Genomic DNA, 56,606 nt, shown 5'->3' with positions numbered 1-56,606 from the left:
CGACCTTGTCGAGGACGCAGCCGGCGTGGGTGCACTGGGCGCTGAAGGCCTTGTACCGGCCCTTGGCCGGGCAGCTCACGACGAGCCGCTGCTCGCGGTAGAGCCTGGAACCGCCGACCGGCACCTCGTCCGGGGCGCCGAGCGGGACCGGCGCGGTCGGGGTCGGGACCTGGGCGTGGCCGAGCTTGGACTCGGTGGAGCAGGCGGCGACTCCCAGCCCGGCGGCTCCGGCGAGTGCCGCGCCTTTCAGTACGGTGCGGCGGCTGGACTGGCCGGACATGAGCGCTCCACGGTGAGATCGGGGACAAAGACACCCCAGGGGTGACCGAACCGACGATACCGGCGGCCTTCCGGAGCCCGACGCGGGGGCCCGACGCCGGGGCCTGGCACCCGGGCCGACGTGAGAGGCGGGGCCCCGGGCCGGGGTCCCGCCTCCTGTCACGTCCGGTCGGCCGTCACGCCTTGCGGGTGCGGGCCGTCGTCTTCTTGGCGGCCGCCTTCTTCGCGGGGGCCTTCTTCGCCGCCGTCTTCTTCGCCCCGCGGGCCGCGGGGATCTTCCCGCCGGCGTCGCTGATCCGGTCGGCGCCGAGGATCTCGCGGAGGAACTTGCCGGTGTGGCTCTCGGGGACCGAGGCGACCTCCTCCGGCGTGCCCTCGGCGACCACCAGACCGCCGCCGCTGCCGCCTTCGGGGCCCATGTCGACGACCCAGTCGGCGGTCTTGATGACATCGAGGTTGTGCTCGATGACGATCACCGAGTTGCCCTTGTCGACCAGGTTGGACAGGACCTTGATCAGCTTCGAGATGTCCTCGAAGTGGAGACCGGTGGTGGGCTCGTCGAGCACGTACACCGTGCGGCCCGTCGAGCGCTTCTGGAGCTCGGAGGCGAGCTTGACGCGCTGCGCCTCGCCGCCGGAGAGCGTCGGCGCGGACTGGCCGAGGCGGACGTACCCGAGGCCGACCTCGTTGAGCGTGCGCAGGTGGCGCGCGATGGTCGGGACGGCCTCGAAGAAGTCCAGGGCCTCCTCGATCGGCATGTTCAGGACCTCGGCGATGGACTTGCCCTTGTAGTGGACCTCCAGCGTCTCCCGGTTGTACCGGTCGCCGTGGCAGACCTCGCACGGGACGTAGACGTCCGGGAGGAAGTTCATCTCGATCTTGATCGTGCCGTCGCCGGAGCAGTTCTCGCAGCGGCCGCCCTTGACGTTGAAGGAGAAGCGGCCGGGCAGGTAGCCCCGGACCTTGGCCTCCATCGTCTCGGCGAAGAGCTTGCGGACGTGGTCGAAGACGCCGGTGTACGTCGCCGGGTTCGACCGGGGGGTGCGGCCGATCGGGGACTGGTCGACGTGCACGACCTTGTCGACGAGGTCGTCGCCGTCCACGCGCGTGTGCCGTCCGGGCACCGACTTGGCGCCGTTCAGCTCGCGCGCCAGGTGGGTGTAGAGGATGTCGTTGACCAGGGTCGACTTGCCGGAGCCGGAGACGCCGGTGACGGCGGTGAGGACGCCCAGCGGGAAGGAGACGTCGATGTCCCGCAGGTTGTTCTCCTTCGCCCCGTGCACGGTGAGGCTGCGCGCGGGGTCCACCGGCCTGCGGACGTCCGGGGTGGCGATCGCCCGGCGGCCGGACAGGTACTGCCCGGTCATCGACTCCTCGTTGGCGAGGAGCTCCTTCAGGGAGCCGGAGTGGACGACCTTGCCGCCGTGCTCGCCGGCGCCGGGGCCGATGTCGACGACCCAGTCGGCGACCTTGATGGTGTCCTCGTCGTGCTCGACGACGATGAGCGTGTTGCCCATGTCCCGGAGCCGGACCAGGGTCTCGATGAGCCGGTGGTTGTCGCGCTGGTGGAGGCCGATGGACGGCTCGTCGAGCACGTACAGCACGCCGACCAGGCCGGAGCCGATCTGGGTGGCGAGCCGGATGCGCTGGGCCTCTCCGCCGGAGAGCGTGCCCGCCGCCCGGTTGAGCGAGAGGTAGTCGAGGCCGACGTCGACGAGGAAGCGCAGCCGCTCGTTGACCTCCTTGAGGACCCGCTCGGCGATCTTCTTGTCGCGGGCGTTGAGCGTGAGCCGGGAGAGGAACTCGGCGCAGTCGCTGATGGACATCGCGGAGACCTCGGCGATGGACTTCTCCATGACCGTGACCGCGAGGACGATCGGCTTGAGGCGGGTGCCCTCACAGGTGGGGCAGGGCACCTCGCGCATGTAGCCCTCGAAGCGCTCGCGGCTGGAGTCGCTCTCGGCCTCGCCGTGGCGCCGCTTCACGAAGGAGACGGCGCCTTCGAAGGCGGGGGTGGTCCAGGCGCGCTCGCGCCCGTACCGGTTGCGGTAGCGGACCTCGATCTGGGTCTTGTGGCCGTACATGAGGGCCTTCTTGGCCCTCTGCGGGAGGCCCGCGTAGGGGATGTCGGTGCGGAAGCCGAGGGCCTGCGAGAGCCCGTCGATCATCCGGCCGAAGTACTCCTTGGTGTGGCCGTGCGACCAGGGGTGGATGGCGCCCTCGTCGAGGGACTTCTCCTCGTCGGGGACGACCAGCTCGGGGTCGACCTCCATGCGGGTGCCGATGCCGGTGCAGTCGGGGCAGGCGCCGAAGGGCGAGTTGAAGGAGAAGGAGCGCGGCTCCAGTTCCTCGAAGGAGAGGTCGTCGTACGGGCAGTAGAGGTGCTCCGAGTACATCTTCTCGCGCTCGGGGTCGTCCTCGGGGAGGTCGACGAAGTCGAGCACGACCATGCCGCCGGAGAGTCCGAGGGCGGTCTCGACGGAGTCGGTGAGCCGGCGCTTGGCGCTGTCCTTCACGGTGAGGCGGTCGACGACCACCTCGATCGTGTGCTTCTCCTGCTTCTTCAGCGTCGGCGGCTCGGTGAGCTGCACGGTCACGCCGTCGACGCGGGCGCGGCTGTAGCCCTTGGTCTGGAGGTCGGCGAAGAGGTCGACGAACTCGCCCTTGCGCTCGCGCACGAGCGGGGACAGCACCTGGAAGCGGCTGCCCTCGGGGAGCTCCAGGACCCTGTCGACGATGGCCTGCGGCGACTGGCGGGAGATGGGCCGGCGGCACTCGGGACAGTGGGGCTTGCCGATGCGCGCGAAGAGCAGGCGGAGGTAGTCGTAGACCTCCGTGATGGTGCCGACCGTCGAGCGCGGGTTGCGCGAGGTCGACTTCTGGTCGATGGAGACGGCGGGCGAGAGACCTTCGATGAAGTCGACGTCCGGCTTGTCCATCTGGCCGAGGAACTGCCGGGCGTACGAGGAGAGCGACTCGACGTACCGGCGCTGCCCCTCGGCGAAGATCGTGTCGAACGCGAGGGAGGACTTGCCCGACCCCGAGAGCCCGGTGAAGACGATGAGGGAGTCACGCGGGAGGTCGAGCGAGACGTTCTTGAGGTTGTGCTCGCGAGCGCCACGGACGATGAGACGGTCGGCCACGCCGGTCCGCACCTTTCTTGAGAGAGCGGATGTGCCTGACACACCCAACAACCAAGGATGCCGGATGCTTCCATCGAGCCTATAGCACGCACATTCGATTTCCGGTCGCGTGGAGACCGCTTCACCCGAACGAGTGGCGGCGCCGGGGTGCCGGGCGCTCGCCGATCTGGCCGGACCGGTACGGCACCCCCTAAGGTCGGCGCCATGATCGACCACGAACTCGACCTTGCCTCCGTACGTGACGCGACCGACCGGCTGATCGCCGACGTCGCCTCATGGGACAACGCCGCGACGGCCGAGCCGTCACGGCTTCCCGGCTGGACCCGCGGCCACGTGCTCGCCCACGTCGCCCGTAACGCCGACGCTCTGGTCAACGTCCTCCAGGGCCGACCCATGTACGCGGACGCCGCGACCCGCGACGCCGACATCGAGCGCGACTCCGCCCGCCCGCTCGACGTCCACCTCGCCGACCTGCTCGCGACCGGCGAGCGCTTCCAGGAGGTCGGCGCCGAGCCCGCCGACTGGAGCCGCACGGTCGAGCTCCGCAACGGCGTCACCGACAGCGCCTCCCGGATCCCCTTCCGCCGCTGGGTGGAGGTGGCCCTGCACCACGTCGACCTGGGCGTCGGCTACGAGCTGGAGGACCTGCCGGAGGAGTTCGTCCTGCGGGAGATCGACTTCCTGGCGGAGCGGTTCACGGGCAACGCCTCCGTCCCGCCGACCCGGGTCCTGGCCACGGACGGCACGGGCGCGTGGACCACCGGTTCCGCGGAGGGCACCGAGGTGACCGTGAGCGGCCCCTCCCCCGAGCTCCTCGGCTGGCTCGCCGGCCGCCGCGACGGCTCCGCCCTGAAGACCGAGGGCGGCCCCCTGCCGGAGCTTCCCCCGCTGTAGCCGCCGTTGTCGGTCGCCGGAGCTAGTCTGAGGCCATGACGTACAGCGGAGTGGTGAAGGTCGGCGGCGCGGCGGACGTGCACGAGCTGACGGACCTGATGATCTCGAAGGTCGCGGTCGGCCCGATGGACAACAACGCGTATCTGCTGCGCTGCCGGGCGACCGGCGAGCAGCTGCTGATCGACGCGGCCAACGAGCCCTCGACGCTGCTCACGCTGATCGGTGACGACGGCATCTCCGCCGTCGTCACCACCCACCGGCACGGCGACCACTGGCAGGCCCTGGAAGAGGTCGTCGCCGCGACCGGCGCCCGGACCTACGCGGGCGCGTACGACGCGGAGGGCATCCCGGTCGGGACCGACGAGCTGGTGGAGGACGGCGACACGATCCGGGTGGGCAGGGTCGAGCTGACCGCGCGCCGCCTGGTCGGGCACACCCCGGGGTCGATCGCCCTGATCTACGACGATCCGCACGGCCACCCCCACGTCTTCACCGGCGACTGCCTCTTCCCGGGCGGCGTGGGCAACACCTGGAAGGACCCGGAGGCCTTCGCGAGCCTGATCCACGACGTGGAGACCAAGCTCTTCGCGGTCCTGCCCGACGAGTCCTGGGTCTACCCCGGCCACGGCCGGGACACCACGCTCGGTGACGAGCGCCCGCACCTCCCGGAGTGGCGCGAGCGCGGCTGGTGACGCCGGGCGCGCGGCCCCCGAGCTGCGCACCTCCGTACGCCCCCGTAACCCGGGCGGCGGCGGGGTAGTTGGCGCGACATGCGCCAAAGTCACCCTCCGTCGCCGCCCCGGCCGCCCTCGATGGGCCGGCTCGCCGCCGCCTCGCTCGTCGGCACCGCCATCGAGTTCTTCGACTTCTTCGTCTACGGGACCGCCGCCGCCCTCGTCCTGGGGCCGCTCTTCTTCCCCACCTTCTCGCCCCTGGCGGGGACCCTGGCCGCCTTCGGCACCTTCGCCGCCGGTTTCCTCGCCCGCCCCCTCGGCTCGGTGCTCTTCGGGCACGTCGGCGACCGGTACGGTCGGCGGCCGGTCCTCTTCGTCTCACTGCTCCTGACGGGCTGCGCCACGGTCGCGGTCGGCTGCGTCCCCACGTACGCGACGCTCGGCATCGCCGCCCCGGCACTGCTGCTCACCCTCCGCTTCCTGCAGGGTCTCGGCCTGGGCGGCGAGTGGGGCGGGGCGGTCCTGCTCACCGCCGAGCACGCCCCCGAGCACCGGCGCGCGCTGTGGTCGAGCTTCCCGCAGGTCGGACCGGCGATCGGCTTCCTCCTGGCGAACGGGGTGATGCTGGCGCTCACCGCCGGGCTGAGCGACGCGGAGTTCCGCGCCTGGGGCTGGCGGGTGCCGTTCTGGGCGGCGGGGCTGCTCGCGGCCGGCGGCCTGCTGCTGCGCTCCTCGCTCGCGGAGACCCCGCAGTTCGAGGAGCTGTCCGCGTCCGGGCGGCGCGCGGGCGCCCCGCTGACGGAGGTCGTCCGCGACCACTGGCGGCTCGTGCTGCTGACGGCCGGGGCGCTCGCGGTCGGGTACGCCGTCTTCTACACGGTCTCCACCTGGGCGCTGGCCTACGGCACCGAGCGGCTCGGGGTGAGCAGCACGGTGATGCTGGGCTGTGTCATGGCGGCGGTGGCGGTCATGGGCGCGGTCACCCCGTTCGTGGCCCTGCTCGGCGACCGCTGGGGCCGCCGGCCGCTCTGCCTGGCGGGGTGTGCGGCCTCGGCGCTCTGGATGTTCCCGATGGTGGCGCTGCTGCACACGGCGCGGCCGCTGCTGATGTTCCTCGGGTTCCTGGGCTCGCTGCTGGCCTTCATCACCATGTTCGCGGTGATCGCCGCGTACCTCCCGGAGCTGTACGAGCCCCGCGTGCGCTGCACCGGCGCGGCCGTCGGGTACAACCTGGCGGGGGTCCTGGGCGGGGCGCTGACGCCCGTCGTCGCCACCACCCTCTCCGACGGCGGCTCCGGCCCGCCCTGGGGCGTCGCGGCGTACCTGACGCTGGTCGCACTCCTGAGCCTCGGCTGCTTCGCCCTCCTCCCGGAGACCCTCCCGGGCCGTGCCGGTCGTCCGGCGCCCGAGCCCGCAGCGGTCTGATCCGTCCGGGCGGTACGAGACGGCGACGGCCGACCGGGGTGGTCCCGGTCGGCCGTCGATGTGTGCGGGAGGGGCGTCAGGCCTCGACGCTGTCCTTCGGGGTGTCCTCGGCGTCGGCCGGAGCCTCGGCCTCGGCACGCCGGGCCTGCTTCTTCGAGGCGATCAGGCTGGTGATGGTGGTGACGACCAGGACACCGCCGATGACCGCGAGCGAGAACGGGATGGAGATCTCGGGGACGTGCACCCCGGACTCGTGCAGGGCGTGCAGCACGAGCTTGACTCCGATGAACCCGAGGATCACCGACAGGCCGTAGCTCAGGTGAACCAGCTTCTTGAGCAGGCCGCCGATGAGGAAGTACAGCTGCCGCAGACCCATGAGGGCGAAGGCGTTGGCCGTGAAGACGATGTACGGGTCCTGGGTCAGGCCGAAGATCGCCGGGATGGAGTCGAGGGCGAAGAGGATGTCGGTGGTGCCGATGGCGAGCATGACGACCATCAGCGGCGTCAGCACCCGCTTGCCGTTGTTGCGGATGAAGAGCTTGGTGCCGTGGTAGCGGTCGGCGACGCCGAACTTCTTCTCGACGGTCTTGAGGAGGCGGTTCTCCTCCCAGTCCTCCTCGTCCTCGTCGGAGCGCGCCTCCTGGATGAGCTTCCAGGCCGTGTAGATCAGGAACGCGCCGAAGATGTAGAAGACCCAGGAGAAGCTCGCGATGATCGCGGCGCCGGCGGCGATGAAGATCGCGCGGAGCACCAGGGCGATCAGCACGCCCACGAGCAGCACCCGCTGCTGGAGGTGCGAGGGGACCGAGAACTTCGCCATGATCAGCACGAAGACGAAGAGGTTGTCGACGCTGAGCGACTTCTCGGTGATGTAGCCCGCGAAGAACTCGCCGGACGCCTGGCTGTTGCCGAAGAGCAGCAGGCCGAGCCCGAAGAGCGCGGCGAGCACGATCCAGACGACGGTCCAGATTCCGGCTTCCTTGACCGAGACGTCATGGGGCTTGCGCCCGATGACGAAGTCGGCACCGATCAGGGCGACCAGACCGAGAATGGTCAGCACCCACAGGGTCATTGAAACGTCCACTGCGCCTCCGGCGTCGTACGGCTACTGATCAGCGTCGTCGCTGCCGGAGGTCTCTTCCACCCGGCGGCGGACAGCCGCCGGGCCGACGCCCCGGGACCGGATCGATGCCGATCCGTCCGTATTGACGGGTACGCCGCGCAATGGGGAGTACTCCCCTCCGCACCAAGAAGACTACCCGAAAGACCAAGAGAAGGTAAAGGGCAGGGTAAAGGACCATCAAAAGCCCAGGTCAGATCTGCTTTCCATGGCGAGAGGCCGCCACCTGCCCGAGGACCTGACGGAGGATCCCACTGCCCGGAGGAAGGAGCGGCGGCTCGTACGACCAGGCGTGACCGACCCACGGATCGGCCAGGTGGTCGTCGGGCACGGGGGTGAGGCGCAGCAGCGAGCGCCACAGCGGGTCGAGCAGCGGCCCGTACGCGGCCGCGTCCTCCCGGGCCGCGACCATCAGCAGATGGACGCCGACCGAGGGGCCCTCGTCCGCGAGGTACCGCAGCCGCGTGACCGCCCGGTCGTCGAAGCCGTGCGGGAAGTCGTGCACGACCAGCAGCTGTCGGGCCGTGTCCAGGCCGGGCGGCAGCGCGTCGGCCGCCCCGCCCCGCAGCGCCATCTGAAGCAGGTCGACCCGCTCCGTGAGCTGCTCCAGGACCGCCGAGACACCGGCCGCTCCCCGGGCCGGCGGGGCGGCCGCCCCCGTCTCCACGAGGGGCGCGAGGGCCGCGGCGCCCGCGCCCGCCGGGTCGATCAGATGGACGGTGAAGCCGCCGGCCGGGTACGCCGCGAGGAGCCGCGCCGCGTGCGCCACCGCGCAGTCCAGGGCGAGCCGCCGCAGCTCGACCTCGTCGAGGAACCCGGCCGCCTCGGAGTGGCCCCGGCCGGAGTCCACCCACAGACCGCGCTCCAGCGGCAGCCGGACGAGCATGGGGATCCGCAGATCGGTGCGCTCGGGGAGGTGGAGGTCGCCGAGGCGGACGGCCATCGGCTCCTCGGCCGGGACGCGGTAGGCGTGCCAGACGGGGTTGTCCCAGCGGGCGTAGGCGGCGGGCAGCGCCGGCTCGACGACCTCGGACTCGGCGGCGAGCTGGGCGAGGTCCCGGTCCAGGACCTCCCGGGCGCGCTCCACGAGCTCGTCGCGCCGGGCGCGGGCGGCGGCCCGCGCGGCGTCGTTCGCGCCGCCGGCCCGGGCGCGGTAGTCGGTGAGCGCCTCGTCGAGCTCCCGGTCGAGCCGGGACTCCGCGAAGTCGCAGGCGCTGCGGTAGGCGGCGGCGGTACGGGCCAGGTCCTCGAACATGCCCCACACCTGGTTGTAGAGCCGCTCGTCCATGGACCAGCCCGTGGCGTCCCCGGCGACCGGCACGGGCGGGGCCTGCCGGGGCTCGGAGGCGGGGGCGGGCTCGGCGGCGGGGGCCGTCCGGCGCCGTGGGTGGGAGTAGTCGATGGGCCCGCCGATGCCCGTGACCGGGGTCGGTGCCGGGTCCGGGACGGCCGCCGGGGTCGCCGGTGCCGGGTCCGGGGCGGTGGGCGGCGCCGTGTGGCGTACGTGCTCCGGCTCGGGGACGCGCGCCGAAGCGGCGGGCGACGGCTCGGCGGGCAAGGCGGCGGACGCGGGCTCGGCCGGCACGGAGGCGGTCGGCGCGGAGGTGGCCGGCGCGGGCTCGGCCGGCACGGAGGTGGTCGGCGCTGAGGTGGGGGCCGGGGGCGCCGTCGCCAGGATCGTGGCGGCGAGGTCCGCGGGGCGCTCCAGGCCCTGGTCGGCGAGCAGGGCGGCGAGCCCGCCCGCGTACCCCTGGCCCATGGCGCGGACCTTCCAGGCGCCCTGGCGGCGGTACAGCTCCAGGGCGACGACGGCGGACTCCGTGTCGAGGCCGGTGATGGTGTAGCTGGCGATCTCGGTGCCCTCGGGGCCGGTGACGGCGACGAACGGAGCTGCGAGGGCTCCGAAGCGGACGGCTCCGCCGGTCAGCGCGAGGAGGACCGAGACGCGGTGGACGGCGCCGGGGACGGCGTCCAGATCGACGGCGAGGCGATGGTCGGCGGCGGCCCCCGCGGGCACGTCGACACCGGGCAGGGAGGGCGCGCCGGGGTGGGCGATCCACTCCGCGCCCGCGACCCGGCCCTGCTCGTCGCCGAGCGCGGCTGCGGCGAGGACGGGATGACCGGCCGACACCCGGATCTCCAGTCGGGTCTCGGGCAGGGGGTGGTTCTGCCCCCGGACCAGCTCGGCCGTCATCGTCTCTGTCCCCTCGGTGTTTCCAGGTGCGGATCGTGCGGATCATGCGGACAGCTCCCGGCGGCCTCGCGCCTCCGGGAGCTGTGGGTGTGCCCTGCCGGGCCCGTCTACAGGTGCGGCAGGATCGCGGGCATCAGGTCCTGGAAGGTGCGCCCGTTGGCCGGGTTGCCCAGGGCCGTCATCTGCCAGCCGGAGCCGACCCGGTGCACCTTCGCCATGATCTGCGCGGTGTAGTTGCCGCCACCGTCGAGGGTGTAGCGCGCGAGCTCCTGCCCGTTCGTCTCGTCGACGATCCGGCAGAAGGCGTTCTGCACCTCCTGGAACGTCTGGCCGGTGAAGGAGTTCACCGTGAAGACGATCTGGTCGATGTGGACCGGCACCCGCTCCAGGTCCACGAGGATCGCCTCGTCGTCGCCGCCCTGGCCCGCGCCGCCGACGAGGTTGTCGCCGGTGTGCTTGACCGAGCCGTCGTCGCTGACCAGGTGGCGGAAGAAGACCACGTCCACCGGCTGCTTCTCGGCGAAGAGGACGGCCGAGGCGTCCAGGTCGATCTCCCGGGTGCGCGAGCCGAAGAGGCCGCGGCGCGGCGCGGCCTGCCAGCCGAGCCCCATCCGCACCTGGGTGAGGCTGCCCCCGCCCCTCTTCTCCAGGCTGATGGCCTGACCCTTGGTCATGTTGACCGACACGCGTTTGCCCCTCTCGTTAGCGTTCCCCGCGCCCGCTGTTTGGTGCGTGCGGTTGTCGAGCACCCTACGCAGCGGCACCGACACCGCGGAGGGGTGGTCCGGTTTTGTGTCGGTCTTGCAACACACCGGACCGCCCGTCCGCCCTCGCCGGTCAGGCGAGTCCCGCCTCCTTCATCTGGCGCAACTCCTTCTTCAGCTCCCCCACTTCGTCGCGGAGCCGGGCCGCCACCTCGAACTGCAGCTCGGCCGCCGCGGCGCGCATGCGGTCGGTCATCTCCTCGATGAGCGCGGCCAGTTCGGTGGCGGGCCGGTCTCCGAGCTCGACGGTGGAGCCGGCCTTGCCGCCCTTGCCCTTGGCCTTGCCCGTGGGGCCGTGCGCGGCGAGCGAGGGCACGGGGGCCTTCGCACCCTTGCCCTCCTTCGCCTGCCGGTAGCCGGTGCCGAGCAGTTCCTCGGTGTCGATCTCCTCGCGCGCGATGGTCGCGACGATGTCGTTGATCTTCTTGCGGAGCGGCTGCGGGTCGATGCCGCGCTCCGTGTTGTACGCGATCTGCTTCTCGCGGCGCCGGTTGGTCTCGTCGATGGCCTGCTCCATCGCCGGGGTGATCCGGTCCGCGTACATGTGGACCTGGCCCGACACGTTCCGTGCGGCGCGGCCGATCGTCTGGATGAGGGAGGTCCCGGAGCGCAGGAAGCCCTGCTTGTCGGCGTCGAGGATGGCGACCAGGGACACCTCGGGCAGGTCGAGGCCCTCCCGGAGGAGGTTGATGCCGACGAGGACGTCGTACTCGCCGGCGCGCAGCTCGCGCAGCAGCTCGATGCGGCGCAGGGTGTCGACGTCGCTGTGCAGGTAGCGCACCTGGATGCCGAGCTCCAGGAAGTAGTCGGTGAGGTCCTCGGCCATCTTCTTGGTGAGGGTGGTGACGAGGACCCGCTCGTCGCGCTCGGCGCGCAGCCGGATCTCGTGGACCAGGTCGTCGATCTGGCCCTCGGTGGGCTTGACGACGACCTCGGGGTCGACGAGTCCGGTGGGGCGGATGATCTGCTCGACGAAGCCGTCGCCGCGCGAGAGCTCGTAGGTGCCGGGGGTCGCGGAGAGGTAGACGGTCTGGCCGATCCGCTCCTGGAACTCCTCCCACTTCAGCGGGCGGTTGTCGAGGGCGGAGGGGAGCCGGAAGCCGTGGTCGACCAGGGTCCGCTTGCGGGAGGCGTCGCCCTCGTACATGGCGCCGATCTGGGGCACGGTGACGTGCGACTCGTCGATGACGAGGAGGAAGTCCTCGGGGAAGTAGTCGAGGAGGGTGTTGGGCGCGGAGCCGGGCTCGCGGCCGTCGAAGTGCATCGAGTAGTTCTCGATGCCGGAGCAGGAGCCGATCTGCCGCATCATCTCGATGTCGTACGTGGTGCGCATCCGCAGGCGCTGGGACTCCAGGTGCTTGCCCTGCTTGTCCAGCTCGGCGAGGCGGCCCTCCAGCTCGCGCTCGATGTCGTTGATCGCCCGCTCCATGCGCTCGGGCCCGGCGACGTAGTGGCTGGCGGGGAAGACGTACAGCTCGCGGTCCTCGCTGATGACCTCGCCGGTGAGCGGGTGAAGGGTGGAGAGGGCCTCGATCTCGTCGCCGAACATCTCGATGCGGACGGCGAGCTCCTCGTACACCGGGAAGATCTCGATGGTGTCGCCGCGCACCCGGAAGGTGCCGCGGGTGAACGCCAGGTCGTTCCGGGTGTACTGGATGTCGACGAAGCGGCGCAGCAGCTGGTCGCGGTCGATCTCCTCGCCGACCTTGAGCGGGACCATCCGGTCCACGTACTCCTGGGGCGTGCCGAGGCCGTAGATGCAGGAGACGGAGGCGACCACGACGACGTCCCGGCGGGTGAGCAGGGAGTTCGTCGCGGAGTGGCGCAGCCGCTCCACCTCCTCGTTGATCGAGGAGTCCTTCTCGATGTAGGTGTCCGACTGCGGGACGTACGCCTCGGGCTGGTAGTAGTCGTAGTACGAGACGAAGTACTCGACGGCGTTGTTCGGCAGGAGCTCGCGGAACTCGTTCGCCAGCTGGGCGGCCAGCGTCTTGTTCGGCGCCATCACCAGGGTGGGGCGCTGGAGCTTCTCGATCATCCAGGCGGTGGTCGCCGACTTGCCGGTGCCGGTGGCGCCGAGGAGCACGACGTCCTTCTCGCCCGCGCGGATGCGCCGCTCGAGGTCGGCGATGGCGGTCGGCTGGTCGCCGCTGGGCTGGTACTCACTGACGACCTCGAAGGGCGCCACCGAACGTTCGATCTTGGAAACGGGCCGCATGCAACCACCGTACGACCCGGCACTGACAGTCGGGCGGTGATCGGCTCACCGCCCGGGTGCCGGGCGTCCCGTCACCAGTCCTGGGAGCGGTGTCCGCCGCGCGGGACGGCCCTGCGCGCGGCCCGCCCGGCGGCCCGTCCGGCGGGGCGGCCGACAGGGCGGGCGTTCCAGTTGGCGGGCTCGCCGTAGTAGGACGGGACGTGGCGCGGCGCGGGCACGCCGGGGCGGTGCGGGGTCCGGGCGGCGGGCCGCTGCCAGTCCGGGTCGCCCATCACGAGCAGCGGGTCGAACATGACGACGACGGCGGCCAGGATCAGGAAGACCGCCGGGCCGATCAGCATGGGCAGGAGGAGCGAGGTGGCGGGGTCGCCGGCTCCGGTGGGGGCCCCGGTGCCGTGCAGGTGGACGCTGACGGCGGCCATGGCGGTGTAGTGCATACCACTCACGGCGACGCCCATCACCAGGCTCGCTCCGAGACTGGCCAGAAATCCATGCACGGAGACTGCCGCCCAGAGGGCCGCGGTGGCGGCCACGACGGCGATGACCACGGAGAGGGCGACGGTGAGCGTGTCGTACTCGATCCGGCCCTGGAAGCGCATACCGGCCATGCCGAGGTAGTGCATGGTGGCGACGCCGAGGCCGGTGATGGTGCCGCCGGTGACCAGGGTGAGGGCGGTCGCCCCGCGGTAGCCGACGATGAAGATGCCGATGCCGACCATGAGGACGGCGACGCCCAGGCTGGCGAAGGTGATGGGGCGGTCGTAGTCGATGGGTGCCTGCGCGACGGAGAAGCCCATCATGGCGATGAAGTGCATCGTCCAGATGCCGGTGCCGATCGAGGTGGCGCCGAGGGCGAGCCAGCCCGCTTTGAAGGTGTCGTGGTGCCGGAGCGATCTGGTGGTGCACCTCAGGCCGAGGGCGCCGCCGAGGCAGGCCATGAGAAAGGCGGCCACCGGCGTGACGAGCCCGTAGCTGAATCCGTCGACCGTGCCCTGCATGAGCGTGTGCCCTCCACCCCTGGTGCAACGTCGTCCGAAAACAGTCGGTACCGCTGGGTAGTACTACCGGGGCGAGATTATGGCGCGCCGGGGGCCCGGCGACCATGTGACCGGGGAATTTCCATTCGCGAGACCGGAGCGAGACCGGGCCGTGATCTCGGTGACGGCTCCGGACCGGGTTGTCCGCGACCGTTCCGGACCGGCTTGTCCGTGACGGGCCGGGGCCGCGGTGCCGGTGACGGTTCCGGACCGCGTCCTCGTCGCCGGTGACGGTTCCGGGGCCCGCTGTCGGTGGCGGGTCGTACCGTGGGCGGCATGGACATCGACACGGGGGCGGCAGCGGGGCCGGGCGGCGGGGAGCGGGCCGTCACGGTGGAGTGGACGGTCGTGGAGAGCGCCATCGGGCCGCTCTTCCTCGCCGCGACCGGGCGGGGGCTCGTGCGGGTCGAGTTCCACGCCGACGCGGCGCGGCGGGAGCGGACGCTCGACCGGCTGGCGGGGCAGCTCGGCGCGGAGCCGGTGGAGTGCGCCTCGGGACGGCTGGCGGAGGCGATACGCCGGCTCGACCGGTACTTCGCGGGCGAGCCGGACCGCCTCGACCTGCCGCTGGACTGGAGCCTGACGACCGGCTTCAACCGGCAGGTGCTGCGCGAGCTGGCGACGGGCGTTCCGTACGGCACGGTCGTCGGGTACGGGGAGCTGGCGAGACGCGTGGGGCAGCCGGGCGCGGCGCAGGCGGTCGGGGCGGCGATGGGCGCCAATCCGCTGCCGGTCGTGGTGCCCTGTCACCGGGTGGTGGAGAGCGACGGCGGTCTCGGCGGCTTCGGCGGCGGTCTGGAGACGAAGCGGCAGCTGCTGGCCCTGGAGGGGGTGCTGCCGGCGCCGCTCTTCTGAGCACGGGCGGTCTTGGCGGGAGGGAGAAGGGGGCGTTCCCATCAGGTGGGACGGCTGGCACACTCACGTAAGTGACCCACACCCCCAGTGCCCCTGACGCTGCCGTGCCCGACGAGATATCCGCCCCCGTCGCCCCCGTCATCCCCGCCGAGCTGCCCGCGCTCCGCCGGCGCGTTCAGGCCACGCTGATCGCCACCCAGATCCTGGGAGGCCTCGGCATCGCCATCGGCTTCGCCCTCGCCGCCGTCCTGGCGAGGGACGTCAGCGGCACCGAGGCGCTGTCCGGTCTCGCGTCGACGGCGTCGGTGGCCGGCTCGGCTCTGGTCGCCATGCCGCTGGCCACGCTGATGGCCTCGCGGGGGCGCCGGACGGGACTCGTCCTCGCGTACCTGCTGGCGGCGCTCGGCGCCGGCGTGGTGGTGCTCGGGGCGGTCCTCGGGAACTTCCCCCTGCTGCTCGTCGGTCTCGTCGGCTTCGGCGCCGGGTCCTCGGCGAACCTGGCGGCCCGCTTCGCCGCCGCCGACCTCGCCGAGCCGGACCGCAGGGCCCGGGCCATCTCCACGGTGGTGTGGGCGACCACGATCGGCGCGGTGCTCGGCCCGAACGTCGCCGCGCCCGCCGGGAAGAGCGTCGCGGGCCTGGGCGTCCCGGCCGCCGCCGGCCCGTTCGTCTGGGCCGCCGGCGTCTTCGTGCTCGCGGCGGCCGTGGTGGCCGTGCTGCTGCGACCGGACCCGCTGCTCACCGCCCGCGCGCTGTCGGCCGCCGGGCCGGGCGAGGCGGAGGAGGGCCGCTCCCTGCGGGCCGGGATGGACGCGGTACGCAAGTCACCGCGGGCCCGGATCGCCCTCGTCACCATCGCCGGCTCGCACACCGCCATGGTGTCGATCATGTCGATGACCCCGGTGGCGCTCACCCATCACGGCGCGGACATCCAGCTGATCGGGCTCGTGATCAGCGGGCACATCACCGGGATGTACGCCTTCTCGCCGCTGATGGGCTGGCTGTCCGACCGCCTCGGCCGGCTCTCGGTGATCGGGCTCGCGGTCGGTCTCATCGGTACGGCGGCGCTCGTCGCGGGCACGGCGGGGCCGTCGCACGGCCGGACCGCGCTGGGCCTCTTCGTCCTGGGCCTGGGCTGGTCGGCGGGGCTGGTGTCCGGCTCGGCGCTGCTCACCGACTCGGTGCCGCAGGCCGCGCGGGCCGCCGTCCAGGGACTCTCCGACTTCGTGATGAACACCGCCGCCGGGGTCGGCGGCCTCGCGGCGGGCCTGATCGTCTCGCAGGCGGGCTACGGGCCGCTGAACGCGATCGCCGCCTGCCTGCTGCTGCCGATGGCGGCGCTCGCGCTGCGGGGCGCCCTGCGGAAGGTCTGACCGGACCGCTCCGGTCTCAGCGCGGCACCGCCGGGGACGAGGCCCCGGCGGCCAGTCGCCGCGGGGCGCCCGTGCCGTCGGCGGGCACCGACCAGACCGCTCCCCCGTATCCGTACGCGAGGGTCCTCGGGTCCGTCCACAGCGCCTGGTCGTCGATGCCGCGCCGCTCGGCGACGGGGTGCTCGCGTCCGGTGCGCAGGTCGTACACGTACAGCCGCCATGGCTCGCGCGGGCCGTCGGAGACCCGCTTCTTGAAGGCGATCCGGGTCCCGTCCGGGGAGAGCGAGGGGCATTCGACGTTCTCCCGCAGGGTCCGGGCGGACCAGTTCCGCATGTCGCCCTCGACGAGGTGGGTGCGGCCGCCCGTCGAGACGGTGGCGTAGAAGCGGTTGTCGTCGGCGGCGAAGGTGACGCCCCAGTAGTTGACGTCGGGGGCGTGGTGGCGGCGGCCTTCGAGGATGAGCGGGATCTGCTCGATGTTCTTCACCAGGTAGCCGGTGCGCAGGTCGAGGATCGAGGTGCGGGTGGAGAAGGCCGAGCGCGCGTACGAGTCGCCGGTGGCGAACATCGTCCAGGACAGCATGCGTCCCGAGGCGGAGACCCTCGCCCGGCTGGGGATGCCGGGCAGGGCGATGCGGCGGGTCTCGCGGAGCCGGCCGTCGAGCACGAGGACGTACGAGCGGGCCGGTACGCCCGGCCGCCGCTGGAGGCAGAGGGCGGTGGAACCGGCCGCGTGGAAGCGGTCGCAGGAGGGTCCGCCCGCCACCCGGCCGCCGGGCGCGGCCGGGTCCACGCGCGCGACGCGCCCGCTCGCGGTGTCCCGGAGGTAGAGCGCACCGGTGCCGCCGTCGAGGGTGAAGCCGGCTTCGGCGGTCCCGGTGGCGGCGGCCCGCCCGGAGGCGGCACGGAGGGTGTAGGCGGTGGCTCCGCCGCCGAGCAGCAGGAGGGCGAGGACGAGGATTCCCACACGCGCGCGCGTGGAGGCGGGGACGTTCATGTCGTGCTCCCTTCAGGGGCGTTCACGTCGTGCTCCCCTCGGGGCGGCCGTGCCGTGCTCCCTCCGCGGGTCGGCCCGGGCGGCAGCAGACGGGCGGCGCAGCCCAGGGCGGCCGCGAGGGCCAGGGAGGCCGCCACGAGGGCCGTCTCCGGTCCGCTCGCCGTCCAGACGGCACCGAAGGCGACGGCGGCGCCCAGCCGGGCGAGCGCCTGCGCGGTCTGGACGACCGCGAGGCCGCCGGCCTGCCGCCCCTCGGTGAGGAACGGTCCGGTGAGGGCCATCAGGACGCCGTCGGTGGCGGCGTAGAAGACCCCGAGCAGGGCGAGGACGCCCACGAGGGCCGCCGCGCCGGGCACGGGGGCGAGGAGCAGTCCGTAGGCGAGGAGCAGGGCCCCGTGTCCGTACAGGAGGGGCCGTCGGCGTCCGAGGCGGTCGGCGAGGCGGCCCGCCGGGACGGCGAGCAGCAGATAGACGGCGGCCGCGCCGAGCGGCAGGAACGGGAACCAGGCGGCGTCGAGGTCGAGGCGCCGCTGGAGCAGCAGGTAGAGGAAGGAGTCGCCGACGGTGGCGGCGCCGAGGAGGGCGGCGCAGAGCACGATCCGGCGGTACGCGGGTGAGCGCGGGGCCGCGAGGAGCCCGCCACGCGCGCGTGGCGCCGCCGGGGCCTTCGGCCGCGTGTCCCGGTCGTCCCGCGGCCGGGCGGGGTCGCACGGCCGGCCGGGGTCCTGCTGTCGGCCGGGGCCCCGCGGCCGTCCCGGGACGAAGAGCAGCCAGACCAGCACGCCGAGCGCGCCGACGCAGAAGCTGACGGCGAAGACCGTCTCGTACGTCTCGGCGGTCGCCCACAGCAGGGCGAAGGCGGCGAGGGGTCCGAGGAGGGCGCCGGTGGTGTCCATGGCCCGGTGGGCGCCGAAGGCTCGGCCGAGGTCCTCGGGCGGGCTGTGCAGGGTGATGAGCGCGTCGCGGGGCGCGGTGCGGACGCCCTTGCCGAGCCGGTCGGCGGCGAGGGCCCCGGCGATCCAGCCGGTCGCCCCGCCGGCGAGGAGGAGGCCGAGCCGGGAGCAGGCGGAGAGGGCGTAGCCGAGTCCGGCGACCTGTTTGTGGCGGCCGCCGCGGTCGGCGCCGGCGCCGCCGAGGAGCCGTACGAGCGCGGTGGCGCCGGTGGTGAGGCCGTCCAGGAGGCCGAACTGGAGCGGGGAGAGGCCGAGTCCGAGGACCAGGTAGAGCGGCAGGACGGCGGTCACCATCTCCGAGGAGACGTCGGTGACGAGGCTGACCGTGCCGAGGACGAGGACGGTGCCGGGGACGCGCCGCCGAGCCCCGGTGGGGCGGGGCGGCGCGTCGCGGCGACCGGTGGTCGCGAGGTACATCAGTGGCAGGTGTAGGTCGGGCCGGAGTCCTTGACCTGGTCGTCGGTGCCGACGTACTGCCAGGTGTAGGTGGTGTCGGTGAGGTCCAGCTTCAGGACGCCGTACGTTCCGCTGATCCGCTTCTGGCTGTTCGGCTGGACCGTCTCGATGTCGTAGGGCTCGGCGCCGCCCATGCCGCCGACGATCTCGACGATGCCGTCGGCGGTGGCGCGTCCGCTCGGGTCCTGCGGGGCGAAGCGCTCGTAGTGGTGGTCGTGTCCGTTGAGGACGAGGTCCGCCTTGGCGCCGTAGAGGATCTGCCAGACGGGCTTGGAGACGGGGTCGTTGCCGTGGCCGCCGGAGGAGTACAGCGGGTGGTGGAAGTAGGCGGCTATGCAGCCCTTGGTGTTCCGCGCGAGGTCGTCCTTGAGCCACTGGATCTGCGCGGCGTCGTCGAAGGTGTTGGAGTCGAGGGCGACGAAGTGCCAGTTGCCCTGGTCGTAGCTGTAGTACGGCTTGCCCTGGGGGTAGGCGATCGCGCCGAAGTACGACTTGTAGCCGGAGAACGCGCCGGCCGGGTCGTAGGACTCGTGGTTGCCGGGCACGGGCCGGGTCTGCGCCTTGAAGGCGCCCCAGGACTTGTCGTAGTAGTTGCGGAAGTCCGAGAGACGGGCGTCGTCGTACTGGTTGTCACCCATCGTCAGGTAGAAGGACGGCGCGATCCGCTGGGCCAGCGCGGCGGTCTTCGGGTGGGCGCAGGAACTGCTGGAGGCGGTGCACTGGGCGGCGATGTCGCCGGCCGCGACGACGGTGAAGGAGCCGGTGGGCGGGGGCGTGGTGGGGGTGGTGCCGTAGACCTCCACCGTGTAGAGCGAGTAGCCGTACGAGGTGCCGCGCGCGGTCCCGTAGACGCGCAGGTAGCGGCCGGTGCCGGTGAGCCCGGTCCAGTCGTCCGTGCCGCCGTTGCCCGCGGTCTCGGTGGCGAGGCGGGTCCAGGTGGTGCCGTCGGCGGAGATCTCGACGCGGTAGGCCTTGGCGTAGGCGACCTCCCAGACGAGCTTGACGCGGGAGACGGTGGCCGAGGGGCCGAGGTCGACCTTGATCCATTGCGGGTCGACGCCCTCGGTGCTGGCCCAGCGGGTGGTGGAGATGCCGTCGAAGGCCTTCTCCGGGCCGAAGGTGGAGTCCTCGACGGAGGAGGACGTGGCCGGCCTGCCCTGGGAGATCAGGGTGTCGGCAGCGGCTCCGGCCCGGTCCGGGAGGGCGAGCAGGAGTCCGCCGACGAGCAGCAGCACGGCGGCGAGGACGAGGGGCAGTCGGTCGGTGGTGCGGCGGGGTGGGGCGGAGGCGAACGGGCGCATACCTGGGCTCCCTGGCCTGGGGGTCGGCGAGAGCTGGACACCGGTGCGGGGCACCACGGACCGGCCGCGGGGTGCGGGCCGGGGCGCCCGTGCCGCGGGGGACGGACACGGGCGACCGACCGGGTGGCGATTCGGGCGCCACACGGCGGGGTGGTGCTCGGCGGCCGGGTCAGAGCTCTCGCTGAGCGCGTCACGCCCCTCGGAGGGGGCGCCGCGCCGAGCCGCTGCCCGGGAGGATAGCGGACAGGAAGGTTTCCTACCAGACTCCCGACTTCCCCTCTCCCGCCCGGAGTTCAGGGGCTCGCCCCGGGGGTTCGGAGGGTCCTCAGAGGCTGATGTGGTACGCCTTGCGCAGGGTCTCGTGCACGGTCCAGGTCGTCCGGTCGCCCTCCCGCAGCACGCACGCGTCACCGGGGCCGATCTCCAGCGTGTCGCCGCCCTCGACGGCGACGGTCGCCCGTCCGGAGACCACCACGAAGAGCTCGTTGGCCTCGGTGTCGGTGACGACGCCCGGCGTGATCTGCCAGATGCCGCGCAGCTGCTTGCCGTCGGCCGACTCCCACAGCACCTTGCCCGTCACCTCGGGCGTGCCGGAGACGATCTGGCCGGGGTCGAGGGGCTCGGCCTCCAGCTCCGCGTCGGGGATGTGCACGGCGAAGGAAGGCAGGTCATGAGTCGTCATGGGCGGTGACTGTAGCCGGGCTCCGAGGGCCCTCCGAGGCCGGGATCGGATGGAAGAACAGCCTCCGTTTCGGCTCCGACCAGGGGTGACGCCGAGGGGCGAGGGTGGCGACGAAATCCGCACCGGCCCTCCGTCGCAGCGCCCCAGGGGTGTCGCGGCCGTCGTCGCCGTTTTCGTCCGGCGCCCCGTCGCGGATTCCGCAGGGGCCCTGGGTGTGGCAGGAGGTCGCCAACGAGGTTTGCGGGGCCGGTGATCGCGCCAAGGAACCACACATGTCCACACAGGTGTCCGAAGAGGTACGGGAAGCGCTCCACGAGGGCCGGCCCGTCGTCGCGCTGGAATCGACGCTCATCGCCCACGGCCTGCCGCGCCCGCGCAACCTCGCCGTGGCGGCGGAGCTGGAGGAGTCCGTACGGGCCGGGGGCGCCGTCCCCGCCACGATCGCGGTGATCGACGGCACAGCCAGGATCGGCCTCGACGGGGCGGCCCTGACCCGCATCGCCGAGGACCCGTCGGTGCGGAAGCTGGGCCACCGCGACCTGGCCCCCGCACTGGCGACCGGGGCCACGGGGGCGACGACGGTCTCGGCGACGGCCTGGCTGGCGGACGCGGCCGGCATACGGGTGTTCGCGACGGGCGGGCTCGGCGGCGTGCACCGCGAGTGGAGCGAGACGCAGGACGAGTCCGCCGACCTGCGGCTGCTCGCCCGGGTCGGGATCACCGTGGTGTGCGCCGGGGTCAAGTCGATCCTCGACGTGCCCGCGACGCTCCAGCGCCTGGAGACGCTGGGGGTGACGGTCGTCGGCTACGGCACGGACCGCTTCCCCGGCTTCTACCTCTCCTCCTCGGGCGAGCCCGTCGACTGGACCCTGCGCACCCCGGAGGAGGTGGCGGGGGTGATACGGGCGCAGGACGGGCTCGGCGGCCCGCGGGCCGCGCTCGTGGTGGCCAACCCGGTGCCGCCGGGCGAGCAGTTGGATCCCGCGCTGCACGACCGGGTGCTCGCGCGGGGCTTGGCGGCGGCGAAGGAGAAGGGGATCACCGGGCAGGCGGTGACGCCGTTCCTCCTCGAATACCTGATGGTGCACACGGAAGGAGCGTCTCTGGAGGCCAACCTCGCGGCGGTACGCGGCAATGTGCGGCTCGCCGCGAGCATCGCGGGGGCGTACGCGGCGGGGGCGGGGCCGGGCCGTGCCACGGGTACGGGGACGGGTGCGGGTTCCGGCGGTGCGGCGGCTCCCGGCCCGGGCGCCCGTGACACCGGGACGCACCACCCGTCGGCGGCCGGCGCAGACGGCCGGTGACCCGGGCCGGAGGCGCGCTGCTGGTCGTCGGGGACGTGGTCACGGACGTCGTCGCGCGGCACCGGACCCCGCTCGCTCCCGCCACGGACACGGCGGCGGAGATCCGAACCCTGCCGGGCGGCGCCGGGGCCAACGCCGCCTGCTGGGCGGTGCGTTCGGGGTGGGACGAGGTGCGGCTGCTCGGCCGGGTGGGGACGGACGCGGCCGACTGGCACGAGCGGGCGCTGCGCCGGGCGGGCGTGCGTCCCCTGCTCGTCCCCGACGCGGACGCGGCGACGGCCACCGTGATCGCGCTGGTGGACGGCTCGTCGGAGCGCACCTTCCTGACGGACAGCGGTGCCGCGCTGCGCCTCTCCTCCGCCGACTGGTCCGCGAGGCTGCTCGACGGCGTGGCCCGGCTGCACCTCTCGGGGTACCTGTTCTTCGCCGCGCCGAGCCGCGAGACGGCCCGCCGGGCGCTGCGGGACGCCCGGGAGGCGGGGGTCCCGGTGAGCGTGGACCCGGCCTCGGCGGGGTTCCTGGCGGAGCTGGGGGCGGACCGGTTCCTCACGGCGGCGGAGGGCGCCGGGACACTGCTGCCCAACGCGGACGAGGCCCGGTCGCTCACCGGGTGCGGCGAACCGGAGGCGGCGGCAGCGGAGTTGAGCCGGCGTTTCCCGCTGGTCGTGGTCACCCTCGGGGCGGCGGGCGCGCTGGTCGCCGAGGGCGGCACGGTCATCGCGCGGGTGACGGCGCCGCCGGTGCGGCCGGTGGACTCGACGGGCGCGGGCGACGCGTTCACCGGGGCGTTCCTGGCCGCGCGGCTCATGGGTGCGGATCCGGTGCGGGCGGCTGAGGCGGGCTGCCGCGCGGGCGCGGAGGCGGTCACCACGATCGGCGGCAGACCGCCGGAGGGCCCGGGCTTTCGGTGACGCCGGGACGTCGCCGAGGGCCCGAGCGGACGGCCCGGAAGCCGGACGGAGCCCTGGAGCCGGACGGCCGGGCGACCGAGGCCCGGACTTGGGCCTGGAGCCGGACGGCCGGGAGGTCAGGCGGTCTGAAGGTCGGGCGGCCGGGACCGGACTCGGCCCTGGAGCCGGGCGCTACGGCCGCAGCCCCGTCCAGGCCGGGTGGCGCGGGTCGTCGGCCCGTACGACGGCGTCCGCCGCCTCGGCGGGGCCGACCTCCGTCTCGTACCGGGCGAAGGCGGGCAGGGTCCAGGACTCCTCCGTGCGCCGGGCGAGGGCGGCGGGCGAGAGGCGCAGGTGCACGGTGAGGTCGAAGGGGAACCAGTGGCCGAGCAGGAAGGGTCCGTGCAGCACGAGCACCCCGCGCGGGGGCAGCGTGACGTACGGGCTGCGGGTCGCGCGGTCCGTGGCCGGGTCCCACAGGTCCGGCAGCACGCGCCCGCTGCCGCCGGGCTCCAGCGGGCCGAAGACCTCCCGCCACAGGGCCCCGGTGTCGGTCCACCCGCTGTAGTACGCGTCGGGGTCCTGCTTGCCGTACTCGTACCGCAGGGACGCGGGCCGCAGGAAGCCGCCGGTCCCCACGACGTGGACCGCCCGCCCGCGCGTGCGCAGCGCCTCGGCGAGGAGCTCGGCGAGCTCGCCCCCGGGCGCGGCGGGCGGCCCGTCGACGCCCACCTTGAGCCAGGCGTCGCCCGCCGCGGCGGCGGACGTGTCGAGGTGGCCGGCGAGTGCCTCCGCCAGCCGGTCCCAGGTGATCGCCTCGTATCGCATCCCGCTCATCCTGCCCGTCGCTCCCCCCTGACGCGTAACGGCCGACACCCCCGGCATTACGGTGGCCTGGCCGCGTGACCGCACGGCACCCACGGAGGAGAGGACTCGTTTTCCCATGAGCCTGCGTCAGGAAGCACTGCCCTACGAGACCACGGAGACGACGACGCCCTTCGGCCTCGGGCTGCACCATGTGCAGCTCTCCCTGCCGCCGGGCGAGGAGGAGGTGTGCCGCCGATTCTACGTGGACGTGCTGGGCATGACCGAGATCCGGAAGCCGCCGGTCCTCGCGGCGCGCGGCGGCCTGTGGGTGCGTTCGGACGCGCTGGAGATCCATCTGGGCGTCGAGGAGGACTTCCGGCCGGCCCGCAAGGGGCATCCTGGCATCCTGGTCGCCGACCTCGACGGGCTGGCCGAGCGGCTGACCGGCCTGGGTGTCGAGGTGACGTGGGACGACAACTTCCCGGGCCACCGCCGCTTCTACGTCGCCGACTGCCACGAGAACCGGCTGGAGTTCCTCTGCCCCGAGCGCTGATCCGGGCTTGACCCTGCCACTGGCGGCAGGGTCCGACCATCGGGTCCATGGACACCACCACACCCACCAGGGTCGTCGTCGTCACCGGCGCGGGCACCGGCATCGGCCGGGCCACCGCGCGCTCGTTCGCCGCGCAGGGGGCGACGGTCGTCGCCGTCGGCCGCCGGGAGGAGCCGCTGCGGGAGACCGCCGAGGGTCACCCGGGCATCCTCCCGTTCGCCGCCGACGTCACGGCGAAGGGCGCGGCCGAGGAGATCGTCCGCGCCGCGCTGACGGACCACGGCCGGCTCGACGTCCTCGTCAACAACGCCGGGATCTCCGCCGGCGGCCCGCTCGGGACCCTCGACCGCTCCGTGATCGCCCCGCTCCTGGAGACGAACCTCGTCGCGCCGGTCCTGCTCACCCAGGCGGCCGTCCCCGCGCTCCGGGAGTCCCGGGGCGTCGTGGTGAACGTGACGACGACGATCGGCCAGCGCGGTTGGCCCGGCAACTCCGTCTATCCGGCGACCAAGAGCGCCCTGGAGACCCTGACCCGCTGTTGGGCGGTGGAGCTCGCGCCGGCCGGCGTGCGGGTCGTGGCGGTCGCGCCCGGTGCGATCGAGACCCCGATCGCGGACCACATGGGCCTCACTCCCGAGCGGCGGGAGGCGGTGCGGGCCTGGCAGCTGGCGCACACCCCGCTGGGGCGGGTCGGGCGGCCGGAGGAGGTCGCCTGGGCGATCACGGCGCTCGCCGCCCCGGACGCCGCCTTCCTGACCGGCACCGTGCTGCCCGTCGACGGGGGCGCGCTGGTCTCGTGATACGACTGCGCGAGGAGGTGACGTCCTTGCGCATCGGTGAACTGGCCCGGCGGACCGGGGTGTCGGCCCGTGCGCTGCGGCACTACGAGCAGGCGGGGCTGATCGCGTCGGTCCGCGCGGCCAACGGGTACCGGGTGTACGAGGAGACCGCCGTCACGCGGGTGTCGAACATCCGGTACCTGCTGGACGCGGGGTTCACGCTGGACGACGTCTCCGCCTTCCGCACCTGTCTGGACGGGGACGTCTCCGCGGTTCCGCCGTCCGCCCGCGCCCTGGAGATCGCCCGCGAGCGCCTCGCCGTGATCGACGCGCGCATCGCGGCACAGACCGCGGCCCGCGACCGCCTGGCGAAGGCGCTGGCCGCGCAGTCGTGAACCGCCCCTTCGCCGCGCGGGCCTGACCTCAGACCTGCGCGGCCACCGGCGCCGACCGTTCGAGCACCGCGCGGCCCGACTCCACCGCCTCGCCGAGCGTCAGCTCCCCCGCGGCGAGGGCCCTGCAGGTCGTCGTGTCGGTCCGCAGCCGGGCGTCGGGGGCGTCCACCCGTCCGTCCCCGTAGGCCGCGCTCCCGTCGGCCCCGATGCGTACGTGGAACTCTCCTTCGTCGAGGGCCACTTGGACGACCCCCGCGCCGAGTTCCGCCAGCGTGCCGAGGAGCGGGATGGCGTACCAGTGGGCGCGGACGGCGTCGGTGGGGCGCGGCTCGCCGAGTTCGGGCGCGCCCCAGGCGGCGAGGGCGCGCAGGACGGGCAGCAGGTCACGTCCGCGCGGGGTGAGTTCGTACACGTATGCCGAGGCGGGCGGGGGCAGTCGGCGCCGGGTGACGAGTTCGGCGCCCTCCATGTCCTTGAGGCGGCCGGCGAGCATGTCGGTGCTGACGCCGGGCAGGTCGGCGTGGAGGTCGGTGTAGCGGCGCGGCCCGGCGAGGAGTTCGCGGACGACGAGCAGGGTCCAGCGGTCGCCGACGAGGTCGAGGGCGCGCGCGGCGGCGCAGTGCTGGTCGTAGCTGCGGCGGCGTGGCTGACGTGGCATGCGACGCAGTCTAGACATGTTGTTGGACTTTCCAAGCTCGAACTTGGTAAAACCAAGCAACAACACTTCTGGGGAGGTCGGCGCATGGAGTTCCGGCAGTCGAGCAAGCTGAGCGAGGTCTGCTACGAGATCCGCGGCCCGGTCATCGAGCAGGCCAACGCCCTGGAGGAGGCAGGCCACAGCGTCCTGCGCCTCAACACCGGAAACCCCGCGCTCTTCGGCTTCGAGGCGCCCGAGGAGATCGTCCAGGACATGATCCGGATGCTCCCCAAGGCCCATGGCTACACCGACTCCCGCGGCATCCTGTCCGCCCGCCGCGCCGTCGCCCAGCGCTGTCAGTCGATGGGCCTGACCGAGGTCGACGTCGACGACGTCTACCTCGGCAACGGCGTCTCCGAACTCATCTCGATGGCCACCCAGGCCCTCCTGGAGGACGGCGACGAGGTCCTGATCCCGGCCCCCGACTACCCCCTGTGGACGGCCGTCACGACCCTCGCGGGCGGCAAGCCCGTGCACTACCTCTGCGACGAGTCGGCCGACTGGTACCCGGACCTCGACGACATGGCGTCGAAGATCACCGACCGGACCCGGGCCGTCGTCGTCATCAACCCCAACAACCCCACCGGCGCGGTCTATCCGAAGGAGGTCCTCGACGGCATCCTCGACCTCGCCCGCCGCCACAACCTCATGGTCCTCGCCGACGAGATCTACGACCAGATCGTCTACGACGAGGCCGTCCACCACCCGATCGCCTCCCTCGCCCCCGACCTGGTCGTCCTCACCTTCGGCGGCCTCTCCAAGACCTACCGGGTCGCGGGCTTCCGCTCCGGCTGGCTGGTCGTCACCGGTCCGAAGCAGCACGCCAGGAACTACCTGGAGGGCCTCACGATGCTGGCCTCCATGCGACTCTGCCCCAACGCCCCCGCCCAGTACGCCATCCAGGCCGCGCTCGGCGGCCGGCAGTCGATCCACGAGCTGTGCGCCCCGGGCGGCCGACTGCGCGAACAGCGCGACCGGGCCTGGGAGAAGCTCAACGAGATCCCTGGCGTCTCCTGCGTGAAGCCGAAGGGCGCGCTGTACGCCTTCCCCCGCCTCGACCCCGCCGTGCACAAGATCCACGACGACGAGAGGTTCGTCCTCGACCTGCTGCTGCGGGAGAAGATCCAGGTCGTGCAGGGCACCGGCTTCAACTGGCCGCGTCCGGACCACTTCCGCATCCTGACCCTGCCGTACGTCGACGACCTCGACGCCGCCGTCAGCCGCATCGGCCGATTCCTGAGCGGCTACCGGCAGTGACGTCGGACCCCTTGTGCTGTCATGATCTACGGGTCTGAAGGCCGAGGAGTACGGGGAGGGCGGCCGGTCATGGATGCGGCGCTGATAGCCGTGGCGGGAACCCTGCTGGGCGTGGTCTTCACGCACTGGTTCCAGGCGCGGGCCACCGAGCGCACGGCCGCGCTCGCCCGCACCGAGCAGCTCCGGCAGGAGCGGATCGAGACCTACAGCGCCTTCGCGGGCGCGGTCGTCGACTACCGGCACAGCCAGAACGACCGCTGGTTCCGGGCCCTCGCGCATCCCGGCTCGGAGGAGGCGGAGGAGTCCCGTCACGCCTCCTACCGGCAGCGCACCGCTGCCCGACAGGCCCTCTTCCGTGTCCAGTTGGTCTGCGACGACCCGGAGACCCGGCGACTCGCCGAGGCGGCCTTCGTGGAGTCCCACTGCATGCACGAGGCGGTCGACGAGGCGGACCGCGCCCGCCGCTCCGAGCAGGCCAAGGAGGCGCTCGCCCTGTTCGTCGCCGCCGCCGCGCCCGGCGTCCGCTGAGCGGGACCGGCCGTGGACCTCGTCGCGCCCGTCGTCGTCGAGCCGCTCCGGCGCCGGCGCTGCTCGGAATGCCACCGGGGGCCGCTGGACCGGATGATCGTCGAGTACAACGCGCCGGTCTGTCTGGACTGCGCCGACCTCGGCCATCTGGTCTTCCTGCGCCGGGGCGACACGGCGCTCACGCGCCGCGCCCGGGAGGCCAGCACGCTCTGGGCCGTGGTCGTACGGCACAACCGGCGCCGTACGCGGTACGAGCGTCAGGGCCTGCTCGTCGAGGAGGCCGCGCTCGCGGAGGCGGAACGGGCCTGCCTGGTGGACGCCGAGGCGCGGGCCGCGCGGCGGGCCCGGGACGCGGTGCGGCGCGCGGCCGCCGACGCCGAGATCACCACGGCGCTCCTGGCCGAGATCCTGCGGCTCTTCCCGTCCTGCCCGGCGGACCGGGCCACGGAGATCGCCGTCCACGCCTCGGCGAAGGGCAGCGGACGGGTGGGGCGCACGGCCGCGGGCCGCTCGCTCGACCGCGGCGCGGTCACCGCCGCGGTACGAGCCTCCGTACGGCATGTCGATACGCCGTACGACTCCCTGCTGATGCAGGGGGTTCCCCGGCACCAGGCCCGGACGAGGGTCGCGCCCGCCATCGAGGCGGTGCTCCGGACCTGGCGCCAGGGCGGCGGCACCACGAGCGGCCGGGAACGCGGCTGACGGCTCGGGCGTCAGCCCGCGTCGGCCGGGCCGCGGGGAACCGATCCTCAGGCCTGGTCGCCGACGTGGCGTCCACGGCGGTACAGCAGGGCGCCGCCGAGGAGCAGCGCGGCGCTCACGGAACCGGCGTAGCCCATGGCGTCCGAACCCGTGGCGGCCAGCGAGGCCGTGCTCGTCTCGCCCTGCGGCACGGGGGCCGGGGCGGGGGGCACGGTCTCGGCCCGCGGCCCCGGCACGTTCCGCACGGGGGTCTGCGGGCGCGGCGTCGGCGTCTCGATCGGCTGCTGGGGCTTGGCCGGGCCGTTCACCGCGGTGTTGCCGATGGCCGGGTTGAGCAGTCCGACGACGTTGACCGAGTTGCCGCTGACGTTGACGGGCAGGTCGACGGGCAGCTGGATGCCGTTGCCGGAGAGCACGCCGGGGGATCCCTGGGCGTGGGTCTCGGCGGTGGACCCGCCGCCGTTGGAGGAGCCGCCGCCGTGGGAGCCGGTCTGGGAGCCGCCGGCCTGCTCGCCGCCGCGCGGGGTGGCGGGCATGTCCTTGTGGGAGCCGCCGCCCTTCTCGTCCCCGTAGCCTCCGGTCTCGCGCTCGGCGGAGCGGTTGGCACAGCTGTTGCCGAAGGCCGGGTTGAGCAGTCCGACGACGTTGACCGTGTTGCCGCAGACGTTGACCGGCACGTGCACCGGCAGCTGGACCGTGTTGCCGGAGCCGACTCCCGGCGAGCCGACCGCGGCGCCCTCGGCGCCGGCCTCGGCGTGCGCGGCGCCCGCCGAGAGGGCGAGCGCTCCGCCCGTGACCAACAGTGTGGCCAGACCACTTCGGCGAATCTGCCTCATGGCTTCCTGCCTTCCGGAGGTGTGCACGGGCAAGTGCCCGTACCGGAATCAACGCGACAAACGTGCGTGCCGGATCCGGACATTGACGGGTTTCACTCCATCGAGTGGGATTCCGTTCGAGTGTCTGGTCAATATCCGTCGACGTCTGCCGACACCCGTCGACACCCCTCGACGCCCGTCAACGCCCGTCAACGCCCGTCAACGCCCCAGGAGCTCGGTGAGGGCGCCCACCGGGTCCGGGTCGGGGGCGCCGCGCGGCCACCAGTCCTCGCGGCCGGCGTCCGACTCGTATCCGTACCAGAGGCCGTCGCGGCCGAGCCGGAGCTGGAGGGACTCGCCGGAGAGCCGGTTGCGCCAGGGGCGGAAGGCGGGGAAGTCGGCGGCGAGCAGCGCGGGTCTGGCCCGGTCGAACGGGCCGGCCGGCGGATCCCAGGGCTCTTCGAGGACGGCGAGGCCCGCCGCGCCGCCCTGGCGCCAGGCGGCGACGGCGCGGGCGAGTTCCGTGGGGGTGCGGTCGAGGGCGCCCGCCAGGTCTCGGTAGAGCGCGCGCGACGAGGCGGTGAGTCCGGAGCCGGGGTGCGCGGCGGCCAGCCGGACCGCGTCCTGCCAGGGCGTGAGCGCGGCGACCGGGTCGTGGCCGGTGGCGAGGAAGGCGTGGGCGCGGGCGGCGGCCTCGGTGGCGAGGAGGTCGAGGGCGAGCGGATCGGGGGCGTCCGGGTCCGGCGGGAAGACGGCCGGGCGGCCGGGCCGGTCCGGGACCGGCAGCTCGGGCGGCAGCGGCGGGAGTCCTGCCCCGGTGGCCGCTGCGAGCGCGATACGGGCGGGGACCGTGGGCATCGGCGGGGCGGCGGCGCCCGTCTCGGCGGCACCCCGGGCGGCGTTGCGGCGGGTGAGTTCGGCGAGGAGCTCCTGCTCCCCGCGGCCGCGCATCAGGAAGAGGACGAACGGGTCCTCGTCGAGGAGACGGGCGGCCTGGTAGCAGAGGGCGGCGGCGTGCTTGCAGGGGTAACCGTCGTCCGGGCAGGAGCAGTCGGGGACGAGGTCGCCCGGCGCGGGCAGCAGTCCGGTGACCGCCTCCAGGGCGTGCGGCACGTCCTTGTCGAGGAGGGCGGCGATGTGGTCGGGGCGGGCGGTGGCCTCGTCGAGGAACCGTTCCCAGCCGTCGTCGCCGAGGGTCCGCATCCTGATCTCGGTGCGGTACGGGCGGGGCCGGCTGCCGTGGACGTAGGCGACGACCCGGCCGGGGGTGACCGTGATCGCGTCGACGTGGCCGCGCCCCGCGTACGCCTTGCCCCTTGCGAGACGGGCCGCGTCGAGGGCGGTGTCCTCCAGGGCGGCCACCCAGGCGTTCCCCCACCAGGTGGCGGCGAACCGGCCGTCGGGGGCCGAGCGCGGCGCGACCTGCGGGAAGCTGCGACGGCGGTCGTCGTGCCGGGGGGCGGCGCCCCGGGCGCCCCTTGCGTGGTTCACGAGGGCCTCCTCAGGGACACCAGGTCGGCGAGCTCCCGGTCGGTGAGTTCGGTGAGGGCGGCCTCGCCGGAGCCGAGGACGGCGTCGGCCAGGGCCCGTTTGGCGCGGAGCATCTCGGCGATGCGGTCCTCGACGGTGCCCTCGGCGACGAGCCGGTGGACCTGCACCGGCTGGGTCTGCCCGATGCGGTAGGCCCGGTCGGTGGCCTGCTCCTCGACGGCCGGGTTCCACCAGCGGTCGTAGTGGACGACGTGGCCGGCCCGGGTGAGGTTGAGGCCGGTGCCCGCGGCCTTCAGGGAGAGCAGGAAGACGGGGACCTCGCCGGCCTGGAAGCGGTCGACCATCCGCTCCCGCTCGGCCACCGGCGTGCCGCCGTGCAGGAGTTGGGCGGGGACGCCCCGCGCGGCCAGGTGGTCGGCGAGGAGCCGCGCCATCGACACGTACTGGGTGAAGACGAGCACGGACCCGTCCTCCGCGAGGATCGTGTCGAGGAGCTCGTCGAGCAGGGCGAGCTTCCCGGAGCGACCGGCGAGCCGCGCGGTGCCGCTGCCGCGCGGGGCCTGTTCCTTGAGGTACTGCGCGGGATGGTTGCAGATCTGCTTGAGGGAGGTCAGCAGGCTCATGACGAGGCCCCGGCGGGCCATGCCCTCGGCGCCCTCGATGCGGGCCATGGTCTCGCGGACGACCGCCTCGTACAGCGAGGCCTGTTCACGGGTGAGGGCGACGGGATGGTCGGACTCCGTCTTCGGCGGGAGTTCGGGGACGATCCCGGGGTCGGACTTGCGGCGGCGCAGCAGGAAGGGGCGCACGAGCCGGGCGAGCCGCTCGACGGCCTCCTCGTGCTCGATCTCCTCGTGGTTCTCCACGGCCCGGGCGTGGCGGGAGCGGAAGGCCTTGAGCGGGCCGAGGAGACCGGGGGTGGTCCAGTCGAGGAGCGCCCAGAGTTCGGAGAGGTTGTTCTCCACGGGGGTGCCGGTGAGGGCGACCCTGGCGGGGGCGGGGATCTCGCGGAGCGCCTTGGCGGTCGCGGAGAAGGGGTTCTTGACGTGCTGCGCCTCGTCGGCGACGACCATCCCCCACTCCCGCGCGGCGAGCCGGGCGGCGCTGGTGCGCAGGGTGCCGTAGGTGGTGAGGACGAAGCCGCCCTCGGTGCCGTCGAGGTCCCGGTCCGTGCCGTGGAAGCGCCGGACGGGCACGTCGGGGGCGAACTTCCGCACCTCCCGCTGCCAGTTGCCGAGGAGGGAGGCCGGGCAGACGACGAGGGTGGGGGCGCGGCGGGCGCGGCGCAGGTGGAGGGCGATGAGGGTGACGGTCTTGCCGAGCCCCATGTCGTCGGCGAGACAGCCGCCGAGGCCGAGGGAGGTCATCAGGTCCAGCCAGGCGAGGCCGCGGAGCTGGTAGTCGCGCAGGGTGGCGGTGAGGCCGGGGGGTGCCTGCACGTCCTCGGGGCCGGCCAGGAGCCGGTCGCGGAGCGCGGCGAGGGCTCCGACGGGGACGGCGGGGACGGACTCGCCGTCGACCTCGGCGGTGCCGGTGAGCGCGGCGGCGAGGGCGTCGACCGGTTCGAGCAGGCCGAGTTCCCGCTTGCGGGCCTTGCGGACGAGGGCGGGGTCGACGACGACCCACTGGTCGCGGAGGCGCACGATGGGCCGGTGGGCCTCGGCCAGGAGGTCCATCTCGCGCTCGGTGAGCGGATCGCCGTCGAGCGCCAGCTGCCAGTCGAACCGCAGGAGCTCCTCGCTGTCGAAGAAGGAGGTGCCGTCGGTGGCGGAGCCGGGCGCGGTGTGCGCGGGGCGGACGACGGCGGAGGCGCTGAGCGAGCGGGCGAGTTCCCGGGGCCAGTGGAGGGCGACCCCGGCGTCGGCGAGGCGGGCGGCGGCCGGGCCGAGCAGTTCGTACAGCTCGTCCTCTGTGACGGCGAGGACGTCGGGCACGTCCCGCTCCAGGAGACGGGAGAGCGGGGGCCAGACTCGGGCGGCCCGGCGCAGGGCGAGGACGGCGTCGATCCGGGCGCGGGGCCCGAAGTGCTCGCCGTCCCCCGCCCACAGGTCCGCGGCGTCGATGACGAGGGTGGGGTCGGCGAGGCTGTGGATCTGGAGGAGCGCGGCGGCGGCGTGGCGCTCCCCGCCGTCTCCTTCGCCGCCCGGGCCGGCGGCGTCCGTGGTGTCCGCCGCGTCGAAGAGTTCGTACGGCGACAGGTCGAGGCGGAGCGAGACCCGCACCCCGGCGTCCATCCCGGCCGCCGCCTCGGCCGCCCAGGCACGCGCGCGGGGCAGATGCTGCGGGGCTCGCGCCGCGAACGGCGCGCCGACCGCGTGGGCGGCGGCCGGGGTCCGGGGCAGGATGTCGGCGACCGCGTCGAGGAAGGCGCGCACGAGGGCCTCGGGCTCGGGCAGCCGCAGCGGACCGCGCCCCGGCACCGGCACGGCGTACCCCTCGTACGGCAGGGCGGCGGCGACGGCCCGCAGATGGGCGATGTCCTCGGCGTCCAGCGGTCCGGCCCGCCAGGCGTCCAGGTCGTCGGCGGTCAGTCCGGGCAGCAGCCGCCCGCGCGCGGCCAGGTGCAGGGCGTGCAGGGCGGCGGCGCCCCAGCCGGCGGTGGCGGGGTGCGCGGCCGGGTGGTGGCGGGCCGCGACGAGATGCGGCAGCGCGGCCTCGACGGGCAGGGTCACGGCGGGCACGGAGCGGCCCCGGGCACCGCTGCCGTGCCGCCGGGCCACGGTCAGCTCGACCCGCTCCGCCCCGCTCACCGCCGGGTCCGGCGGCACGCCGCCGTCGGGGGCCCAGAAGGCGACCCGGCCGTCACGGGGAAGGGCGGCGGGCAGGAAGACGGCGGCGCTGGTCATCCAGGTGTGTGCCACGGCTGCGCTCCCCTCCCGGGTGTGACGTCGTTCGGCCGCCGGAGCCCCGGAGCGGGGTTCCGACTGGATCTCCGACCTTACGGGTGGGGTCTGACAACGGCCGCGGGGTGGGTTCCCCCGGGTGGCCCAACAGCGGATGACAGCGGGCCGCGCAGGCGTCATCGTGGCCTGGACGTCCGAGGACGCGACGTCCGCACGACACGCCAGAAGACGTCCGCACGACACGACAGAAGAGGATCCGCCATGTCCGTTCGCCGGCGTCTCACGACCGCCACCGGGGCCGTGCTGCTCACTCTCGCCGTCGCCGGCTGCTCGGGTCTCGGCCGCAGCGCCGTGGGCACGATCAAGTACGAGACGGAGCGCGACCTGGTGGTGACCGTGACCAGCCCGTCGGTGAAGGGCTGCCACCGTCTCGCGCCGTCGGGCATCACCAAGATCGAGAACAACACCCTGGTCGACATCGTGATGTACCCGACCCGTGACTGCCGGGGGAAGGTCTCCACCTACGTGCCCAGCAGGACCGGGAACAGGATCGTCCCCGACACCCTGCCCTGGCGCAGCTACCGCGTCATCCACTAGCCGGCGCGGACCGCCCGGCCGGCGTTCCCTTTCCCCCGCCCGGGGTACATGCTGGAAGTGGCCTCGGGACTCCGAGGGGAGATGCGACCGTCATGCGATCGGGGAACGAGCCGGCCACCGCGCGCAGCGCCCTGCGCCTGCGGTTCTGGCTGAGCGTGTGGGGACTGCTCTGGGCGGCGTTCGGCACGACCGTGTTCTCCCTGGTGGGCCGCCCCGGCTGGGCGGCGGCCTGCGGAGTGCTGTTCCTGGTCGTCACGGTCGATCTGGCGGTGGTGCTGCACCGCCTCCACCAGGGCGCTCACTGGCAGCCGGGCCGAGGCATCCCGCCGTACGAACCCGATCACGGCCGCACGGGACGCTGACGTCCCGCCCGTCTCGGTTCCGCCAGCCCGTCTCAGTTCCGCGTGTCGAAGCCCGCCGCCTGGAGGTACTCCGGCTTCGGGTCGAGCGCGGCGGCGAGGCGGAAGTGCCGCGTGGCCTGGGCGGTCTGCCCGGAGCGCTCGAAGGTGCGGGCCAGCGCGAAGTGGGCGAAGGCGTTGTCCGGCTCCCGCTCCAGGACCAGCTCGAACTCCAGCTGCGCGGGCCGGAGCTGTGCGGCGGCGAAGAACGCCCGGGCGCGCAGCAGGCGCGCGGCCGTGTTCTCGGGGTGGGCGGCGATGACCGAGTCCAGCAGCTTCACGGCCCCACGAGGGTCCCGCGCGGCCAGCAGGTGCTCGGCGGCGCGGAAGTCGATGACGTGCGTTTCCGGGTTCCTGTCGGCCACGATGGAATCCTTCCCCTCGATCCGGTGGTTGAACACCGGACCCCGCGGCCGCATTCCACCGGAAGACGCCCCCAGAGGCCTGCCCCTCGGATCACGCCGGGCTCGCGGGACCGGATCCGAAAGGCTCCGGGCCTGCCCGACAGGACGAGGCCCTAGTCTTCGGTGGCCTTCGCGCGGCGCTCCAGCTCGTCCCAGACCTTCCGCACCTGAGGTTCGAGCGCGTCGAGCGGTCCGTCGTTGTCGATCACGAGGTCCGCGACGGCCAGTCGCTGCGCGCGCGTGGCCTGGGCCGCCATCCGGGCCTCGGCCTCGGCCCCGGCCATGCCGCGGAGCCGCACCAGCCGGTCGAGCTGGGTCTCCGGGGAGGCGTCCACGACCACGACCAGGTCGTACAGCGGCGCGAGTCCGTTCTCGGTGAGCAGCGGCACGTCGTGGACGACGACGTCCCCGGCGCCGGCGCGGCTCTCCAGCTCCGCCGACCGGGCCCCGACCAGGGGGTGGACGATGGCGTTGAGGGTGGCGAGGCGGTCCGCGTCGGAGAACACGATGGAGCCGAGCTTGGGCCGGTCCAGCGTCCCCTCCTCGGTGAGGACGCCGTCCCCGAAGGCCGCGACGACGGCCGCGAGCCCCGGGGTTCCGGGCTCGACGACCTCGCGCGCGATCCGGTCCGCGTCGATCAGTACGGCTCCGTACGAGACGAGCAGCCGCGACACTTCGCTCTTGCCGGCGCCGATCCCGCCGGTCAGGCCCACCTTCAGCATGAGCGGCAGCTTAGGGCCTGCCCCGACGGGGTCAGGAGTCGCCCTCCCGCTCCGCGAGGAAGCGCTCGAACTCGCGGCCCAGCTCGTCGGCCGAGGGCAGGTCGACCGGCTCGGCGACGAGGCTGCCGCGCGTCTCGGCACCGGCCGCCGCGTCGTACTGGTGCTCGAGGCCCTGGACGAGCGCGACCAGCTCCTCGTCGCCCTCGCCGATCTGGCGGTCGATCTCGGTCTGGGTGCGGCGGGCCTCGGTCCGCAGGGAGTGGGCGACGCCCGGGAGGACGAGGCCGGTGGCGGCGGTGACGGCCTCCAGGACGGTCAGGGCCGCGTCCGGGTACGGGGACCGGGCCACGTAGTGCGGGACGTGGGCGGCGACGCCGAGGGTGTCGTGGCCGGCTTCGGTGAGCCGGTACTCGACGAGGGACTCGGCGCTGCCGGGGACCTGGGCCTCGTCGAAGGGGCTGCGGTGGCCCGGCATGAGGTCGGTGCGGCTGCCGTGCGGGGTGAGGCCGACGGGGCGGGTGTGCGGGACGCCCATGGGGATGCCGTGGAAGTTGACGGAGAGGCGCACCCCGAGGCGCTCGACGATCTGCCGGACGGCGACGGCGAAGCGCTCCCATTCCACGTCCGGCTCCGGGCCGGAGAGGACGAGGAAGGGCGCGCCGGTGGCGTCCTGTACGAGGCGGACCTCGATGGACGGCGTCTCGTACGCGGTCCAGCGGTCGCGCCGGAAGGTCAGCAGGGGGCGGCGGGCCCGGTAGTCCACGAGCCGGTCGTGGTCGAAGCGGGCCACCAGCTGGTGCGGGAGGGTGTCGAGCAACCGGTCGACGATCTGCTCACCGGTCTCGCCCGCGTCGATGTAGCCGTCGAAGTGGTACAGCATGACCAGTCCGGCCGACTCCTGCGCCAGGGCCAGGTCGACGACGGCCACGCCCTTCGGGTCCCATTCGTACAAATCCTGGGGATCAAGCACGATTACCGCTCCTCCTCGTGTTCTCTTTGGAAACGCCGTGTGCGGCACGGCAATTCCCGGTGCGGCGATCTTCCGGCGGAGGAACTCGGCGGCGCCGGCGGCGGCCGGGCGGGAGCGGTGGGGTCGGGCTGCTCGGGGAAACGACCGAGGCCCGCTCCCCCGAAGGGGAACGGGCCTCGGATTCGCTAGCGGCTAGCGCTCAGCGGAGAGCCTGTTCAGCTCTGGCCGCCGGCCAGCTTCTCGCGCAGGGCGGCGAGCGCCTCGTCCGACGCCAGGGCGCCGGAGTTGTCGTCCGACTCCGAGGAGTACGAACCGCCCGAGATGCCCGCACCGGCGTTGCCGGCGGCCGGGGCGGCAGCGCCCTCGGCAGCGGCGGCCTCGTCGGCCTCGCGGGACTTGATGACCTGAGCCTGGTGCTGCTCGAAGCGAGCCTGCGCCTCGGCGTACTGGGTCTCCCAGGCCTCGCGCTGAGCCTCGTAGCCCTCGAGCCAGTCGTTGGTCTCGGGGTCGAAGCCCTCGGGGTAGATGTAGTTGCCCTGGTCGTCGTAGGACGCGGCCATGCCGTACAGGGTCGGGTCGAACTCGACCGAGGCCGGGTCGGCACCGAAGGACTCGTTGGCCTGCTTCAGCGAGAGGCTGATGCGACGACGCTCGAGGTCGATGTCGATGACCTTGACGAAGATCTCGTCGTTGACCTGGACGACCTGCTCCGGGATCTCCACGTGGCGCTCGGCCAGCTCGGAGATGTGGACCAGGCCCTCGATGCCCTCGTCCACGCGGACGAACGCACCGAACGGAACCAGCTTGGTGACCTTACCCGGGACGACCTGGCCGATCTGGTGGGTCCGGGCGAACTGCTGCCACGGGTCCTCCTGCGTCGCCTTCAGCGACAGGGAGACGCGCTCGCGGTCCATGTCCACGTCGAGAACCTCGACGGTGACCTCCTGGCCGACCTCGACGACCTCGGACGGGTGGTCGATGTGCTTCCAGGACAGCTCGGAGACGTGGACGAGGCCGTCGACGCCACCCAGGTCCACGAAGGCACCGAAGTTGACGATCGAGGACACGACGCCGGAGCGGACCTGACCCTTCTGGAGGGTCGTGAGGAAGGTCTGGCGAACCTCGGACTGGGTCTGCTCCAGCCAGGCGCGGCGGGACAGGACCACGTTGTTGCGGTTCTTGTCCAGCTCGATGATCTTCGCCTCGAGCTCCTTGCCCACGTAGGGCTGGAGGTCGCGGACACGACGCATCTCGACCAGGGAGGCCGGGAGGAAGCCGCGGAGGCCGATGTCGAGGATGAGACCACCCTTGACGACCTCGATGACGGTACCGGTGACGATGCCGTCCTCTTCCTTGATCTTCTCGATGGTGCCCCAGGCGCGCTCGTACTGGGCACGCTTCTTCGAGAGGATCAGGCGGCCTTCCTTGTCCTCCTTCTGGAGAACAAGGGCCTCGATCTCGTCGCCGACCTTGACGACCTCGTTCGGGTCGACGTCGTGCTTGATCGAGAGCTCGCGGCTCGGGATGACACCTTCGGTCTTGTAACCGATGTCGAGCAGGACCTCGTCCCGGTCGACCTTCACGATGACGCCGTCGACGATGTCGCCGTCGTTGAAGTACTTGATCGTCTCGTCGATCGCGGCGAGGAAGGCTTCCTCGTTACCGATGTCGTTGACCGCAACCTGCGGGGTGGTGGCGGTGGTCTCGGTGCTGCTCGTCATGTGGGAAAGGGCTCCGGTTACGGACAGAAAGTCGTAGGTACTGCTACGCCGAGAGCCCGTATCGCACCAAGAAGCCGGACAGCCAATGAAGCGCCCTTCCGCGAACGGGAGGGAACCTCGAAAACCGAGGGGACATACAACAGGTACGAGCGCGGCCTGCTCCGTCTGAGGCGCGCAGGCCCGCAGCGCAACCTTTAGCATACGGGGGCGGCCGGACAGGGTCAATGCGCGAAGCGCGCACCCGAGGCAGATCCACTCAATTCCGGCACCACTCATGCCTTTTGCGCCACCATGGCGGGGTCCGCCGCACGGCTGCACTGAGCGCAAACTACATCGGCGGGCGAGATGAACCAAGAGTACGGACACGAAGACGCGGTCGACGGGGAGGCCGACGAGGCCGAGGCGACCCGGCGTGACGCGGGGGACGCGGAGAGCAGCCGGGCGAGCCGCGGCTGGTGGGACCGGAACGCCGACGAGTACCAGAGCGAGCACGGCTCCTTCCTGGGCGACGACCGGTTCGTGTGGGGCCCCGAGGGGCTCGACGAGGCCGAGGCCGGGCTCCTGGGGCCGGCGGCCTCGCTGAAGGGCCTCGACGTCCTGGAGATCGGCGCGGGCGCGGCGCAGTGCTCGCGCTGGCTGGCGGCGCAGGGGGCGCGGCCGGTGGCCCTCGACCTCTCGCACCGGCAGCTCCAGCACGCGCTGCGGATCGGCGGGGAGGTGCCGCTGGTGGAGGCGGACGCGGGAGCGCTGCCCTTCCGGGACGGCTCCTTCGACCTGGCGTGTTCGGCGTACGGCGCGGTGCCGTTCGTCGCCGACCCGGTGCGGGTCTTCCGCGAGGTGCGCCGGGTGCTGCGGCCGGGCGGCCGCTGGGTGTTCTCGGTGACGCACCCGATCCGCTGGGCGTTCCCGGACGAGCCGGGGCCGGAGGGCCTCTCGGTCGCCGCCTCGTACTTCGACCGCACGCCGTACGTCGAGCAGGACGAGCAGGGCCGGGCCGTGTACGTGGAGCACCACCGGACCGTCGGGGACCGGGTGCGGGACGTGGTGGCCGGTGGCTTCCGGCTCGTGGACCTGGTCGAACCGGAGTGGCCGGCCTGGAACGGTCAGGAATGGGGCGGCTGGTCCCCGCTGCGGGGGAACCTGATCCCGGGGACGGCGATCTTCGTCTGCGAGCGGGACGACCAGTAGCCACATCAAGGCCAGTAGTCGTATTAATGAAGGGCCCTGTGGACAACGGGGCCCTTCATTTTCGCGGCGCGTACGAGACTGAGTGCGTGATCCGAAACGACGCACTCGACCGTCTCCCCGTCCGCCACGCCGTCCCCGAGCTGCTCGCCGCGCTCGCGGAGCGCGGCGCGGCGGTGCTGTCCGCTCCTCCCGGCACCGGCAAGACGACGCTGGTGCCGCTGGCGCTCGCGGGGCTCATAGGGGACGGACCGGCACGGCGGGTGCTCGTGGCCGAGCCGCGGAGGATGGCGGTGCGGGCGGCGGCCCGGCGGATGGCCTGGCTGCTCGGCGAGGAGGTCGGCGGCGCGGTCGGCTTCTCGGTGCGCGGTGAGCGGCGGTCCGGGGCCGCGACGCGGGTCGAGGTGGTGACGACGGGCATCCTGCTCCAGCGGCTCCAGCGCGATCCGGAGCTGGCGGGTGTGGACGTGGTGCTGCTCGACGAGTGTCACGAGCGACATCTCGACGCCGACACGGCCATGGCCTTCCTGGTGGACGTCCGCGCGACGCTGCGGCCGGAGCTGAAGCTGATCGCGGCGTCCGCGACGAGCGACGCCGCGGCGTGGGCGGAGCTGCTCACGGTCCTGGAGGGCGGCGGTCCCGCGCCGATCGTGTGGAGCAAGGGCGAGAGCCATGGGTACGCGGTGAGGTTCGCCGCGCCGCCGGCCGGCATCAGGCCCGCGCACGGCACCTGGGTGGATCCGGCCCTGCTGCGGCACGTGGCGTCAACGGTCCGGCTCGCGTTGGAGCGGCACCAGGGCGACGTCCTCTGTTTCCTGCCGGGTACGGGGGAGATCGCGCGGACGGCGGGGCTGCTCGACGGCGTCGACGCGGAGGTGCTCCAGTTGCACGGGCGGGCTCCCGCCGCAGTCCAGGACGCGGTGCTGCGGGGTGCCGGGCCGGGCGGCCGGAGGCGGGTGGTGCTGTCGACGTCGGTGGCGGAGTCGAGCCTGACGGTTCCGGGGGTGCGGATCGTCGTGGACTCGGGGCTCGCGCGGGAGCCCCGGACGGACCATGCCCGGGGTCTCGGTTCCCTCGCGACGGTGCCGGTGTCGACCGCGGCGGCGGCCCAGCGGGCGGGGCGCTCGGGCCGTGAGGCGGCCGGTGTGGTCTACCGCTGCTGGGCCGAGGCGGAGGACGGCAGCAGGGCGCGGTTCCCCTCGCCCGAGATCCGGATCGCCGACCTGGCGGACTTCGCGCTGCGGGCCGCCTGCTGGGGCGACCCGACGGCGGAGGGGCTCGCGCTGCTCGACGCGCCGCCGGCCGGGGCGATGGCGGCGGCCCGCGCGGTGCTCGGATCGATCGGGGCCGTAGACGGTGACGGCCGGGCCACGGAGCGGGGGGTGCGGATGTCCCGGCTCGGGTTGCACCCCCGGCTGGGGCGCGCGCTCCTGGACGGTGCGCCCGAGGTCGGGGTGCGGCGGGCGGCGGAGGTGGTGGCGCTGCTGAGCGAGGAGCCGCCGCGCGACTACGGGGACGACCTGGTGGCGGCCTGGCGCGCGGCCCGGCGCGGCACCGACGGGTACGGCGCGCGGTGGAGGGCGGAGGCGCGGCGCCTGGAGCGGTCGGCCGGCGAGGTGGTGGGCGGGGGCGCCGTCGTCGCGGAGCGGTCGGCCGATGGGGCGGCGGGCGGGGGCGTCGCCGCCGGGGAGCGGGAGGGCGACGACGCCGTGGCCGGTCTGGTGACGGCGCTGGCGTTCCCGGAGCGGGTGGCCAGGGCCCGGGAGCAGGACGGTTATCTGATGGTGTCGGGGAGCGGGGCGCGGCTGGCCGAGGGCTCCCGGCTGCGGTCGAGCCCGTGGCTCGCCGTGGCGGTGGCGGACCGCACCTCGCGGGACGCCACGGCGCGGGTGCGGCTCGCGGCGGTGGTGGACGAGTCCATGGCGTGCCGGGCGGCCGGGCATCTGCGGAGCACCGGCGAGGAGGTCCGCTGGGAGGACGGGGACGTGGTCGCGCGGTCGGTGGACCGGCTGGGCGCGGTCGAGCTGACGGTCCGTCCCCTGGGCACCGGGGCCGAGCCGGCTCTCGTGCGGGAGGCGCTGCTCGACGGCCTGCGGCGCGAGGGGCTCGGGCTGTTGCGGTGGCGTCGGGAGGCCGGGGAGCTGCGCGAGCGGCTCGCCTTCCTCCACCGGGAGTTGGGGGAGCCCTGGCCGGACGTGTCGGAGGGGACGCTGGTCGACCGGGCCGGGGAGTGGCTGGAGCCGGAGCTGTCCCGGGCGTCGCGCCGAGCGGATCTGGGGCGGATCGACGCCGGGGAGGCGCTGCGGCGGCTGCTGCCGTGGGCGTCGGGCGAGGCGGTCCGGCTGGACGAGCTGGCGCCGGAGCGGATCGAGGTGCCGAGCGGTTCGCGGATACGGGTCGAGTACGGGGGCGAGCGGCCGGTGCTGGCGGTGAAGCTGCAGGAGATGTTCGGTCTGGCCGAGACTCCTCGGGTGGCGGGGGTGCCGGTGCTCGTCCACCTCCTCTCCCCCGCCGGCAGGCCGGCGGCGGTGACGGCCGACCTGGCGTCGTTCTGGCGGGACGGCTACCGGGCGGTGCGGGCGGAGCTGCGGGGGCGCTACCCGAAGCACCCGTGGCCGGAGGATCCGTCCGCGGCGGTGCCGACCCGGCACACCAGCGCGCGGCTCAGAGGGGAGCGCTGACCGGTGTCGGGGCGGGGGCGGCGGGCGGCTCCGGTTCGGGGCGGCGCGAGCGGGCCTCCAGCCAGAGGGCGAGGGCGAGGAGGAGCAGGGCGAGGACGGTGAAGCTCCACGGGACGTAGGAGACGAGCATGAGGACCATGAGGCGGTTGGAGGAGACCATCGCGCCGACGCTCTCGAGGTAGTCCTCGCGCATCTTCACGTGTCCCGCGAAGACGGTGAGGGTGTCCCGCCCCATCAGGGCCTTGGCGTTGCGGAGTTCCTCCTTGTGGATCTCCTCGCCGTTGACGGGGGCTCCGGTGATCGGCTCGATCCAGAACATGCGCTTGGTCGTGTACCAGCGGGTGAGGCCGGAGTCGGCGAGGATCTTCGGGGTGATGCCCTTGACCGGCATGGTCTTGGGCATGGGGACCTTGGTCCAGGGGATGGTCTGCTCGAAGTAGTAGACCTCCATGCCGCGGAAGGTGCGGGTGCCCTTGTAGTGGATGGGGGCCGCGGTGCGGGTCTGGGCGTCGAAGTACTGGTAGTCGCGCTTCTCGGTCAGGAAGGGGAACTTGAACTCGATGCCCTCGCGCCGGACCGGGTCGCCGTCGACCGATTCGCCGGTGGCGTGGACGGGGTCCTGGGTGTGGGCGTCGAAGACGTACCGCTCGGGGACCTTGGAGACCATCTTGCCGTCGGGCCCCGTGACGTAGGCGAGGGCGTCCCAGACGACGACGTCACGTCCGGCGTCGCGTTCGATGCGCCGTGACTCCTCCACGTTGCCCTTGAGGGTCTGGATGATCGTGATCTTGTCGACCTTCTCGGCCTTGAGCGTGGAGTAGTCGAGGAGGGTCGCGGGCCGCGCCTCCAGGACGGTCTCCTGGTACTGGTTGGGCGGGATCTTCGCGAGGCGGGGGAAGGCGTACCAGCGCAGGGTCGGGGCCATCGCGGCGCAGAAGACGGCGAGGGCGAGCAGGACGAGGCTGGCTCGGCGGCGCACGGTCGGCCCCCTACTTCTTGGGGCCGGGGTCGGCGGTCAGGAGGGGCTTGGGCGAGGTGGGGCCGTCGGGCGGCAGATCGACCACGGAGAGGAGCAGGACGAAGAGGAGGACTGGGGCGAGTCCGATGGCGGCGGCGACGAGGGCGCGCATGGTCGGCCTCCCGGGTGCGATCTGATAGGTCGTCAGGGCGGGGGCACCGTAGCAACGCGGCCGTGAGATGAGAACACGTTGCACCCGGGTAACGCGAAGCGCCGCCCCCGCGTCCGGGGCGGACGGGGGACGGCGCGGAGGAAGGCGACGCGGAGGCGCGGGCCGTCAGGCCGAAGGCGAGGTGCTGGGCGAGGGGGCGGCCTCGGGCGAGCCGCTGTCGGAGGGCGTCGGCTCCGGCGTCGGATCCGTCGTCGCGGGCGCGGTGACGGTCAGGTCGATGAAGGTGGTGCCACCGCCCGGTGCGGTGAGCTGGATGTAGTACGTGCCCGCCTTGTCGCCCGCGAGGAGGTCGCCGGACGCGATGGTGAGCAGCCCGTCAGGACCGGTCTTGAAGGTGAGGGTACGGACCGTGGTGCCGTCCGTGGTCTTGAAGGACGGGCCCTCGGTGCTCTCCTTGGGGTCCGTCTTCGAGGTGACGATCACCGCGGTGACGGTCACACCGGGGGCGAGGGCGCCCTTGTCCGTGGCCTTCACCTGGGCCTGCTGGGTGAAGGAGGTGCCGCTCACGGCTGACAGGGGGTCACCGGCAAGCCGGGAGAGGGTGTCCGCCGTGCGCTCCGTGACGGTCGCGGCGAACTGGGCCGCGCTCAGGGTCCGGCCCACGACGGTGGCCCGCACGGTGAAGGATCCCGTCTTCTCGCCGGCCCGGAGGGCGGGAGAGGTGGCGAGGCCGGCCGAGCCGGTGGTGACGGTGGCGCTGGTCGTGCCGCCGGCGAAGCGGCTGTCGGTGGCGCCGAAGATCTCGAAGCGGATGCTCACGCCCGAGACCGGCTTGCCCGAGGCGTCGAACGCCGCGACCCGGGGGAAGCCCGTGAAGGCGCTGCCGGTGGTCGTGGTCAGCTCCTCGTTGGCCACGACCACGAGCCGTGCGACCCTGGCGACCGCCGGGAGGGTGGGCGGCGTCACCGGCGGGGTGACCGGGGGCTTGGTGGGAACGGTCGGCGGCTTGACCGTTCCGGGAGAGGTCTTCGGCGGCTTCGGCTTCTGGGTGCCCGGCGCCGGGGTCGTGGGGACGGTCGGGAGCGGCGTGGTCGGGCGGGGGCGGTTGCCCCCGGTGCCGTTGTCGCTGCGTCCGACCGGCAGCACGCCCGTGCCGTCCGGGATCTGGTGGGTGCCGCGCTCGTAGAAGGCGACCCAGGACAGGACGGTGTTCAGGTACTCCCTCGACCGGTTGTAGCTGAGGATCGCCTGGTCGAGATCGGCCTTGAGCGCGAGGTTGCGGTCGTTCGCGCAGAGGTAGAGGCCGGCGGCCTGCGCCGCGTCGTAGATGTTGTTCGGGTCCTTCTTGCCGTCGCTGTTGGCGTCCTGGCCCCAGGTGGCCCAGGTGGACGGGATGAACTGCATCGGGCCGACGGCCCGGTCGTGGACCCTGTCACCGTCGAAGGCGCCGCCGTCGGTGTCGGTGATCTTGGCGAAGCCGACACCGTTGAGAGCGGGGCCGAGGATCGGCGGCGATGCCGTGCCGTTGGCGTCGACCCGGCCGCCACGGGCCTGCCCGGACTCGACCTTGCCGATGCCGGCGAGCAGCTGCCACGGCAGGTTGCAGTCGGGGTCGGTCGAGCGTATGGAGAGCTCGGCCCGCTTGTAGGCGGAGTAGACGGACGCGGGTATGCCGGCCTCGGCGGGGCCGGTGATCACCGGCAGATTGGTGCCCGTCCCGGGCTTGCCGGGCGTGACCAGCGGCGGCAGGGCCGTGTAGTACGGGGAGTCGCCCGTCACGGAACCGTCCCCGGACGGCGAAGTCGAGTCACCGGCCCCGATGGCCTGGTCCCCGCCGGTGTTGTCCGTGGCCGGCGGGATCGTCTCCGGTGCCTGCGAGGCGGCGAGCGCGGCGACCGCCGCGGCCATCACCACACCGCTGGTGGCTCCCTTGCGCAGCCGGTGGCCGATGTTCGCTGCCATGTACGTCGTCCCCTCCCCATCGACGCGGTCCCACGCTCCCCGCGTGAGACCCCAGGCGACCCTATGCCAACTCCGGACCGCCGAACACCGGCCCCTGACCGTGTTTCACGGTTTCGTCACCTCTTGGCCGCCTGCCGACCAGGTGAGTCCGGGAACCAACCGGAGCGTCCCGCCCCTCTTGTACTCCGGCCGGTCACGCACACCGGCCGCCGTCACCGTCGGAACCCTGGGGGAACTCCCGTTGCCGTTCACGCTGAGCCACGCCGCCGCCGTGCTGCCCGCGCTGCGGCGGGACGGGACCGCGCGCGGCCCGCTGGTCGCGTCCGCCCTCGTCGCCGGGTCCTTCTCGCCCGACATGACCTACTTCGCCGCGACCGCGTTCCCCGGGGTGATGGTCCTCGGGGACGTCACCCACTCCCCCGTCGGGATCGTCACGGCCGACGTGCTGATCACCGCCGCGCTCGTGGCCCTGTGGCTGACCGTGCGCGAGCCGCTCGTCGCGCTGCTGCCCGAGCGGTGGCGGGGCAGGGTGTACGGGCTCGTCCGGGGCCGTCCCTGGCGGGAGCGGCACCCGGCGGCGCTCGCCGGGTGGTTCTGCCTCTCGGCGATCCTCGGCGCCACCACGCACGTGGTGTGGGACTCCTTCACCCACCTCGACCGGTGGGGCACCCGTGCGATCCCCGTCCTCGGCGAGATCGTCGCCGGCTTCCCGGTCTATCTCTACGCGCAGTACGGGGGCTCGGCGCTGGCCCTCGGAATCCTCGCCTGGTGCGCGGCACGGGCGCTGCGCACCTCCGCTCCGGGGGTGGGACTGCCGTCCCGGGTCCCGGTCCCCGGCCGGCGCGGCCGGCTCCTGGCCGCCGGGCTGATCGGCGGCTGCGTCCTCGCGGGTGCCGCCCACCGGGTGCTGCGCTGGGCGGCGTACTGGGGCTGGGACCGGATCGAGACGCCCCTCGACGTCATCCCGACGGCCTGTTTCGGCGCCGGTGCGGGGCTCGCCGTCGGGCTCGTGCTGTACGGGACGGGGGCGCGGCTCCTCGGATCGCCGCGGGCCCGGACGGCTCCGGCCACGCCGGCGCACCGGGATCTCCCCGGTCCGGCACCTCGGCCGGAGCACTCCCGTCCGGGATCTCGCTGATCTTCTCCGGCGGGGTGTGGCCGCGGGCCGCGGCGCCGCCGGAGAGTCTGCGGTGCACGACGAGGGCGACGCTCTCCAGGGTGCGGACGCCGTACCGCATGGTGGGGTTGCCGTGGCTCAGGAGGACGATCCGGTAGTCGACGGCGGGGCTCGTCGTGCCGGTGCCGGTGTCGGTGCCCGTCGGGGTCGCCGCCGGGCGCACGATGCCGACGCTGTGGACGCGCCAGGCGTGGGTCGCACGGGGCAGCCAGCCGTTCTTGAGGTGGACCTTGACCGTGCGGGGCGCGCCCGCGGTGACGCCCCAGGCCTGTGCGCGGACCACCTGACCCATCAGGGACAGGGCCTCGCTGCGGCGTGACACCGCGGTGAGCAGGGCGAGTTGGTCGCGTGCGGTGGTGCGGGTGAGGCCCCAGTAGTCGTCGTGGCCCAGGACGGTGTCCTGGGCTCCGACCTCCCGCAGCACCCTGTTCAGCCGGGCGCGGGACAGGCCCTCCCACAGCTCGGTGGCGGCGGTGTTGTCGGAGCGGGTGATCATCGCCTTCAGCCGTCGCGCCTCCAGCCGGGTGGGCGCCCGGCCGAGTTCCTCCGCGCGCCCGAGGACTGCCTGCATGATCAGGACCTTGGCGATGCTGGCGGAGTCGTACGCCACGGTGTCGGCGAGCCGGCAGCGCAGTCCGCGCACGGGGTCGTGGACCGCGACGGAGACCGTGCCCCCGCGGCCCTTGAGGGCCGCCGCGATGTCCTGGGACAGCCGGGCGGCGAGGGTCGGCTCACGGGACGAGGTGCAGAGTGCGGGCGCCCGGTGTGCCTCGGCGGGCCAGGACCAGGCGGTGCCGGATGCGCCCAGCAGGGCTCCTAGGAGGGCCCAGGTGGGGAGGTGGGGGCGGCGGCGCGTGATCATGCCCCTCAGTTTCGGGAGCGTGGCCGCGGGGGGCGCGCCCGGACTGGTCCGACTGGCGCACAGCCCGCCGGGCCGGTCCGCCTGTTGTGCCTTGACCCGCACCACCTTGCGCGGCGCGCCGGTGGTGCGGGTTCAGGCGCGGGAGCCTAGGCCCGGCAAAGGGCGCCGTCCGTTGTGCCCACCCTCCCCCAAGCTCTCGGCTTCGCTCGAGCAGGGGGGACCCCCTTCGCCCCAGCGGAACGACTGCCCACAACGGAGGGGCAGCGCCCACGACGAAAGGACGGGAGCGCCCCCCGGTCGGTTCAGTGCGCTGCCGCGTCCCAGTTCTGGCCTACGCCTACCGAGACGTCCAGGGGGGCGCGGAGGTCGGCGGCGGCCGACATCTGCTCGCGGACCAGGGTCTCGACCTGCTCGCGCTCGCCGGGGGCGAGTTCGAGCACGATTTCGTCGTGGACCTGGAGGAGCATCCGGGAGGCGAGGCCCGCCTCGGTGAGCGCCCGGTCGACGTTCAGCATGGCGACCTTGACGATGTCGGCGGCCGTGCCCTGGATGGGGGCGTTGAGCGCCATCCGCTCGGCGGCCTCGCGGCGCTGCCGGTTGTCGCTGTTGAGGTCCGGGAGGTAGCGGCGGCGGCCCAGCATCGTCTCGGTGTACCCGGTGGCGCGGGCCTCGTCGACGACGCGGCGCAGGTAGTCCCGCACCCCGCCGAAGCGCTCGAAGTAGGTCTCCATCAGGATCCGGGCCTCGGCCGGGTCGATGGTCAGCTGCTGCGAGAGGCCGAAGGCGGAGAGGCCGTAGGCCAGGCCGTACGACATGGCCTTGATCTTGCGGCGCATCTCGGCGTCGACGGCGGCCCGCTCGACGCCGAAGACCTGGGAGGCGACGGTGGTGTGCAGGTCCTCGCCGGAGGTGAAGGCCTCGATGAGGCCCTCGTCCTCGGAGAGGTGGGCCATGACGCGCAGCTCGATCTGGCTGTAGTCGGCGGTCATGAGGGCCTCGAAGCCCTTGCCGACGACGAAGCCGTGCCGGATGGCCCGGCCCTCGTCCGTGCGGACCGGCACGTTCTGCAGGTTGGGGTCGGTGGAGGACAGGCGGCCGGTCGCCGCGACCGTCTGGCTGAAGGTGGTGTGGATGCGGCCGTCCGCCGCGACGGTCTTGATCAGGCCCTCGACCGTGGAGCGCAGGCGCGCCTGCTCGCGGTGGCGGAGCATGATCACCGGCAGTTCGTGCTCGGTCTGGCCGGCCAGCCAGGCGAGCGCGTCGGCGTCCGTCGTGTATCCGGTCTTGGTCTTCTTGGTCTTGGGGAGGTTCAGCTCGCCGAAGAAGACCTCCTGGAGCTGCTTGGGCGAGCCGAGGTTGAACTCGTGGCCGACGGAGGCGTGGGCCTCCTTGACGGCCTGCTGGACCGCTCCAGCGAACTGCTGCTCCATGGCCTCCAGGTGGTCGCGGTCGGCGGCGATGCCGTGCCGCTCCAGGCGGGCGAGGAGGGCGGAGGTGGGGAGCTCGACCTCGTGGAGGAGGTCGCGGGCGCCGACCTCGGCGAGCCGCTCGTCGAAGGCCGCGCCGAGGTCGAGGACGGCCCGCGCCTGGCTCATGAGGGCCTCGGCCTCGGCGGTGTCGTCGGCGCCGAAGGCGAGCTGGCCGTCGGCGGGGGCCGCCGGGGCGAGCTCGCGGCCGAGGTACTCGACGGTGAGGGCGTCGAGGGCGAAGGAGCGCCGGCCGGGCTTGACCAGGTAGGCGGCGAGGGCGGTGTCCATGGTGACGCCGGCGATGCTCCAGCCGTGCTCGGGGAAGACCCGCATGGCGCCCTTGGCGTTGTGCATGACCTTCGGCCGGTCGGGGTCGGAGATCCACGCGGCCCAGGCCTGCTCGTCGGCCTCGTCGAGCGTGCTGGGGTCGAACCAGGCGGCGGCTCCCCCGGCGGCGGCGAGGGCGACCTCGCTGACGTTCCCGGTGCCGAGGGCCCAGCTGTCGACGGTGGCGATGCCGAGGGGCTCGGTGGCGTGCTCGGCGAGCCAGGGGGCGAGCTCGCCCGCGCCGAGGACGGTGAAGTCGAGCTCCAGGCCCGCGGCGGGGGCGGGCGCGGCCTCCTCCGCGGAGCCAGGGTCGACGGCGAGGAGCCGCTCGCGCAGCGAGGGGTTGCGGATCTCCAGGGTGTCGAGGACGAGGGCGACGGCCGCGCGGTCGTACGGCTCGCGGGCGAGGTCCGTGACGGTCTTCGGCAGCTCGACGTCCCGGACCATCTCGGTCAGGCGGCGGTTGAGCTTGACCGACTCCAGGTGGTCGCGGAAGTTCTGGCCGGCCTTGCCCTTGACCTCCTCGGCGCGCTCGACGAGCTCGGCGAAGGAGCCGAACTGGTTGATCCACTTGGCGGCGGTCTTCTCGCCGACGCCGGGGATGCCCGGGAGGTTGTCGGACGGGTCGCCGCGCAGGGCGGCGAAGTCGGGGTACTGCGAGGGGCTCAGGCCGTACTTCTCCTGGACCTTCTCCGGGGTGAAGCGGGTGAGCTCGGAGACGCCCTTGGTCGGGTAGAGCACGGTGGTGTGGTCGGTGACGAGCTGGAAGGAGTCCCGGTCGCCGGTGACGATGAGGACCTCGAAGCCCTCGGCCTCGGCCTGGGTGGCGAGGGTGGCGATGACGTCGTCGGCCTCGAAGCCGTCGACGGCGAAGCGCGGCGCGTGCATCGCGTCGAGGAGTTCGCCGATCAGCTCGACCTGGCCCTTGAACTCGTCGGGGGTCTTCGAGCGGTTCGCCTTGTACTCCGGGAACTCCTCGGACCGCCAGGTCTTGCGGGACACGTCGAACGCGACCGCGAAGTGGGTGGGCGCCTCGTCGCGGAGCGTGTTCGCCAGCATCGAGGCGAACCCGTAGATCGCGTTCGTCGGCTGTCCGGTCGCGGTGGTGAAGTTCTCCGCGGGCAGCGCGAAGAACGCCCGGTACGCGAGCGAGTGCCCGTCCATGAGGAGCAGGCGGGGGCGGGTGTCTGCGGGGGTCTTCGATGCTGTCTCGGCCACGGGACGATCCTGCCACGGCCCACTGACAATCCCGTCCACAGCGGTCGGGGTGCCGGGCTGTCGGTGCCGCGTGACAGGATCGGAGACGTACGCCAGAGGATTACCGCTCAAGGGAGAGCGCGATGGTCAGCAAGCCGCCGGCCGGTGACCCGGTCCAGGACGCCCCGCAGGTCACGCCGCCGCAGCACGCCGCCGCCGGCCTGCCCGCCATCGGGCACACGCTGCGGATCGCGCAGGAGCAGATGGGGCTGCGGCGGACCGCGCGGACCCTGCTCAAGGTCAATCAGAAGGACGGCTTCGACTGTCCCGGCTGCGCCTGGCCGGAGGGTGACAAGCGGCATGTGGCGGAGTTCTGCGAGAACGGCGCGAAGGCGGTCGCCGAGGAGGCGACGCTGCGCCGGGTGACGCCCGAGTTCTTCGCCGCGCACCCGGTGGCGGACCTGGCGACCCGCAGCGGGTACTGGCTGGGTCAGCAGGGCCGCATCACGCAGCCGATGCTGCTCCCGGAGGGCGGCGAGCGGTACGAGCCGGTGACCTGGGAGCGCGCCTTCGCGATCATCGCGGAGGAGCTGCGTGCCCTGGCCTCGCCGGACGAGGCGCTCTTCTACACCTCGGGGCGGACGAGCAACGAGGCGGCGTTCCTGCTCCAGCTCTTCGCGCGCGAGTTCGGCACGAACAACCTGCCGGACTGCTCCAACATGTGCCACGAGTCCTCGGGCTCGGCGCTGACGGAGACGATCGGCATCGGCAAGGGCAGCGTCTCCCTGGAGGACCTGCACCGGGCGGACCTGATCATCGTGGCCGGGCAGAACCCGGGGACGAACCATCCGCGCATGCTCTCGGCCCTGGAGAAGGCGAAGGCCTCGGGCGCCCGGATCATCTCGGTGAACCCGCTGCCGGAGGCGGGCCTGGAGCGCTTCAAGAACCCGCAGACCCCGCAGGGCATGCTCAAGGGCGCGGCGCTCACCGATCTCTTCCTGCAGATCCGGATCGGCGGCGACCAGGCCCTCTTCCGACTGCTCAACAAGCTGGTGCTGGAGACGGCCGGGGCGGTCGACGAGGAGTTCGTACGGGACCACACCCACGGGTACGAGGAGTTCGCGGCGGCGGCGAAGGCGGCCGACTGGGACGAGACGCTCGCCGCGACCGGGCTGACGCGCCCCGAGATCGAGCGGGCCCTGGAGATGGTGCTCGCCTCGGAGCGCACGATCGTCTGCTGGGCGATGGGCCTCACCCAGCACAAGCACTCCGTGCCGACCATCCGCGAGGTGGTCAACTTCCTGCTGCTGCGCGGGAACATCGGCCGGCCGGGCGCGGGCGTGTGCCCGGTGCGCGGCCATTCGAACGTGCAGGGCGACCGCACGATGGGCATCTTCGAGCGCCCCTCGCCGGCCTTCCTCGACGCCCTGGACAAGGAGTTCGGGATCGTCTCGCCGCGCCACCACGGCTTCGACGTGGTGCGTTCGATCCAGGCGCTGCGCGACGGCGAGGCGAAGGTGTTCTTCGCGATGGGCGGCAACTTCGTGGGGGCGACGCCCGACACGGAGGTGACGGAGGCGGCGATGCGGAACGCGCGCCTGACCGTGCACGTCTCGACGAAGCTGAACCGCTCGCACGCGGTGACGGGCACGCGCGCGCTGATCCTGCCGACGCTCGGCCGCACCGACAAGGACATGCAGAAGAGCGGTCGGCAGTTCGTGACCGTCGAGGACTCGATGAGCCTGGTGCACGCCTCCCGGGGCAACCTGCCGCCGGCGAGCCCGCACCTGCTGTCCGAGCCGGCGATCGTGGCGCGGATGGCCCGGGCCGTCCTCGGCGACGGATCGGCCACGCCCTGGGAGGAGTTCGAGGCGGACTACGCCAGGATCCGGGACCGCATCGCGCGCGTGGTGCCCGGTTTCGAGGACTTCAACGCCCGGCTCGCGGCGAACCCGGGCGGCTTCGCGCTGCCGCACGGCCCGCGCGACGAGCGCCGCTTCCCCACGAAGACCGGCAAGGCGAACTTCACGGCCGCGCCCGTCGAGTACCCGAGGGTGCCCGAGGGTCGGCTGCTGCTGCAGACGCTGCGCTCGCACGACCAGTACAACACCACGATCTACGGTCTGGACGACCGCTACCGGGGGATCAGGAACGGCCGCCGGGTGGTCCTCGTGCACCCCGAGGACGCGGCGGCGTTCGGTCTCGCGGACGGGGCGTACGCGGATCTGGTGAGCGAGTGGACGGACGGCACGGAGCGGCGGGCGCCCGGCTTCCGGGTGGTGCACTACCCGACGTCCCGGGGGTGCGCGGCCGCCTACTACCCGGAGACGAACGTGCTGGTCCCGCTGGAGTCGACGGCGGACGTCAGCAACACCCCCGCGAGCAAGTCCGTGATCGTACGTCTGGAACAATCGGCCTCCGCCTAAGCGTTTGCTCAGGCGATCTGTCAGCCGTACGAAGACGAACGGAGCCGGGCCCATGGGTGAGCAGCAGCACGTGAAGTTCCCGCAGGAGGTCATCGACGAGTACGCGGCGCTGGGCGTCGACCTCCCGGCGCTCTTCTCGGCCGGTCACCTCGGGAACCGGATGGGCGTCCAGATCCTGGAGGCCTCGGCCGAGAAGGTCGTCGGCACCATGCCGGTCGAGGGCAACACCCAGCCGTACGGGCTGCTGCACGGCGGTGCGTCGGCGGTGCTCGCCGAGACGCTGGGCTCCGTCGGCTCGATGCTGCACGGCGGGGTCTCGAAGATCGCCGTCGGCGTCGACCTGAACTGCACCCACCACCGGGGGGTGCGCAGCGGTCTGGTGACCGGCGTGGCGACCCCGGTCCACCGGGGCCGGTCGACCGCCACGTACGAGATCGTGATCACGGACGAGCAGGGCAAGCGGGTCTGCTCGGCGCGGCTGACCTGCCTGCTGCGCGAGATCGACGCGAAGGACGCGGACAGCCTGCCGTCGGCGGGTCGGGCGTAACGGAGCCCGTCGCGGGCCGTCGCGGCGAAGAGGACGAAGGGGGGCGGAGCGCACGGCGCTCCGCCCCTTTCGCCACTCCGCCCCGGCATGCTCCCACCCCCTTCGCCCTCTTCGCCCGCCGACCACTCCCGCCCCCTTCGCCGCTCCGCCCTCTTGTCGCGCGGCGGGGGCAGCCGCTTCACTGGCGGCCTCCCCCACAGGAGAACACCTGATCCATTCACCCATCGAGGGGTTCTTCGTGACAGCCGTACGCACCACCACCGCGATGTCCGCCGTCACCGCCGCCGCCTGTGCCGCCGTGATCGCCACCGCGATCCCGTCCTCGGCGATCAACTCGTACAACGCGGCCCCCGCCCCCGAGCGCACCGAGGTCGGCGCGCTCGTGGCGACCTGGGACAACGACGACGACCCGGCGACGCCGGACCGGGTCGACTGGGTCTGCTCCGGCACCATGATCGACGCGGACACCTTCCTCACGGCCGCCCACTGCACGACGGACTGGCCGGAGAACGTGCGTTTCTACGTCTCGCTCGACCAGGATGTGCAGGCCGGCCTCGACCGGGCGGCCGCCGAGCACCCGGGCGACCCCGCCGCCGTTGCACGGAGCGTGGCCGTCGAGGGGACCGCGCACAGCCACCCCGCCTACCCCGGCCCGGCCTCCGACCCCCATGACATCTCGGTGATCGAACTGCCTGCGAAGGCGGTGAAGGCCCGCTGGTCCTTCGCTCCGGCGTCGCTGCCGAAGGCGGGCGCCCTGGCTGCGCTCGGCCCGCAGGGGCTGAACTCCACGTCGTTCCTCGTGGCCGGGTACGGCACGCAGGAGTCGGAGCGCGGCCCGGGCGGCCAGACCCACCCGGGCGGCGGGGTCCGCATGAAGGCGCCGGTCTCCTTCGACGCCCTCAACGACGCGTGGGTCCGGCTCGCCATGACCGCACCCCAGGGCAACGGCGGTGCCTGCTACGGCGATTCGGGCGGCCCCAACTTCGCGACGCTGAACGGGAAGCTGACGCTCGTCGCCACCACGATCACCGGCGACATGCCCTGCTACGCCACGAACGTCACGTACCGCCTGGACACGCCCGGCGCACGCGACTTCCTGAAGCCGTACGTCCAACTCCCGTGACACGCCCCCGGATACGACCGGCCGGGGCCGCCCTCGCGGCGGCCCTGGCCGGGTGCGTGCTCGCCCTGTCCGCCGGCTGCGGCCGGGCTCCGGACCCGCACCCCGCACCGTCGCCCGCGCCCCGGACCAGCACCCCCGCCGACGTCTGCGCGAACCTGGTCTCGTACTGGGTGAAAGAAGCGCTCAGGGGGTCGAAGTGGGCGGGGCTCGACTGGGAGCAGAAAGGGCTCTCCAACGAGCAGTACGAGATCCACGACCAGGTGCTCGCGGCGGCCCGGACCGAGGAGCGGCGGGCGGGACGGAAGGCCGCCGAGGCGCTGGCGGACCGGGAGTCGCGGCGGCGCTGCGAGGCCGCGAAGGGGGCGACGGGAAGCTCGGAGAACTGGCGCCCGCCCGACGAGTGGACCATCGCTCCGACGCCTTCCGGGAGCTCCGGGGCCCCTCCCGGCGAATGATCCCAGCCATGATCACCGTGACACTGCGTAACTTTCACGCCATTCAGGAGCGGAATGGCCGGGTCAGCACCCGACCTGCTCTCCGTCCGCTGGCGAATGAGTCCGTGTCCGATATCCGGAGACCCTCACGGGTGGTCCGTCAGGACCGTGATCCACTCAAGCCCCTTAGCGGAACTGGGGGTTCTCACCATGTGAACACTGCACTACTGACCGCTGTGCCCGGGTTTGCACCCCGCATGCACACCGTCTCCACCCGTCGGCATAACAAGACAGTCACATCCTGACCTGGGCGCTCCCCGCCGTTCCCCACCTGCGCCTAGAGTCACGGCCAGTCACCGCGCCGCCGGGCGCTTCCACTGCACGGCCCTGCTCGACCCAGTACGGCCCGGCATCGAAAACGGCACCTCTAGCTACACAGCTTCACGGCACCGCCTCAGCTTGAGGGGGCCGCGCCAGGGAAAGGATTCTTCGTGCGACACCGTTCTTTGCTCATCCTCACCAGCGTGCTCACCACGGGAGCGCTCACTCTCACCGCATGCGGTTCGCGTGACGACAAGGGCGGCAGCGACAACAACGCGGACGGTGGCGGCGTGACCGTCGTCATCGGCGTCGACGCACCGCTGACCGGTTCCCTCTCCGCGCTCGGCCTGGGCATCAAGAACTCCGTGGACCTGGCGGTCCAGACCGCCAACAAGAACAAGGAAGTCCCCGGCGTCACGTTCAAGATCGAGGGTCTGGACGACCAGGCCGTCCCCGCCTCGGGCCAGGCCAACGCCACCAAGCTCGTCGGCAACAAGGACGTCCTCGGCGTCGTCGGCCCGCTGAACTCCGGCGTCTCCCAGCAGATGCAGGGCGTCTTCGCCTCCGCCAAGCTGGCCCAGGTCTCCCCGGCCAACACGAACCCGGCGCTGAGCCAGGGCGACAACTGGGGCAAGGGCGAGTTCAAGCGTCCCTTCCCGACCTACTTCCGCACCGCCGCCACCGACGTGGTCCAGGGCAAGTTCGCCGCCCAGTACCTCTTCAAGGACGCCGGCAAGAAGAAGGTCTTCGTCGTCGACGACAAGCAGACCTACGGCGCCGGCCTCGCGGCGATCTTCTCCGACGAGTTCAAGCGCCTCGGCGGCACCGTCGTCGCGACCGACCACGTCACCGTGAAGGAGACCGACTTCTCCTCCACCGCCGACAAGGTCAAGGCCTCCGGCGCCGACTCCGTCTACTTCGGCGGCCAGTACCCCGAGGGCGGCCTGCTCTCCGACCAGGTCAAGAAGACCGGCGCCAAGATCCCCGTCATGGGCGGCGACGGCATCTACGACCCGGCCTTCATCAGCGCCTCCGCCGAGGCCAACGACGGTGACCTCGCCACCTCGATCGGCTACCCCGTCGAGAAGCTCCCCACCGCCAAGAAGTTCATCGAGGACTACAAGGCGGCCGGCTTCAAGGACCCGTACGCGGCCTACGGCGGCTACTCCTACGACGCCGGCTGGGCGATCATCCAGGCCGTCAAGGCCGTCGTCCAGGCCAACGGCGGCAAGCTGCCGTCCGACGCCCGCGCCAAGGTCACCGAGGCCCTGGGCAAGGTCTCCTTCGACGGTGTGACCGGCAAGGTCTCCTTCGACGAGTTCGGCGACACCACCAACAAGCAGCTCACGGTCTACAAGGTCGAGGGCGGCAAGTGGATCGACGTCAAGAGCGACACCTTCAACCAGTAGTCGCCGCCCCGGTACCCGTCCGGGAACCCCGCACCACTTGAACCAATCCGCGCGCCCGCGTGCTCGGCGGGCGCGAGCCCCGGGGCGTACGAGAAGTCCTCCGGCATGGAGGGCCAGT

Annotated in this window: 47 protein-coding genes and 1 pseudogene (1 of these 48 running past the window's edge); 23 read left to right on the top strand and 25 right to left on the bottom strand. The window is 73.0% G+C overall.

Going from position 1 to position 56,606, the window contains the following annotated elements:
* Together ABZ318_RS13820 and uvrA are read right to left on the bottom strand one after the other, a co-directional pair.
* Nucleotides 1-280, bottom strand: partial view of a Rieske (2Fe-2S) protein gene (locus ABZ318_RS13820; protein WP_356902668.1) — the 5' portion only. It extends 155 nt beyond the left edge of the window; only the first 280 of its 435 coding nucleotides appear in the window; its start codon is at nt 278-280; the stop codon falls past the left edge of the window.
* A 175-nt stretch (nt 281-455) separates the two neighbouring features.
* Entirely contained in the window at nt 456-3,422 is a 2,967-nt protein-coding gene (gene uvrA / locus ABZ318_RS13815; protein WP_356902667.1) for an excinuclease ABC subunit UvrA, read from the bottom strand.
* 204 nt (nt 3,423-3,626) lie between these two features.
* Here uvrA and ABZ318_RS13810 point away from each other — a divergent pair, with 204 nt between their 5' ends.
* The 3 genes from ABZ318_RS13810 to ABZ318_RS13800 all read left to right on the top strand — a co-directional run bounded on the left by ABZ318_RS13810 (nt 3,627) and on the right by ABZ318_RS13800 (nt 6,415).
* Nucleotides 3,627-4,316 carry a maleylpyruvate isomerase family mycothiol-dependent enzyme gene (locus ABZ318_RS13810; RefSeq protein ID WP_356902666.1) on the top strand — a complete coding sequence of 230 codons (690 nt, stop codon included), beginning with the start codon at nt 3,627-3,629 and terminating at the stop codon, nt 4,314-4,316.
* Between the two features lie 35 nt (nt 4,317-4,351).
* On the top strand, nt 4,352-5,008 hold the full coding sequence (locus ABZ318_RS13805) for an MBL fold metallo-hydrolase (RefSeq protein ID WP_356902665.1): 657 nt from the start codon (nt 4,352-4,354) through the stop codon (nt 5,006-5,008).
* A 120-nt stretch (nt 5,009-5,128) separates the two neighbouring features.
* Nucleotides 5,129-6,415: an MFS transporter gene (locus ABZ318_RS13800; RefSeq protein ID WP_356902676.1), complete on the top strand. Its 1,287-nt coding sequence runs from the start codon at nt 5,129-5,131 to the stop codon at nt 6,413-6,415.
* A 76-nt stretch (nt 6,416-6,491) separates the two neighbouring features.
* Here the strand turns inward: ABZ318_RS13800 and ABZ318_RS13795 are convergent, their stop codons facing one another.
* From ABZ318_RS13795 to ABZ318_RS13775, 5 genes are all read right to left on the bottom strand, one after another.
* Nucleotides 6,492-7,499 carry a TerC/Alx family metal homeostasis membrane protein gene (locus ABZ318_RS13795; protein ID WP_356902664.1) on the bottom strand — a complete coding sequence of 336 codons (1,008 nt, stop codon included), beginning with the start codon at nt 7,497-7,499 and terminating at the stop codon, nt 6,492-6,494.
* A 229-nt stretch (nt 7,500-7,728) separates the two neighbouring features.
* Nucleotides 7,729-9,729, bottom strand: a complete 2,001-nt coding sequence (locus tag ABZ318_RS13790; RefSeq protein ID WP_356902663.1) for a TerD family protein — start codon at nt 9,727-9,729, stop codon at nt 7,729-7,731.
* A 107-nt stretch (nt 9,730-9,836) separates the two neighbouring features.
* On the bottom strand, nt 9,837-10,415 hold the full coding sequence (locus ABZ318_RS13785) for a TerD family protein (RefSeq protein ID WP_030692674.1): 579 nt from the start codon (nt 10,413-10,415) through the stop codon (nt 9,837-9,839).
* Nucleotides 10,416-10,566: 151 nt separating this feature from the next.
* Entirely contained in the window at nt 10,567-12,711 is a 2,145-nt protein-coding gene (uvrB, locus tag ABZ318_RS13780) for an excinuclease ABC subunit UvrB (protein ID WP_356902662.1), read from the bottom strand.
* Nucleotides 12,712-12,782: 71 nt separating this feature from the next.
* Nucleotides 12,783-13,709 carry an MHYT domain-containing protein gene (locus tag ABZ318_RS13775; RefSeq protein WP_356902661.1) on the bottom strand — a complete coding sequence of 309 codons (927 nt, stop codon included), beginning with the start codon at nt 13,707-13,709 and terminating at the stop codon, nt 12,783-12,785.
* Between the two features lie 315 nt (nt 13,710-14,024).
* Here ABZ318_RS13775 and ABZ318_RS13770 point away from each other — a divergent pair, with 315 nt between their 5' ends.
* A complete protein-coding gene (locus tag ABZ318_RS13770; RefSeq protein WP_356902660.1) occupies nt 14,025-14,603 on the top strand; it encodes a methylated-DNA--[protein]-cysteine S-methyltransferase in 579 nt (192 codons plus the stop codon).
* Between the two features lie 104 nt (nt 14,604-14,707).
* Nucleotides 14,708-15,976, top strand: coding sequence for an MFS transporter (locus ABZ318_RS13765; protein ID WP_356902674.1), 1,269 nt, complete (start codon nt 14,708-14,710; stop codon nt 15,974-15,976).
* Nucleotides 15,977-15,992: 16 nt separating this feature from the next.
* Here the strand turns inward: ABZ318_RS13765 and ABZ318_RS13760 are convergent, their stop codons facing one another.
* The 4 genes from ABZ318_RS13760 to ABZ318_RS13745 form a co-directional block, all read right to left on the bottom strand.
* Nucleotides 15,993-16,973: a hypothetical protein gene (locus ABZ318_RS13760; RefSeq protein WP_356902659.1), complete on the bottom strand. Its 981-nt coding sequence runs from the start codon at nt 16,971-16,973 to the stop codon at nt 15,993-15,995.
* Entirely contained in the window at nt 16,970-18,343 is a 1,374-nt protein-coding gene (locus tag ABZ318_RS13755) for an MFS transporter (protein WP_356902658.1), read from the bottom strand. Before ABZ318_RS13755 ends, ABZ318_RS13760 begins: the two co-directional genes overlap by 4 nt.
* Nucleotides 18,343-19,683, bottom strand: a complete 1,341-nt coding sequence (locus ABZ318_RS13750) for a discoidin domain-containing protein (protein WP_356902657.1) — start codon at nt 19,681-19,683, stop codon at nt 18,343-18,345. The genes ABZ318_RS13755 and ABZ318_RS13750 overlap by 1 nt, the downstream gene beginning before the upstream one ends.
* A gap of 325 nt (nt 19,684-20,008) precedes the next feature.
* Nucleotides 20,009-20,365 (bottom strand): cupin domain-containing protein, encoded by a 357-nt coding sequence (locus tag ABZ318_RS13745; RefSeq protein ID WP_093876650.1) that lies wholly within the window; start codon nt 20,363-20,365, stop codon nt 20,009-20,011.
* Between the two features lie 272 nt (nt 20,366-20,637).
* On the opposite strand from ABZ318_RS13745, the gene ABZ318_RS13740 reads away from it, so the two are divergent.
* Nucleotides 20,638-21,669 carry a pseudouridine-5'-phosphate glycosidase gene (locus ABZ318_RS13740; protein WP_356902656.1) on the top strand — a complete coding sequence of 344 codons (1,032 nt, stop codon included), beginning with the start codon at nt 20,638-20,640 and terminating at the stop codon, nt 21,667-21,669.
* Nucleotides 21,666-22,580, top strand: coding sequence for a sugar kinase (locus ABZ318_RS13735; protein WP_356902655.1), 915 nt, complete (start codon nt 21,666-21,668; stop codon nt 22,578-22,580). The genes ABZ318_RS13740 and ABZ318_RS13735 overlap by 4 nt, the downstream gene beginning before the upstream one ends.
* A gap of 171 nt (nt 22,581-22,751) precedes the next feature.
* On the opposite strand, the gene ABZ318_RS13730 is transcribed toward ABZ318_RS13735, so the two are convergent.
* Nucleotides 22,752-23,387 (bottom strand): uridine kinase, encoded by a 636-nt coding sequence (locus ABZ318_RS13730; RefSeq protein ID WP_356902673.1) that lies wholly within the window; start codon nt 23,385-23,387, stop codon nt 22,752-22,754.
* Nucleotides 23,388-23,502: 115 nt separating this feature from the next.
* Between ABZ318_RS13730 and ABZ318_RS13725 the strand changes: the two genes are divergently transcribed.
* Genes ABZ318_RS13725 through ABZ318_RS13715 form a run of 3 tightly spaced genes read left to right on the top strand, consistent with a single transcriptional unit; the run spans nt 23,503 to nt 25,093 of the window.
* On the top strand, nt 23,503-23,919 hold the full coding sequence (locus ABZ318_RS13725; protein WP_356902653.1) for a VOC family protein: 417 nt from the start codon (nt 23,503-23,505) through the stop codon (nt 23,917-23,919).
* Between the two features lie 47 nt (nt 23,920-23,966).
* Nucleotides 23,967-24,719, top strand: a complete 753-nt coding sequence (locus ABZ318_RS13720; RefSeq protein WP_356902652.1) for an SDR family oxidoreductase — start codon at nt 23,967-23,969, stop codon at nt 24,717-24,719.
* 26 nt (nt 24,720-24,745) lie between these two features.
* Nucleotides 24,746-25,093, top strand: coding sequence for a MerR family transcriptional regulator (locus ABZ318_RS13715; protein ID WP_356902651.1), 348 nt, complete (start codon nt 24,746-24,748; stop codon nt 25,091-25,093).
* A gap of 28 nt (nt 25,094-25,121) precedes the next feature.
* Here the strand turns inward: ABZ318_RS13715 and ABZ318_RS13710 are convergent, their stop codons facing one another.
* A complete protein-coding gene (locus ABZ318_RS13710) occupies nt 25,122-25,751 on the bottom strand; it encodes a helix-turn-helix domain-containing protein (protein WP_356902650.1) in 630 nt (209 codons plus the stop codon).
* An 84-nt stretch (nt 25,752-25,835) separates the two neighbouring features.
* Between ABZ318_RS13710 and ABZ318_RS13705 the strand changes: the two genes are divergently transcribed.
* From ABZ318_RS13705 to ABZ318_RS13695, 3 genes are all read left to right on the top strand, one after another.
* Nucleotides 25,836-27,047 carry a pyridoxal phosphate-dependent aminotransferase gene (locus ABZ318_RS13705; RefSeq protein WP_356902649.1) on the top strand — a complete coding sequence of 404 codons (1,212 nt, stop codon included), beginning with the start codon at nt 25,836-25,838 and terminating at the stop codon, nt 27,045-27,047.
* A 69-nt stretch (nt 27,048-27,116) separates the two neighbouring features.
* Entirely contained in the window at nt 27,117-27,575 is a 459-nt protein-coding gene (locus ABZ318_RS13700; RefSeq protein ID WP_356902648.1) for a hypothetical protein, read from the top strand.
* Nucleotides 27,576-27,587: 12 nt separating this feature from the next.
* Entirely contained in the window at nt 27,588-28,277 is a 690-nt protein-coding gene (locus tag ABZ318_RS13695) for a DUF2293 domain-containing protein (protein WP_356902646.1), read from the top strand.
* Nucleotides 28,278-28,324: 47 nt separating this feature from the next.
* Here ABZ318_RS13695 and ABZ318_RS13690 read toward each other — a convergent pair whose 3' ends face one another.
* The 3 genes from ABZ318_RS13690 to ABZ318_RS13680 all read right to left on the bottom strand — a co-directional run bounded on the left by ABZ318_RS13690 (nt 28,325) and on the right by ABZ318_RS13680 (nt 33,429).
* Entirely contained in the window at nt 28,325-29,113 is a 789-nt protein-coding gene (locus tag ABZ318_RS13690) for a chaplin (protein ID WP_356902645.1), read from the bottom strand.
* A 198-nt stretch (nt 29,114-29,311) separates the two neighbouring features.
* The gene (locus tag ABZ318_RS13685) at nt 29,312-30,583 is read right to left on the bottom strand and encodes an SWIM zinc finger family protein (protein WP_356902644.1); all 1,272 of its coding nucleotides are present in this window, start codon (nt 30,581-30,583) and stop codon (nt 29,312-29,314) included.
* Complete coding sequence (locus ABZ318_RS13680; RefSeq protein ID WP_356902672.1) at nt 30,580-33,429, bottom strand: DEAD/DEAH box helicase; 2,850 nt, start codon at nt 33,427-33,429, stop codon at nt 30,580-30,582. Before ABZ318_RS13680 ends, ABZ318_RS13685 begins: the two co-directional genes overlap by 4 nt.
* A 258-nt stretch (nt 33,430-33,687) precedes the next feature.
* Here ABZ318_RS13680 and ABZ318_RS13675 point away from each other — a divergent pair, with 258 nt between their 5' ends.
* Nucleotides 33,688-34,023, top strand: coding sequence for a hypothetical protein (locus ABZ318_RS13675; protein ID WP_356902643.1), 336 nt, complete (start codon nt 33,688-33,690; stop codon nt 34,021-34,023).
* 92 nt (nt 34,024-34,115) lie between these two features.
* Nucleotides 34,116-34,385: a DUF6343 family protein gene (locus tag ABZ318_RS13670; protein WP_356902642.1), complete on the top strand. Its 270-nt coding sequence runs from the start codon at nt 34,116-34,118 to the stop codon at nt 34,383-34,385.
* 32 nt (nt 34,386-34,417) lie between these two features.
* On the opposite strand, the gene ABZ318_RS13665 is transcribed toward ABZ318_RS13670, so the two are convergent.
* The 4 genes from ABZ318_RS13665 to rpsA form a co-directional block, all read right to left on the bottom strand.
* Complete coding sequence (locus tag ABZ318_RS13665) at nt 34,418-34,786, bottom strand: tetratricopeptide repeat protein (RefSeq protein WP_190157040.1); 369 nt, start codon at nt 34,784-34,786, stop codon at nt 34,418-34,420.
* Between the two features lie 152 nt (nt 34,787-34,938).
* Complete coding sequence (coaE, locus tag ABZ318_RS13660) at nt 34,939-35,547, bottom strand: dephospho-CoA kinase (RefSeq protein ID WP_356902641.1); 609 nt, start codon at nt 35,545-35,547, stop codon at nt 34,939-34,941.
* A gap of 31 nt (nt 35,548-35,578) precedes the next feature.
* Complete coding sequence (locus ABZ318_RS13655) at nt 35,579-36,517, bottom strand: PAC2 family protein (protein WP_356902640.1); 939 nt, start codon at nt 36,515-36,517, stop codon at nt 35,579-35,581.
* Between the two features lie 215 nt (nt 36,518-36,732).
* The gene (gene rpsA / locus ABZ318_RS13650; protein ID WP_030692649.1) at nt 36,733-38,238 is read right to left on the bottom strand and encodes a 30S ribosomal protein S1; all 1,506 of its coding nucleotides are present in this window, start codon (nt 38,236-38,238) and stop codon (nt 36,733-36,735) included.
* A 345-nt stretch (nt 38,239-38,583) separates the two neighbouring features.
* Here rpsA and ABZ318_RS13645 point away from each other — a divergent pair, with 345 nt between their 5' ends.
* Nucleotides 38,584-39,426 (top strand): methyltransferase domain-containing protein, encoded by an 843-nt coding sequence (locus tag ABZ318_RS13645; protein WP_356902639.1) that lies wholly within the window; start codon nt 38,584-38,586, stop codon nt 39,424-39,426.
* 86 nt (nt 39,427-39,512) lie between these two features.
* Nucleotides 39,513-42,104, top strand: a complete 2,592-nt coding sequence (hrpB, locus tag ABZ318_RS13640) for an ATP-dependent helicase HrpB (RefSeq protein ID WP_356902638.1) — start codon at nt 39,513-39,515, stop codon at nt 42,102-42,104.
* On the opposite strand, the gene ABZ318_RS13635 is transcribed toward hrpB, so the two are convergent.
* The 3 genes from ABZ318_RS13635 to ABZ318_RS13625 form a co-directional block, all read right to left on the bottom strand.
* The gene (locus ABZ318_RS13635; protein ID WP_356902637.1) at nt 42,088-43,083 is read right to left on the bottom strand and encodes a DUF3068 domain-containing protein; all 996 of its coding nucleotides are present in this window, start codon (nt 43,081-43,083) and stop codon (nt 42,088-42,090) included. The genes hrpB and ABZ318_RS13635 overlap by 17 nt on opposite strands.
* 10 nt (nt 43,084-43,093) lie before the next feature.
* Nucleotides 43,094-43,234, bottom strand: coding sequence for an SPW_0924 family protein (locus ABZ318_RS13630; RefSeq protein WP_107072740.1), 141 nt, complete (start codon nt 43,232-43,234; stop codon nt 43,094-43,096).
* Between the two features lie 165 nt (nt 43,235-43,399).
* Nucleotides 43,400-45,196: a lytic transglycosylase gene (locus ABZ318_RS13625; protein WP_356902636.1), complete on the bottom strand. Its 1,797-nt coding sequence runs from the start codon at nt 45,194-45,196 to the stop codon at nt 43,400-43,402.
* Between the two features lie 241 nt (nt 45,197-45,437).
* Between ABZ318_RS13625 and ABZ318_RS13620 the strand changes: the two genes are divergently transcribed.
* A complete protein-coding gene (locus ABZ318_RS13620) occupies nt 45,438-46,334 on the top strand; it encodes a DUF4184 family protein (protein WP_356902634.1) in 897 nt (298 codons plus the stop codon).
* Nucleotides 46,335-46,536: 202 nt separating this feature from the next.
* On the opposite strand, the pseudogene ABZ318_RS13615 reads toward ABZ318_RS13620, so the two are convergent.
* Both ABZ318_RS13615 and polA read right to left on the bottom strand, forming a co-directional pair.
* A pseudogene (locus ABZ318_RS13615) lies at nt 46,537-46,869 on the bottom strand (serine hydrolase); the annotation flags it as partial.
* A 668-nt stretch (nt 46,870-47,537) separates the two neighbouring features.
* Complete coding sequence (gene polA, locus ABZ318_RS13610; RefSeq protein WP_356902633.1) at nt 47,538-50,249, bottom strand: DNA polymerase I; 2,712 nt, start codon at nt 50,247-50,249, stop codon at nt 47,538-47,540.
* Between the two features lie 122 nt (nt 50,250-50,371).
* Here polA and ABZ318_RS13605 point away from each other — a divergent pair, with 122 nt between their 5' ends.
* The 5 genes from ABZ318_RS13605 to ABZ318_RS13585 all read left to right on the top strand — a co-directional run bounded on the left by ABZ318_RS13605 (nt 50,372) and on the right by ABZ318_RS13585 (nt 56,488).
* Nucleotides 50,372-52,654, top strand: a complete 2,283-nt coding sequence (locus ABZ318_RS13605) for an FdhF/YdeP family oxidoreductase (protein WP_356902631.1) — start codon at nt 50,372-50,374, stop codon at nt 52,652-52,654.
* Between the two features lie 52 nt (nt 52,655-52,706).
* Nucleotides 52,707-53,201: a hotdog fold thioesterase gene (locus ABZ318_RS13600; protein WP_356902630.1), complete on the top strand. Its 495-nt coding sequence runs from the start codon at nt 52,707-52,709 to the stop codon at nt 53,199-53,201.
* Nucleotides 53,202-53,439: 238 nt separating this feature from the next.
* Entirely contained in the window at nt 53,440-54,324 is an 885-nt protein-coding gene (locus tag ABZ318_RS13595; protein ID WP_356902629.1) for a trypsin-like serine protease, read from the top strand.
* Nucleotides 54,321-54,779 (top strand): hypothetical protein, encoded by a 459-nt coding sequence (locus ABZ318_RS13590; protein ID WP_356902628.1) that lies wholly within the window; start codon nt 54,321-54,323, stop codon nt 54,777-54,779. Before ABZ318_RS13595 ends, ABZ318_RS13590 begins: the two co-directional genes overlap by 4 nt.
* A gap of 470 nt (nt 54,780-55,249) precedes the next feature.
* Nucleotides 55,250-56,488 (top strand): branched-chain amino acid ABC transporter substrate-binding protein, encoded by a 1,239-nt coding sequence (locus ABZ318_RS13585; RefSeq protein WP_356902627.1) that lies wholly within the window; start codon nt 55,250-55,252, stop codon nt 56,486-56,488.
* Nucleotides 56,489-56,606 lie beyond the last annotated feature (118 nt).

The organism is Streptomyces sp. NPDC006197 (assembly GCF_040613865.1).
Classification (GTDB): domain Bacteria; phylum Actinomycetota; class Actinomycetes; order Streptomycetales; family Streptomycetaceae; genus Streptomyces.
The sequence above is the reverse complement of the archived record's forward strand: the minus strand, read 5'-3'. Positions and strand labels throughout refer to the sequence as shown.

What these genes read in the sequence shown, in the direction of transcription:
- ABZ318_RS13810 (WP_356902666.1), top strand. Translation starts at nt 3,627, where the DNA reads ATGATCGACCACGAACTCGACCTTGCCTCCGTACGTGACGCGACCGAC.
- ABZ318_RS13805 (WP_356902665.1), top strand. Translation starts at nt 4,352, where the DNA reads ATGACGTACAGCGGAGTGGTGAAGGTCGGCGGCGCGGCGGACGTGCAC.
- ABZ318_RS13800 (WP_356902676.1), top strand. Translation starts at nt 5,129, where the DNA reads ATGGGCCGGCTCGCCGCCGCCTCGCTCGTCGGCACCGCCATCGAGTTC.
- ABZ318_RS13790 (WP_356902663.1), bottom strand. Translation starts at nt 9,729, where the DNA reads ATGACGGCCGAGCTGGTCCGGGGGCAGAACCACCCCCTGCCCGAGACC.
- uvrB (WP_356902662.1), bottom strand. Translation starts at nt 12,711, where the DNA reads ATGCGGCCCGTTTCCAAGATCGAACGTTCGGTGGCGCCCTTCGAGGTC.
- ABZ318_RS13775 (WP_356902661.1), bottom strand. Translation starts at nt 13,709, where the DNA reads ATGCAGGGCACGGTCGACGGATTCAGCTACGGGCTCGTCACGCCGGTG.
- ABZ318_RS13770 (WP_356902660.1), top strand. Translation starts at nt 14,025, where the DNA reads ATGGACATCGACACGGGGGCGGCAGCGGGGCCGGGCGGCGGGGAGCGG.
- ABZ318_RS13760 (WP_356902659.1), bottom strand. Translation starts at nt 16,973, where the DNA reads ATGAACGTCCCCGCCTCCACGCGCGCGCGTGTGGGAATCCTCGTCCTC.
- ABZ318_RS13755 (WP_356902658.1), bottom strand. Translation starts at nt 18,343, where the DNA reads ATGTACCTCGCGACCACCGGTCGCCGCGACGCGCCGCCCCGCCCCACC.
- ABZ318_RS13750 (WP_356902657.1), bottom strand. Translation starts at nt 19,683, where the DNA reads ATGCGCCCGTTCGCCTCCGCCCCACCCCGCCGCACCACCGACCGACTG.
- ABZ318_RS13745 (WP_093876650.1), bottom strand. Translation starts at nt 20,365, where the DNA reads ATGACGACTCATGACCTGCCTTCCTTCGCCGTGCACATCCCCGACGCG.
- ABZ318_RS13740 (WP_356902656.1), top strand. Translation starts at nt 20,638, where the DNA reads ATGTCCACACAGGTGTCCGAAGAGGTACGGGAAGCGCTCCACGAGGGC.
- ABZ318_RS13730 (WP_356902673.1), bottom strand. Translation starts at nt 23,387, where the DNA reads ATGCGATACGAGGCGATCACCTGGGACCGGCTGGCGGAGGCACTCGCC.
- ABZ318_RS13725 (WP_356902653.1), top strand. Translation starts at nt 23,503, where the DNA reads ATGAGCCTGCGTCAGGAAGCACTGCCCTACGAGACCACGGAGACGACG.
- ABZ318_RS13720 (WP_356902652.1), top strand. Translation starts at nt 23,967, where the DNA reads ATGGACACCACCACACCCACCAGGGTCGTCGTCGTCACCGGCGCGGGC.
- ABZ318_RS13710 (WP_356902650.1), bottom strand. Translation starts at nt 25,751, where the DNA reads ATGCCACGTCAGCCACGCCGCCGCAGCTACGACCAGCACTGCGCCGCC.
- ABZ318_RS13705 (WP_356902649.1), top strand. Translation starts at nt 25,836, where the DNA reads ATGGAGTTCCGGCAGTCGAGCAAGCTGAGCGAGGTCTGCTACGAGATC.
- ABZ318_RS13700 (WP_356902648.1), top strand. Translation starts at nt 27,117, where the DNA reads ATGGATGCGGCGCTGATAGCCGTGGCGGGAACCCTGCTGGGCGTGGTC.
- ABZ318_RS13690 (WP_356902645.1), bottom strand. Translation starts at nt 29,113, where the DNA reads ATGAGGCAGATTCGCCGAAGTGGTCTGGCCACACTGTTGGTCACGGGC.
- ABZ318_RS13680 (WP_356902672.1), bottom strand. Translation starts at nt 33,429, where the DNA reads ATGACCAGCGCCGCCGTCTTCCTGCCCGCCGCCCTTCCCCGTGACGGC.
- ABZ318_RS13675 (WP_356902643.1), top strand. Translation starts at nt 33,688, where the DNA reads ATGTCCGTTCGCCGGCGTCTCACGACCGCCACCGGGGCCGTGCTGCTC.
- ABZ318_RS13670 (WP_356902642.1), top strand. Translation starts at nt 34,116, where the DNA reads ATGCGATCGGGGAACGAGCCGGCCACCGCGCGCAGCGCCCTGCGCCTG.
- coaE (WP_356902641.1), bottom strand. Translation starts at nt 35,547, where the DNA reads ATGCTGAAGGTGGGCCTGACCGGCGGGATCGGCGCCGGCAAGAGCGAA.
- rpsA (WP_030692649.1), bottom strand. Translation starts at nt 38,238, where the DNA reads ATGACGAGCAGCACCGAGACCACCGCCACCACCCCGCAGGTTGCGGTC.
- ABZ318_RS13645 (WP_356902639.1), top strand. Translation starts at nt 38,584, where the DNA reads ATGAACCAAGAGTACGGACACGAAGACGCGGTCGACGGGGAGGCCGAC.
- ABZ318_RS13630 (WP_107072740.1), bottom strand. Translation starts at nt 43,234, where the DNA reads ATGCGCGCCCTCGTCGCCGCCGCCATCGGACTCGCCCCAGTCCTCCTC.
- ABZ318_RS13625 (WP_356902636.1), bottom strand. Translation starts at nt 45,196, where the DNA reads ATGGCAGCGAACATCGGCCACCGGCTGCGCAAGGGAGCCACCAGCGGT.
- ABZ318_RS13605 (WP_356902631.1), top strand. Translation starts at nt 50,372, where the DNA reads ATGGTCAGCAAGCCGCCGGCCGGTGACCCGGTCCAGGACGCCCCGCAG.
- ABZ318_RS13600 (WP_356902630.1), top strand. Translation starts at nt 52,707, where the DNA reads ATGGGTGAGCAGCAGCACGTGAAGTTCCCGCAGGAGGTCATCGACGAG.